The organism is Bartonella sp. AP88HLJMH (genome assembly GCF_042195605.1).
GTDB lineage: Bacteria > Pseudomonadota > Alphaproteobacteria > Rhizobiales > Rhizobiaceae > Bartonella.
The window spans coordinates 57,672-115,342 of record NZ_JBHIOR010000005.1; the positions used below are offsets into that span (position 1 = coordinate 57,672).

A 57,671-nucleotide genomic window follows, 5' to 3' on the forward strand; every position below is an offset into this window, starting at 1 on the left:
CAGAAAGATAATCTGGTCAAATCCGTTTCTGACCGATATTCACCCTATCGTGTTTTTACTGCACAAGAATGGTCAGAGTTTCGTGAAGACACACCTCTTACTTTGACTTTTGATGAAATTAAGCGTTTACGCTCTATTGATGATCCTATCGATCTTAAAGAAGTCCAACGCATTTATCTTTCTTTATCGCGTCTGTTATCATGCCATGTTGAAGCAGTACAGGAACTTTTTCACAAACGTCAGCAGTTTCTCCATCAAGAAGAGAGTAGAAAAACGCCCTTTATTATTGGAATTGCTGGTTCTGTAGCTGTAGGAAAATCAACCACGGCTCGCATTCTTCAAGAACTGTTGAAAAGATGGACATCTAGCCTTAAAGTTGATCTGATAACGACGGATGGTTTTCTCTATCCTAACGCAATCTTACAGCAAAAAAATCGAATGAATCGCAAAGGATTTCCTGATTCCTATGACATTAAAAAGTTGCTGTGCTTTCTTTCGGCTATAAAAGCAGGTATCGGAAATGTCCGTGCCCCGCTTTACTCACATATGATCTATGATGTTCTAGAAAATCAGACTATTACCATTGATCGTCCTGATATTTTAATTGTTGAAGGTATTAATGTATTACAGGTCAGTGATCTTCCTAAAGATGGGAAAGCTATTCCTTTCGTATCAGATTTTTTTGATTTTTCAATCTATGTCGATGCCGAAACAGAAGTCATTCGTCACTGGTATTTGGAGCGCTTTAAACGTTTGCGTAAAACAGCTTTTCAAAATCCTGAATCCTATTTTCATCGTTATGCCCACCTCAATGAAAAAGAAGCTTCAAAAATCGCTGAGGATCTTTGGCAAACGATTAATTTAAAAAATTTACAGGAAAATATATTGCCAACACGACCACGGTCCAATCTCATTCTACGAAAGGGAAAAAATCATTTGGTCGAATATGTCGCACTTAGACGACTATAAGGATCTCATAACTATGCAGCACCACCGCATTTATTTTACCTCAACGCGTATCGATAACAGTTGCCCTATCATCTTGGTAAACCAAAGAACTCTTGCCAACTTATCACTTGATGCGTCAACAACAGCATGGATAAAAGTTAATGACTTTACTGGTAAAGCAGGACAAATACTCTTTATTCCTCACGAAACGGGGCATTTAAAAAAAGTTTTATTTGGAATTGGCAATGGGAACGATCCTTTTATCACAGGACTGCTTGCTCAAAAGCTTCCTGCTGGTCAATGGCATTTAGAAGGTACAACCTCTGATGAAATAAATACCTATCTTGGATTGGCATTTGGTAGCTATCAATTTAATCGCTATCGTCAAAATTCTTCTTTCAAATCATTATCTATCCATGTCAATGAGGCTATTGATCTTAATGAACTCCAACGAATTTATGAAGCTGTCTTTTTCGTCCGTGATCTCATTAATATTCCAGCCAATGATATGAACCCTGATACTCTCGAAAAAGAAGCTCGAAAACTAGGAAAAACCTATGGTGCTCATATCAAAAGTATTTGTGGAGACGATCTCTTAACCCATAACTTTCCGATGATTCATGCTGTAGGACGAGCAGGCAGCACTGCACCACGACTGATTGAGTTACTCTGGGGGCAAGAACATCATCCTAAAATAACGTTGGTGGGCAAAGGCGTAACTTTTGATACTGGAGGCCTCGATATTAAATCAGCCAATAACATGTTGCTTATGAAAAAAGACATGGGGGGTGGAGCAAACGTTTTGGGATTGGCTAAACTTATCATGGATGCAAAATTGCCTTTCCGTTTACGCGTTTTGATTCCAGCTGTAGAAAATGCAATTTCTGCGAATGCTTACCGACCAGGTGATATTCTCAAAAGTCGTAAAGGTTTAAGTGTTGAAGTAGGTAATACAGATGCTGAAGGGCGACTTGTCCTTGCCGATGCACTCGCCTATGGTGATGAAGAAAGTCCACAATTCATGCTTTGTATGGCTACTTTAACAGGGGCAGCGCGTATAGCATTAGGACCAGATCTTCCCGCATTTTATTGTAATGATTCAATATGGGCAAAACAAATTTCTGAATCTGCTCACGCTGTCTTTGATCCTCTTTGGCAAATGCCCCTTTGGAAACCTTACCAAGAGATGTTATCATCACCAATTGCCGATCTTAACAATGTAACTGGAAATAGCTTTGCTGGTTCTATAACGGCTGCTTTATTTCTTAATTCTTTTGTTGAAAAAGCTGAACATTTTGCGCATTTTGACCTTTATGGATGGGTTCCAAAAGAAAAACCAGGATACCCTATTGGTGGATCAGCACAAACTATTCGTGCCCTTTATAATATTTTTAAAAATGAATTTTGACACAAATATCCACAAAAATGGACAATTTTGCAGCTTAAAGAATAATTGGTCTTACACTGTGTTCTTAGTTTTGTTTGAGGATAAAAACCTTACCAATACAGTTTTCATGAGTTTGTTTAAAGGTAAGGAGTAACAAAATGGAAAGCAAAAAGATGATCTCTAAAGACCCAAGACTTCATGCATTCAGAGATGATCTAGCAGATCAACGTCTTGAAACAGAAATTACAGCTCAGCGCTTTGTTCAAGGTGAAAAAAGACGTGTTAATGCAGCGGTCGCTGGACTTTTTAAAGAAAATAGTAAAAAAAGTGAAAGACAAACAGAATGCTTATTGGGAGAAGAACTTCTCATTTTTGAACAAGGGGAAACATTGTCGTGGGGACAATCACTCAAAGATGGTTATGTCGGTTATATTGATACAAAAGTTCTTTGTACATCAACCATAAAACAAACACATGTGGTTTCAGTACCACGTACATTTAAATATTTACACGCTGACTTACGTGGACCAATAGTATCCCCATTATCTATGGGAAGCAAAGTCAGTGTTGTTGATGAAATTGAAGTCCGTGACACAATGTATTCTATTCTTGAAAATGGAACAGCAATCATTACGAGTCATCTCAGCCCCATTGGACGCGTATATGAAGATTATGTCACAGTTGCAGAAACCTTTATCCGTACACCTTATCTTTGGGGTGGTGTCAGCGGTTTTGGAATTGATTGTTCGGGACTCATTCAGCTCTCTATGATGATGACCGATCAAATAGTTTTACGTGACACCGATATGCAGCAAGAAACTATAGGCAGTCCTCTTACAGATACTGATAAACTTCAACGAGGCGATTTAATTTTTTGGAAAGATCATGTTGCTATTATGGTTGATCACGCAAATATTATTCACGCAAATGGTTTTTCTATGGACGTTATGATTGAGCCATTGGAAAAAGCAATTACGCGTATCGCTAAAAAAAATCAATATCCCATCGCAAAACGCCGTCCAATTCAAGAAACTTAATACATGCCTCCTATAAAAAATTAATTGAATGTTTTATTATTACAATATATTGATTTATAAGGATAATTATCCATCATTCACTCTGCGTCAAGCATTCTAAATATCGTAAAATTCTCTTATTTCAAATCTGTTTTTATGTTGGATCAATCAAAGCCGCTTGTCTGTTCATCACAAGCGGAATTGATGTATAAGTAAAAATGATTACGAAAAGAAAAATATCCCTTCTGAATGCCCTCAAATGCCAAGAGCTATCGTAACTAACATTGGAACCAGCTTACTCCTTCATAAGCGTAAAGATAGTGGCGCTCAATAGATTTTACATTATTTCCATAAGGGCTTTAACGTTATATCATTCCGGGCACCGTCGCGAAATGGGCTTTGGAGCATTGCGAGGTGCCTCTTTTAAAAAGCTCGTGAATATGCAACACAATGCCGTTCTACATTACGTAAAGAACGTACCCCTCTTAATCAAAAGCAACATTTTTTGAAATTTTTCCTATTATCGATATCTTATGAAATAAATACTCCTTATACCTCTCAGTTCACCCAAACCCATCTCACAATGATACACGTGAAAAGTATAACATACATTGTCTACCACTATCTTTATACTTATGAATCGTGTAAAGACATCATTATACACTTTGCCAATTCTCAATGTTGCGATAACCCTTGGCTATTGGAGAGTGTTCTTTCAGCACGTATTTTATTTCTTTCTTAAATAATTTTATCCACATAACCCTCCCCGCTTGGAACGTGCAAAAGAATGGTTTTGATTAATTTAACATAAAACAGATTTGAAATATGAGAAATTTTTTTACGACTCTGGACTTCCCTATTCAACATAAAAAATATAAATTATTATTTTAAATCAATATATTGAATTATATTTTCTTCTTATAACACATTAAAGAAGATGATTTTTCAATACCTGAACCAATGGTTTATCAGCATCAGGCATAGGGTATTTATCAAGATCATTAATAAAAACCCATTCTAAATTTTGCCCCTCTCGTCCTTGCGCAACGCCCTCATAATGGTCACAAAGATACAATGGCATTAAGAGATGAAATGTTTTATAGCTATGACTTGCAAATGTTAAAGGGTGTAAATTATTTGGTTGAACATAAATACCAAGCTCTTCCTCTAATTCACGAATCAATGATGCTTCCGGAGTTTCACCTTGCTCAACCTTGCCACCAGGGAACTCCCATAAACCAGCCAGTGATTTTCCTTCAGGACGCTGTGTAAGCAAAACACGATTATTCTGATCTAACAGTGCACATGCAACAACAAGAAGAATGGAACTTTTCATACACATATCACTCCCCAATAGGGAACATAAAGATAACTGACTTTTCTATCATATCCCCTCTGCTCCTAAAAGAGCTCACATACCCCATTTGCTCTGAAAAATAATAAACTGTTAAATATAAAGTGCATCCATTAACTTCTGTAATCGCTATTGATCATAACGTACTCTTTTGTTAAATCGCAAGACCAAACCGTCGCCGTACTCTTACCCAAACCGATATCAACACGAATCGTGATGTGCTTACCTTGCATATAAGTACCTATTGTCTCTTCACAATACTCAGGATCTCGTACGCCATTCACGGCCACACGATGCTCACCAAACCAAATCGTCAATAGATCACGATCGACTTCAACACCGGCCTTCCCAACTGCCATAACGACCCGCCCCCAATTCGCATCTTCACCGGCAATAGCCGTTTTTACGAGCGGTGAATTTGCAATTGATAAAGCAATAGTTTTAGCTGCATTATTTGTTGTAGCACCTACCACATTAACCTCAATTAAATGACGAGCACCTTCACCATCACAAACAACTTGTAGTGCAAGTTCATGCAGAAGTGCACTCAATTGTTTCACAAAAACCCCATAACGCGGATCAGATTTACTTGTAAGACATGGAAAATGTTCTTTTCCTGTCGCAAACAACATAAGCGTATCTGAAGTTGAGGTATCGCTATCAACAGTAATTGAATTGAAAGAACCCTCAACTGCCTCTGATAACATGGATTGGAGTGCATCCGAAGAAATGGTAGCATCACTAACCACAAATGACAGCATTGTCGCCATATCGGGTGCAATCATACCAGCACCTTTTGCAATTCCATTAATGGTAACACGCTCTCCCCCACAGTCAAAAGTGCGCGTCGCAAGTTTTGGAAATGTGTCCGTTGTCATTATGGCTTTTGCAGCTTCCAACCAATTTCCCTCTTCTGCTGTCTCTGTCATACTTGGTAAAAGATTGACAATACCCGATGCATCCATTGGCTCACCAATAACACCCGTAGAAGCTATAAAAATTTCATCTTCTCTAACCTTTAAAGCGTTCGCTGCTGCACAAATAATTGCATCGGTAGTGTGCTTTCCTTTGCTTCCTGTAAAAGCATTTGCATTTCCAGAATTCACAACAACACCCCTCGCAACCCCATGAGGAAGCGATGCACGACAATGCTCTACAGGAGCAGATGGGCATTTTGAACGAGTAAAAACACCGGCCACACTCACTGGCTTATCGAATATGATGAAAAGAAGATCTGTACGATCTTTATATTTAATCCCAGCTTCAGCTGTTGCTATCCGTACACCAGATAATGGAGAAAGCTCTTGGATCTTTTGAGGCGACAAAGGAGAGATTTTCAAAACCACAATATGCTTTCTATAAAAAAATGAAATGATTGCAGATCAATAACCTCTCATAGAAAACTGCTAGGCTTTTTGAACAAAACTAACCTAGCAAATTATCTATTAAAGAGGCTATCTACTTATTTTTACTAGCTATTCCGTATCTTCTTCATCAGATGTCTCATCGGGAAGTAGCGTCCCATTTTGATGAAGCGATTCCATGATTTTTGTAACATTAGGATCAGGGTATTTCACATCTATCTTGCTACGCAAATCAACAATCAGTTCTTGATAGCGCTTTTTTATCAGCTGTGTCCGCAACATCTCTTTAACATCATCAAATGCAGGCGGTTGTTTTACACGACGATCTTCTAATTTAATAATATGCCAACCAAAAGGACTTTCAACGGGTTGTTTTGTGTATTCGCCAACTTTCAAACCAAATGCGGCATCTTCAAAAGGCTTGACCATTTGACCATGGCTAAAATAACCAAGATCACCCCCAACGGCAGCAGAACCATCTGTTGAACTTTTCTTTGCAATCTCTTCAAAATTTTCGCCTTTATTTAAATGCTTAATGATAGCTTCTGCTTCTTTTCTCGTTTTGACCAAAATATGACGCGCTTTAACCTCATCCTCTTTAGGTAAAGCAGCAACTTCTTGCTTATAAAGAGCTTCCAAATCAGTATCCGATATTTTATCAACAATCGCCTGTTTAAAATAAAGCTGTTGAAGAACATTGTCACGCATGACTGCCATACGTTTATCGTAAGCTTCTGTCTTATCAAGACCTTTGCTTCTTGCTGCTTTTGCGAGGGCCTGCATATCTAAATAAGCTTTTAGAACCATCATACGGCGTTGTTCATCAGGAAAACGTGCTAAATTAGGATTTATTTCAAGCGCTAAATCATCCAATTGGCCTGCTGTAATATTTTTCCCATCAATAACCGCCATAACATGAGAAGGAGAAACGGCTTTTTCAGAAGCTTTCTCTAAAGTCTTTAAATCACTCGACGATGAATTCAAACCTTCTTGAGCACTCACCCCTAAACTTGTACTTGCCAATAAAGTTGATGCTAAAAAAAGCGTGATAAAGTTAAATTTCATAAATATACTCCTTAAAAATGAAGGCAGGTTCAAGATTCCAATTTTCTTTACCATAACACTTTAATCTTTAAACATAGAGAAATAAATTAGTAATTTTATTTTAAAAAAGTATAAAATTATCCTTTTATCTCAGTTTCTCCAATCCTATCTAATGCAGATGAAAAACATGATAATAGAGAAAAATGACATATTGTATCTTAAATTACTTTGTATTGTATCAGTTAAATAGCATACTTAAAGTTGACATAAAGCGCTTAGCCTCTTATCTCTACTTTACAATTAGAGTGAAAAATTGCACACCAGCAAGTATAATGGTACCATCTGCATTTCATGATGTCACTAATGATATCAGATAATTTGAAGAAAATGTAGAGTATGGGGAGAGCGTATGAATTACCCAACAAGAGTGACAACAATTAAAAGAAAGGGCCAGAGATGGTCAGTTTAGGTGTTTTTGCCCGTAAGTTTTTTGGTTCAGCTCATGAGCGACATCTCAAAGCACTCCGCCAAAAAGTTGCACAAATTAATGCTTTGGAAGAACAATTCGTAAAATTAAGTGATGAGCAGCTTTGCCAAAAAACAGATGCCTTTCGTAAACGTCTTAGTGAAGGTGAAAGTGTTGATTTGCTCTTACCAGAAGCTTTCGCGACTGTTCGTGAAGCCGCAAAACGTGTTTATGACATGCGTCCTTTTGACGTACAACTTATTGGTGGAATGGTCCTTCACGACTGCGGCATAGCTGAAATGCGTACTGGTGAAGGTAAAACATTAATGGCAACTCTACCAATTTATCTCAATGCATTGGAAGGTAAAGGCGTTCATGTTGTGACAGTAAACGATTATCTCGCCAGTCGTGATGCTGAAACAATGGGGAAAATTTTTAGTTTTCTAGGGCTTACAACAGGCGTGATTCTTCATGATCTTGATAGTGATGCCCGCCGAGAAGCCTATGCATGCGACATCACCTATGCCACAAATAATGAACTAGGTTTTGATTATTTGCGTGATAATATGGCCTTCGATCATAGTCAAATGGTCCAACGTGGACATCATTACGCAATTGTTGATGAAGTTGATTCGATTCTTATTGATGAAGCCCGTACCCCCCTTATTATTTCTGGTCCTCTAGAAGATCGTACTGACTTCTATAACCTTATTGATACATTTATTCCTGCCTTAACTCCAGAAGACTATGAAATAGACGAAAAACAAAAAACAACGACCTTTACCGAAGTTGGTACTGAAAAAATTGAAAAAATGCTCGAACAAGCTGGGCATCTTAAAGGTGAGAGTCTTTATGACATAGAAAATGTCGCTATCGTTCATCATGTCAATAATGCTCTAAAAGCTCATAAACTGTTTGCTCGCGATAAAGATTACATTGTTCGCAATGATGAAATCGTTATTATTGACGAATTTACAGGGCGAATGATGCCTGGGCGGCGTTATTCTGAAGGACTTCATCAAGCGTTAGAAGCTAAAGAGCATGTTGCTATTCAACCAGAAAACCAGACACTTGCTTCCATCACTTTCCAAAATTACTTCCGTATGTATAGGAAATTATCTGGCATGACTGGAACTGCAACAACAGAAGCCGAAGAATTCAGAAATATTTATGGTCTTGACGTTGTCGAAATCCCTACAAATTTGCCAATACAACGTATTGATGAAGATGATGAGATTTATCGAACAGCAGAAGAGAAATATCGGGCAATTGTGCGTGATATCCGTCAAGCGCACGAAAAAGAACAGCCCATTCTTGTTGGAACAACCTCTATTGAAAAGTCAGAACAATTGGCAGAGCGTTTGCGAAAAGAAGGCATTACCGATTTTAGAGTCTTAAATGCTCGCTATCACGAACAAGAAGCATATATCATTGCGCAAGCAGGCGTTCCTAGAGCTCTCACCATTGCAACCAACATGGCAGGACGCGGTACGGATATACAGCTTGGTGGTAATGTTGAAATGCGCATCCGACAAGAGTTACAGGATATCCCCGAAGGTCCAGAGCGAACAGCTAAAATTGAAGAAATAAAAAAAGATGTTCAGAAGCTTAAAGAAAAAGCTTTAGCGGCTGGAGGGCTTTACGTTATCGCTACTGAACGTCATGAAAGCCGTCGTATTGATAACCAGCTTCGTGGACGTTCTGGTCGCCAAGGCGATCCTGGGCGCTCAAAATTCTTTCTCTCTCTTCAAGATGATCTTATGCGTATCTTTGGCTCTAACCGTATGGATGGTATGCTGCAAAAACTTGGATTGAAAGAAAATGAAGCTATTATCCACCCATGGATTAATAAGGCCCTTGAAAAAGCACAAAAAAAGGTCGAAGCACGGAACTTTGAAATTCGTAAAAATCTGCTAAAATATGATGATGTCATGAATGATCAACGCAAGGTTATTTTTGAACAGCGTATGGAGGTCATGAACGCAGATGATTTATCAGAAATGATCCTTGAAATGCGCAATGAAGTCGTAGAGGATCTCGTAGAGGCTTATATTCCTTCAGGGACATATTCTGAAAAATGGGATGCAAAAACTCTTGAAGAAGAGCTTCAACAACTCTTTAATCTTGAGCTTCCAGTGGAAGAATGGGCAAAAGAAGATGGAATTGCCGAGGAGCAAATTCTAGAGCGTGTATCAGATGCTGTTACAAAACTTGAAAATGAGCGTACTGAACGATATTCTCCAGAAGTTATGGCTTATTTTCACAAAGCAGTATTGCTCGAAACTATTGACACGTTATGGCGTGAACATCTGGTGAGTTTAGACCATTTGCGTTCTGTTGTTGGTTTTCGTGGTTATGCGCAGCGGGATCCGCTCAATGAATATAAGACAGAATCATTTGAACTCTTTCAAAGTATGTTGAGAAATTTGCGCCGAATTGTCACTTCTAAGCTTATGCGCTTTGAAATCATTCAACACCCCACAGAACCGACCATGCCTGAGCAAACTGATGCTGCTTCTTCTGTCTTTAATGATCAAAGTCAAGAAAATGCTCCCACCTTATGGGCACGATCACAAGAAAATAGATTTGTTAATCCACAAGATCGTGACCCTAACGATATAACCACATGGGGAAAAGTTGGACGTAATGAGCGTTGTCCTTGCGGTTCAGAGAAAAAATACAAACACTGTCATGGAGCCTTTGTTTGAAAAGCAAACTATGCAAATGAATAAAAAGCGAAATTATGAGCAAGAATTGCGCACAGCTGGTTTAAGAGTAACACGTCAACGACGAGTTATTCTTGATATTTTGACTGATACAAATGATCATCCTAATGCATTTGAAATTTTTCAGCGTGCAAACAAAATAGATTCGAATATTTCACTCTCAACTGTTTATCGAACCATGAAAATATTAGAAGGAAATGGAACAATTCATCGCCATAGCTTTAGTGGTGGTCCATCTCGTTTTGAGCAAGCAGATGGGCAACATCATGATCATCTCATTGATATAGAAACAGGACAAGTTATCGAGTTTCATTCTGATGTTATTGAAAAGCTGCAAGAGGAAATTGCAAAATCCCTTGGCTATGATATTATTCATCACCGCCTTGAACTTTACGGAAAAAAAAACTCTTAAAAAAGTAATCATATATCATTAGATAAAATACCTCAGGCAAATCAAATTTTATAAAAATTTACCTTTAAAATATAATAGTTTTCATTGGCAAAAAAAAAGAATTGCTTTATTACCCCTCTTTGTATGATGCTATACGGTAATTCATTGCCAATATTATAACAAACAATCATTGCAACAAAATATTATAAAAATTGTATTATGAAAAATTAGGCCAATATTATCATGGTTTCCTTGCCACAAGATCGTATGAGACAGCTTGAAAAGCGCTTTGAAATAATTGAAAGCCAAATGACGACGAATCCAAATGCTGAAACATATGTCAAATTAGCTTCTGAATATGCAGAACTACAACCCGTTATTGCCTCTATACGCGCATTAAATGCTCTTTACGAAGAGATTACAGAATTAGAAACGATTATCAACGATAAACAAACAGATATAGAGATGCGTAATCTTGCCCAAGAAGAGCTACCATCGTTATATAAAAAAGTAGAGCAATTTGAAAAAGAACTCCAAATTCTGCTTTTGCCTAAAGATGTTGCTGATGAAAAAAACGCTATTGTTGAAATTCGAGCAGGAACGGGCGGATCAGAAGCAGCACTTTTTTCCGGTGATCTTTTCCGCATGTATGAACGTTATGCCCATGCTCACCATTGGAAAGTAGAAATTATTTCACTTAGTGAGGGGGAAGTTGGCGGATATAAAGAGATTATTGCTACCATTTCAGGAAAAGGTGTCTTTTCTAAATTGAAATATGAATCAGGGGTTCATCGTGTGCAACGCATCCCTGAAACAGAGACAGGTGGACGTATCCATACATCTGCTGCTACCGTTGCTGTGCTTCCAGAAGCTGAAGATATTGATATTGATATTCGTCCTGAAGATATTCGTATCGACACAATGCGTGCATCCGGAGCAGGAGGACAGCATGTTAATACAACGGATTCAGCTGTTCGTATCACGCATATTCCAACAGGAATTATGGTCGTACAAGCAGAAAAATCACAACATCAAAACCGAGCAAGAGCCCTTCAAATTTTACGGGCACGCTTATTCGATATCGAACGACAAAAAGCGGAAAGTGAACGTTCAGCTTCTCGTAAAAGCCAAGTTGGTTCTGGTGATCGCTCAGAGCGTATTCGTACCTATAATTTTCCACAAGGACGTGTCACGGATCACCGTATTAATCTAACCTTGTATAAGCTTGATCGCATTCTAGAGGGAGATCTTGATGAGCTTCTTCATGCACTCATCTCAGATCATCAAACAAGACTGCTGATGGAAATGGATAATAATTGAGCAAATATTCTTTCAAGAATGTTATCCAACAAATGCAAGAAAAATTGCGCACGAAAGGGATTGCTGAAGCCGATCTCGATGCGAAAATACTCATTGAATGGATAACAGGAATAAATGCTGCTGAAAGAGTTTCTAAACCAGATATGCATCTATCTTCTGAGCATATTATACAAATAGAACAGGCTTTACAACGGCGTATTGCAGGCGAACCCGTTTACCGTATTATAGGAGCACGAGAATTTTATGGTATATCTTTTACATTATCTCAAGAGACGTTAGAACCACGCCCTGATACAGAAACGCTGATAGATCTTGTTCTCCCTTTTCTCCAAAAACAGATCGAAAATTCGAGAAGAACAACATTCCTTGATATGGGAACAGGAAGTGGCGCCATTGCCATTGCCATTCTTAAACAAATTCCCCAATCCTATGCAGTCGCTGTCGATATTTCTGAAGATGCCCTTAAAACAGCGACAAAAAATGCAAAAAATGCTGAAGTAGCACACCGCTTCACACCCCTTCTTAGCGACTGGTTTGATTCTGTCACAGATCGCTTTGATTTTATTGTTTCCAATCCACCTTATATCCCCGCAAAAGATATCAAAAAACTTGCAAAAGAAGTGCGCTTACATGATCCATTGCGCGCTCTTGTCGGTGGAAAAGATGGTCTTGATTTTTATCGAAAGCTCGCCCATGAAGCAGCCAACTACTTAAAAGAAAACGGCACTATCGCTGTTGAAATTGGTTACTCTCAAGAAAAAGAAGTTTGCAATTTGTTTGAAACAAATGGCTTCCAATGTTTAGAAATGCGCAAAGACCTCAGTGGAATACCCCGCGCACTTCTATTTGCATGCAAACATTAAAATTCCCAATCATCATCCGTGGTAGCAACCGCCTTGCCAATGACATAAGAAGAACCTGCCCCTGAAAAAAAGTCATGATTTTCGTCAGAGTTTGGTGATAAAGCTGCCAAAATAGCGGGATTAACACGACAAACCTCAGGGGGGAAAAGAGCTTCAAAACCTAAATTCATTAAAGCCTTGTTAGCGTTATAATGAAGAAAAATTTTAACATCTTCTGTCAATCCAAGCGCATCATAAAGATCTTCAGTATATTTGCACTCGATGTTATAAAGATCAAAGAGCAGGTTAAAAGCAAAATCTTTAATTTCTTGTCTTTTGGCTTCATCAAGCTTTGCAAAGCCCAATTGGAATTTATAACCTATATAATAACCATGGACTGCTTCATCACGAATGATTAGTCGAATGAGGTCTGCTGTATTGGTCAACTTAGCGCGACTGGCCCAATACATGGGCAAATAAAAACCAGAATAAAATAAAAAGCTTTCCAGCAAAGTCGAAGCAATTTTTTTCTTAAGTGGATCATTTGCTTCATAACGCTCAAGTACTAATCTAGCCTTTTTCTGCAAATGAATATTTTCTTCTGACCATCTAAACGCATCATCAACTTCTACCGTCGAACAAAGGGTTGAAAAAATAGAGGAATAAGAACGTGCATGAACCGCTTCCATGAAGGCAATATTCGTCAAAACTGCCTCCTCATGCTCTGTTATCGCATCAGCCAGAAGCGAAATGGCTCCTACAGTGTTTTGAATTGTATCAAGAAGCGTTAGTCCTGTAAAAACACGAATCGTTAGCTTGCGTTCTTCATCCGTTAAGCTTGACCATGAGGGAATGTCATTGGAAAGTGGAACCTTCTCAGGTAACCAAAAATTCCCAGTTAAGCGGTTCCATACTTCAAGATCTTTCTCATCATGTAATCTATTCCAATTAACAGCGCACACAACAGGATTTTTGGTTGTAATCTTTGTCATATGATGATCTCCTATAAACTGCACGAAACACAGCCATCAACTTCTGTTCCACTCAATGCTACTTGCCGTAATCGTACATAGTAAATACTCTTGATACCCTTTTTCCAAGCATAAATTTGTGCGCGGTTAATATCACGTGTGGTCGCTGTATCAGGAAAAAATAATGTTAATGAAAGACCTTGATCAACATGCTGTGTTGCCGCAGCATAGGTATCTATAATTTTTTCAGGGCCAATCTCATAAGCATCTTGGTAAAAATTCAAATTCGTATTATCCATATAAGGAGCAGGATAATAAACGCGCCCAATTTTTCCCTCTTTGCGAATTTCGATTTTTGAAGCAATCGGATGAATAGAGGAAGTGGCATGATTAATATAGGAGATAGATCCCGTGGGAGGAACTGCCTGTAGATTGCGATTATAAAGCCCGTACTCAACAACTAAATCCTTGAGTTCCTGCCAATCCTTTTGACTTGGAATAACAATATTGTTCCGCTCAAAAAGCTCTTGCACAAGCGCAAATTGCGGTTTCCATTCTCTTTCAATATATTTCTCGAAAAAACGTCCATCTGCATAAGCTGATTTTTCAAACCCTGCAAACATTTCTTGACGTTCGCGCGCAATTAAATTGGAAGCACGTATGGCGTGATATGTCACAATATAAAAATAGATATTGGTAAAATCAATCGCTTCTGGAGACCCATAATAGATCTGCTCACGCGCTAGAAACCCATGCAAATTCATTTGTCCCAAACCAATCGCATGACTTTCAGCATTGCCTTTCGCAATGGAAGGCACACAATCAATATTGCTCATATCCGAAACAGCAGTCAGAGCGCGAACAGCAGATTCCACGGTCTGTCCAAAATCAGGACTTTCCATTGCTTTGGCAATATTCATGGATCCAAGATTACAGGATATATCACTTCCAATCGTGCGATAAGTTAAATCTGTCTCCAGTTCACTCGCCTCACTCACCTGCAAAATTTCTGAACATAAATTGCTCATACTTATGCGCCCAGCTATCGGATTCGATCGATTAGCAGTATCCTCAAATAAAATATAGGGATAACCCGACTCAAATTGAATTTCCGCTAATGTCTGGAAAAAAACGCGTGCACTTATTTTCTTTTTACGAATCTTTGCATTATCAACAAAAGAACGATAATGCTCCGTTAAAGAAATATCGCTAAAGGGCTTACCTGTCACACGCTCGATGTCATACGATGAGAAGAGATACATATCCTCATTATTCCGTGCAAGCTCAAAAGTAATATCAGGAATAACGACACCAAGCGAAAGCGTTTTAATTCTAACTTTTTCATCAGCATTTTCACGCTTTGTATCCAAAAACTTCATAATATCTAAATGATGAGCATGCAAATAAACAGCTCCAGCCCCCTGTCGTGCCCCAAGCTGATTGGCGTAAGAAAAAGAATCTTCCAAGAGTTTCATCACCGGTAAAACACCTGAGGACTGATTTTCTATTTGCTTAATTGGTGCCCCTGCTTCCCGCAAATTCGTTAAACAAAGCGCCACACCTCCACCACGTTTTGAAAGCTGCAAAGCCGAATTAACCGAACGACCTATCGATTCCATATTATCTTCAACACGTAGCAAAAAACACGAAACCAATTCACCTCGTTGTTTTTTCCCAGCATTTAAAAATGTTGGTGTTGCCGGTTGAAAACGTCCTGTAATAATTTCATCCACAAAACTTTCAGCAAGAGCTTTATTCCCTTGTGCCAAATATAAAGCTACAAGACAAACGCGATCTTCATAACGTTCAAGATAACGTTTCCCATCAAAAGTCTTCAGTGTATAGCTGGTATAATACTTAAATGCGCCTAAAAAGGTAGGAAAACGAAATTTAAATGCATAAGCACGTTTAAAAAGCTTTTTAATAAAAGAAAAATCATAAAGCTCAAATAAAGCTTTTTCATAATAACCTTCCTCTATTAAGTAATCTATTTTTTCCTTCAGGTTATGAAAAAAAACTGTATTTTGATTAACATGCTGAAGAAAATATTGCCGCGCAGCAAGCCGATCCATATCAAATTGAATATGACCATTTTCATCATAAAGATTAAGCATTGCATTCAACGCATGATAATCAGTAATCTGATCCGATTTCTGCGATTGTCCTATACCAATTGTTTCCAAAATCTTTCCAATCCCTTTTTTACATAAATAACGTCTTCATCAGTTCCACGCAGCTCAAAACGATAAAGGCAAGGTACACAACATTTTTCAGCAATAATTTTACTTGCTAGATTATAATAGCGACCAAAATTACGATTCCCACCGCCAATAACACCACAAATTAATTTTCGGTTCTCAGCTTCATTAAGAAACTGGACAACGGCTTTCGGCACGGCCCCTCTTCCTTCACCATCTGCATATGTAGGAACAACCAATACATAAGGTTCACCAACCAATGCAGAAGGCTTTCTTTTATCAATTTTGAAGAGTCGTTGCCCAAGCTGCGAGACAAAATGTTCTGTATTACCCGTTGCACTCGAATAATAAACAATAAGCCCCATTAAGCACAAAGACCACTAATCATATCTGGTCTAAAACCAGACCAATGATTTTCACCACAAACAACGACAGGAACCTGACGATACCCCAGAGATTGAACAAAACTGTATGCTTGTTCATCACAGGAAATATCAACAACACGATAATGAATGCCTTTTGCATCAAAAGCGCGGCGTGTAGCATCACATTGGACACAAGATGGTTTGCTATAAATAGTGATCGACATTTTCTTCAACTTTCACAATTCCAAACAATCAACCCTGAAAGGTCAATCTAATAATTTTATAGATACTCAAGAATAACAAAAAATAGAAATTGTACGCAAAACATGTGGTTATTTTCAAATAATACACAGCTTCCTGAACATAACAGAATTCCTCATCAAATAACTTCAAAAACTATGATGAGAATAAGCGATTATTCTACAACTTAAATGGCAAAGCCCCCTAGTTATAAAACAATCTTTTGCTTGCATTACAATTCCCTCCTGCTGTCTAAAAAACTAATGTTCTAAACTACCGTTTTTCAAGAGCTCTGTTTGCTCTTTTACGGCAAAAATCAATTACAAAAACGAAAGGAAATCCTTCCAAAAGAGACCCTTCAGTAAAAATACTGCTATACCTTTGGCCAATAAACTCTTTACAATAATGGAAATAACTTAGATACCAAACGAAACACACTAACACCCTCTCTTGTGCTTATTTAGAATCACCAATCATTTTGATACTATATATAGTATATACTCTCTCTCTTTCGTCAAGGTGAATTCAATTATTATTTTTAATTTTCCACGATCTTCCCACTAAAATTTTCAGTACTCAAAACTATGTAATAATATAACATTTTGTTGACAAACGTTATATTATTACATAGTTTCCAAAATAATAAGCAACGATGGTAAAAAATATGGATCTGCACTTCAATAAAACAACATTAGGCTATAGGAATAGAATAGCAATAAAGAACTTTTCAGCAAAGTTAAAAGCTGGTTCATTGGTTGCAATAACAGGTGATAATGGCGCTGGAAAATCGACACTGCTAAAAGCCATCGCCGGATTGATTAAACCTCTTAAAGGAAAAATTACAAAACCAAAAAAAAGCCGCATTGCTTATCTTGCTCAGCAATGTAATATAGATCAAACATTTCCAATTGATGTGAAAACGCTTGTAAAAACAGGACTGTGGTCTTTTTGTGGATTATGGAAGAATCAGCGCCCTTATGATTCTAAGATTCAAAATGCTCTTAAAATGGTTGGGCTTACAGAACTCGCACCCCGTTCGCTTGAAACATTATCAGGCGGGCAATTACAACGCGCTCTTTTTGCACGTATCATTGTACAAGATGCCAATATTATTTTACTTGATGAACCTTTCAATGGTGTAGATCATAATACCCAAAAAGACCTTCTTTCTCTGATCACATACTGGCAACAGCAAGGACGCACAATTCTCACCGCACTCCATAACCCTCTCATCGTGCAAGAATTTTTCCCCCAAATGATTCAAATTGATCAACAAAACGCCTTTTATGGAGAAACAACACAGTTTTTAAACAACACCCTTCATCACGTTATGCCACCTCTCACATCCAATTCTTTCCCTATTAGCGCACAAAAACAAAATCTTCTCATCAATGATCCTCTCTTTCTTAGGTTATAAGACGTGTATGCATTTTTTCTTGCCCCCTTTGTTGATTTCCAATTTATGCAAAACGCCCTTATCGGTTCTATTTTTCTGTCTATTAGCGCTTGTCCTGTTGGTGTGTTTTTGATGCTCCGAGGAATGAGCTTGACAGGAGATGCTATCTCTCATGCCATTCTTCCTGGTGTTGCAATTGCTTTTCTGATTTGTGGCTTTTCCCTCATATCTATGACACTTGGTGGTATCTTCGCTGGTCTTATTGTTGCTTTAGCAACCATTTTGATTTCACGAAACAGCTTTCAGAAAGAAGATGCATCCATGACCGTCTTTTATCTTATTGCACTCGCGGCAGGTGTTATTATTATCTCACTGAAAGACTCAACAATTGAGCTGCTTCATCTCTTATTCGGATCGGTTCTTGCACTTGATGCACAAGCCCTTTGGTTAATCACTACTATAATGCTGATTACACTCTGCAGCCTTTGTATTTTTTGGCGTGCACTCGTTTTAGAAAGCTTTGACCCCCTCTTTTTTAAATCACTCTCTCCATTGAGTAAATATATTCATATTTCATTGCTTGGACTTGTGGTGCTGAATCTGGTTGGAGGCTTTCAATCACTAGGAACATTACTTTCCGTTGGTATTATGATGATTCCAGCCATTACAGCCCGTTTTTGGTTTTCACGGCTAGGCCCTATTTGCGCGCTTTCCACTCTTTTTGGAATCATTTCTAGCGTATGTGGTCTCCTGCTTTCTTTTCATCTTTCACTTCCCTCCGGCCCTGCTATCATCATTGCCGCAGGATTTATTTATCTTGTTTCCTGTTTGATAAGTCCACGTGGCTTTATTGTAACATGGTTTCCCCACCTCTTTTATACCTCCTCACTTTAAGGAAAAAAATGTGCCTAAGTTTGCTCAAAAATTTGTTCTTCTTGGAGCTTTATTGCTTGCCCTTTCTCCATTTTCTGCTTCTGCACACAATAAAATCAAAGTTGTTGCGAGCTTTTCTATTCTCGCAGATCTCGTAAAAAATGTAGGAGACAACCATATCTCTATGACCACTTTTGTAGGTCCCAATGCGAATACTCACACTTATGAACCTACCCCCCATGATGCTCAGGCTCTTAGAAATGCTCAAATTATTTTCATCAACGGGCTTCATTTAGAAGGATTTATTGATCGCCTCATTACAGCAAGTGGTACAAAAGCACTTCTTGTCGAAGTTAGCGCTAACATTCCCTCCCTCAAAATGAAAAATCAAGAACATAATGCCCATCACCACCACAGCGTTATTGATCCACACGCTTGGCAAACAATTCCCAATGTCAAAATCTATGTGAAGAATATCGCTGCTGCTTTTTGTAAAATCGATCCACAATCCTGTACCAGCTACAAAAAAAATGCCGAAACCTACATCCAAAAACTTAAAATAGCACAAGATACCCTGAAAACAAAAATTGCTACCATTCCTAAAGATAAACGTATCATTATCACATCTCATGATGCCTTTGGCTATTTTGCCAAGGAATATGGTTTTACTATCCTTGCCCCTCAAAGTGCTTCAACAGAAACTGAAGCAACCGCAGCCGATGTTGCTAAACTTATAAAACAAATTAAAGCGAATAAAGCAACTGCCCTATTCGTTGAAAATATCTCTAATCCCCGTCTCATAAAACAGATTGCAAAAGAAACAGGCTTAACAATTGGTGGAACACTTTATTCTGATGCATTGTCAAACAAAAATGGCCCTGCAGCAACTTATCTCGATATGATGGAACATAATGTGAATACCATCATTGATGCTATCACAAAACATTAAGATCTTCTATAAAAGAGATAAAAAAGAGTTCATAAAATCGTAAGTCTATGATTATGTTACTAATGATGCCCCAACAGCTATAATTGATAACATTGATATGAAATAAAGTTACTTTTACAGAGAAATTTATACTCTATAGATTCTAAGATAGATAAAGTAAGTGGATTTATTGCCTCATGGTGCCCAAACTGTCAGCAGTAGCATTCTATTTTTCAATGCTTCTTTTACAATAACTCTCGACACTTGAAACGATTCATAAGAAGAATTTGGTGTCTCTTTCTTAAAGTATTTTTATCTATCCAACTTCTTTATAACATGCAAGTAGAATTAGTGTATGAATAAAAACCACTTGAAGAAAAAATGCCTCTTATGAAGAGTCTCAACACAATAATTGTTGCAATGTTTGAGACTGAAAGAGAGTATGATAATGGCCCCAGCTTGCATTTTTATAAGCATAAAGATGGCGATACACAATGGATTTTATGTTATACTACTTATAAACGACTGCGTGAAAAAATAGTTGGAACAACCTTGCAAAATATTTTTTAAAAAAAGTGCGTAAATTGGCAACCCAACAGCCTTCTGTTTAGGTATTCTGTTTTGTATGAGAGATGCAATTTTATTCAAAGAATGTAAAAAAATGTGTTCGGCAATGCTTAATCGCCATTATGTAAGAGACATTGGCTTAGATGTTTTTGAAAATTGCAATGCTAAATTAAAAGATGATGCTAAAGATAAAATCTATTTTTTATTTGATGCTTTCATATTCTGCCTAAATTAAGCTGTCTCCTCATTTTAGAAATTACACAAGCAGATAAACTTATTCTACTCTGGCATACAAAAACTGAATACAACACCGAACCGTCTTCATATTTTTCTCAAACATACTGCTGTATAAAGTTTAGGTTGATTTATAAGCAACAAAAAGCACGCGCTTTATAAGAAAGTAATATCATAAAACCATTAATAGACTGGCAATATATTGAAAAAATATACCAGCTTTTATAAAATGCTTTGTAAAACAATAATATAATTGTCTTTGTCTCTGCTGATTCTTATAGATGTTCGCATCGATCCCTTATGTTATATTCATAAAGATCTGTTTGAGGATGATCTACAGGCAATTTTTAACTCAAGAATATAGAAAAGATCGATGAGATGTTACAGATGTGTTTCATCTGCTTTTATCGCTAAAAGTAATGAAAATTCTAAAACAAGCACGCCTTCTATCTCTCAGTGATTTTTTGCAACTTATCAGATACCCTTGCTGAGAATTGCATAGTGATTTACATGAGAAAAAATAAACTTGCAGCATGCGCGCATAGGTTTCTCTCTAATTTATGTGATTGGTAAAAAAAAACAAATGCTTCTTATAGGAGCTCTGAAACTATTTTAGATCATATGGCCAGCGGTAAAATAGAATGCGCCTATTCTCGTAGAGATTATTTAGAACAGCGTCGTATTTTGTGCATCAAATAGACTTCTTATGTTAGGGATCAAAGCTCAGATATGGGGCGCATCCTTCCTTATCTGTAACTCATTTTTTCTCTCTATTTCTCTCATTTGCTTTTATAATACACATAAATTATTACATCAAGAAACATATTATAATATGTTGTTTTTTATAACAAAATTATAAATGAGTAAAAATATGGTTAATAAAGATTTATTCTATATTGATATTTTTTTATAATGAAAATGATGTTTGAAAATTATATTCTTCTTACAGACCGTGAAAATGCAAAATTTCTTCATATAAATGTTTTGACATTCTCAGCGCTATGGGACAATAGATCATTACCAAAACTGTTAAAATTTTGTTTTTAATCCCATCGGTTACAACCTGAGTTTGTAAATGTAATTGAGCAAGTCAAAACACACCATTATCATGACGCAGCATAAAAGAGAGTCGTATCACATCAATTAATGCTTACTTATTATTTGTGCGCTTTCCTGTGTTTTTATTAAAAGTATGAAAATTCTGATGAGCAACAGTGAAACTTAGTTTTTGACCATAGTCGTGTGTCAAGCGTTCTTTTATTTCAATCGTAAAGATGATACCATTCCAACGCGTTAAAACATGGCAACCTGTTCCAATAAGCTTGATAAGCTCAATTTTTGTGTGAAAGACAGGCCCTTTATCTGGATGTTCGCCCAATAAGATTATTTCAGGTCTGAATGCTAAAAGATCAGTTTCTTCACCATAAGAAAATGAATGCCCTAAATGTTGTTCTAAGACATAGCGATCAAGAAAATTCATAGGAGGAGAACCAATAAAATCAGCAACAAATGTTGTTGCTGGAGTATCGTAAATTTCCATTGGTGTTCCAATTTGCTCGATAGCTCCTTTATTCAAAACGACTATTCTATCAGCTAATGTCATAGCTTCTAGTTGATCATGGGTAACATAGAGGCTCGTTGTTCCTAATGAACGCTGTAGTGTTTTTATTTCAATACACATTTGCGCCCGTAATTTTGCATCAAGATTTGAAAGAGGTTCATCAAAGAGAAAAACACGGGGTTGACGTACAATCACACGCCCCATTGCAACACGCTGACGTTGTCCTCCTGATAATTGTCGTGGTTTACGATCAAGAAATGGTTCTATCTCCAAAAGCTTTGCAGCATGTGCGATACGTTTTTTAATTTCTTCTTTAGGAGTTTTACGATTTTTAAGACCATATTCTAAATTTCCACGAACTGTCATATGGGGATAAAGGGCATAATTTTGAAAAACCATAGCGATATCACGATCAGCTGGTTCACGATCATTGATACATTCGTTATCAATGCATAATTCACCTGAGGTAACTTGTTCAAGTCCTGCTATAATACGTAATAAGGTCGATTTTCCGCACCCTGAAGGACCGACAAGAACAAGAAGTTCTTTATCGGCAACAGTTAAGTTTAAATCATCAATGACCAGAATGCCGTTGTCATACTGTTTTTTTATATTTGATAACTGGATTATGGCCACAATTACTTCTCCGTTTCAATAAGGCCTTTGATAAAAAGCCGCTGCATGAAGATAACAACAAGAACAGGGGGAACCATGGCAACAACCGATACTGCCATGAGTATATTCCATTGAGGATCATGTTGAAGTGATTCGACAATAAGCTGTTTTAAAATAATAAGGATCGTTTGATGATTTTGATCCGTTGTGATGATAAGAGGCCAGAGATATTGTATCCATCCATAAATGAACATAATGATAAATAAAGCAGCAATATTGCTTTTACTAAGAGGAAGAAGAATATCCTTAAAAAATTTAACTGGACCTGCACCATCAACACGTGCCGCCTCTAAGAGTTCATCTGGAACAGTCAAAAAAAACTGGCGAAATAAAAATGTAGCGGTCGCAGATGCAATAAGTGGAATAATCATTCCACTATAGGTGTTGACCATCCCCAATTTTGCAACAATCTCATAGGTTGGAAGAATACGAACTTCGACAGGGAGCATCAATGTAACAAAAATAAGAACAAAAGCAGTTTTTCGGAAGGGAAAGCGCATGTAAATAATTGCATAAGCAGACAAAAGTGAAATAATAATTTTTCCAACGCTAATCCCAAGAGCCATAATGAATGAATTCATTAAGAGTGGCCAGAGGTTGGGCAAACCCAGCTGTGCAAGGCCATCACCAAAGATTGTTTTATAATTTTCCAGAGCATATTTCCCAGGCAAAAGAGGAAGTGTTCCTGAGTTAAATGCTGCTGAACTATGAGTTGATGCAATGATAGCAACATAAACTGGAAAGCAAATAATGATAATACCAACAATGAGAATAATATGGGTTAGAAATTTCAAAACAGGGCGATTTTCAACCATAATTTGTTTCCTAATATTGTACACGGCGCTCAATCCAGCGAAACTGGATAAACGTTAAGACAATAACCATCAACATCAATATTGTTGATTGTGCAGCTGATGCACCGATTATTTGATTTCTAAAGCCATCGTCATATACTTTATAGACGAGGATGCTCGTTGCACGCGCAGGACCTCCAGAAGTTGTATTATCAATAATACCAAAAGTATCAAACATAACATAATTAACATTGACAATAAGAAGGAAAAACGTCGTTGGTGAAATTTGCGGGAAAACCACTGTCCAAAATCGTTTAAAGGGACCAGCACCATCAATGGCGGCTGCTTCTATTTGAGAACGCGGAACAGACTGAAGACCTGTAAGAAAAAAGAGAAAATTGTAAGAAATTTGTTTCCAACTAGCCGCAATGACAATAAGAATCATTGCTTGAGTGCCATTAATACGATAATTCCATAGCACCCCTATTTTCTCGAGAAAAAAAGGGATAATTCCGATGGTAGGATGAAAGATAAACAGCCACAATATACCTGCCAATACTGGAGCAACAGCATAGGGCCAGAGCAAAAGCATTGTATAAGCCTTTTTTGCACGTATGACACGATCAACACAGACAGCTAAGAGAAGTGATATTGTCATTGAAGCGACAGTAACTGAGATGGAAAATACTGCGGTTGTAAAAAGCGATTGCCGATAAGTAGGATCAGAAAGAACGGTTAGATAATTCTCAAAACCAATAAAGGTTGTTGTAAAGCCAAAAGGGTCTTCACGCTCAAAAGATGATTTTATTGCTTGAGCAGCAGGCCAAAAGAAAAACAAAAAAGTCACAAGAAGCTGAGGAAAAAGCAGTCCGTAAGAAAGTAGACTATTTTTAAAATATGCATGTTTTTCTTGCATTCATAGGGCTCTTTAAATGTAGAGACTTTAAAAAAGTAAACAAAAAGGACTCAACCGTTTTTGTTGAGTCTTTAATGTTTAACAATAAAACGAAATTAATGATTAGATCTTTCAAATTCACGCAAGAGTTTATTTCCACGTTCAACGGTCTCATCTAAACCATCTTTCGGCGTTTTTGAACCACTAAGAACAGCTTCCAACTCTTGATCAAGAATGGCACGAATTTGTGGTAAATTACCAAATCTTATCCCTTTTGAGTTAACTGTTGGTGGATTAAGATTAATCTGTTTGATAGCTATATCCGCACCTGGCGTTTTTTCATAGAAATGTTGTTTTTTGCTCAATTCATAAGTCGCTTTTGTGGTTGGGAGATAACCTGTTTCCTGATGCCATTTTGCTTGATTTTCTGTTTTTGAAAGAAATTTAAGAAAAGCGGCTGCCCCAGCATATTCCTTTGGAGTATGGCCCTTAAACGCCCAAATAGAAGCTCCCCCAATAACTGAATTTTGTGGTGCTCCTTCTGTATCCTTATAGTACGGTAGCATACCAACCCCCACATTAAACTGAGCTTCAGAAACAATTCCAGCATGTGATCCTGAAGATTGCATAAAAATTGCACAATTTTGTGCCATAAACATTGGTGTTGAATCTAATGCACCTGCTGGACCACCATAACGGAAAATACCTTGATCAGACCACTTTTTCAGGTCAGTCCACATACGCACTTGTAAAGGTCCATTAAATGTAAGTTCTGAATCAAGTCCTTTAAAGCCATTTTCCTTCGTTCCAAAAGGAACATTATGCAACGCTGAAAAATTTTCTATACCAATCCATTGAGCGGCATAAGCCATTGTAAAACCACAAGTTGCCGCTTTAGTCTCAAGAATTTTCTTGGAAAAGTTTTCTATATCTTGCCACGTTCTAGGAGGCTGTTCTGGATCAAGCCCTGCTTTTTTAAAGATATCTTTGTTATAATAAAGGATGGGTGTTGAAATATTAAATGGCATAGAGACAATACGTCCCTGTTCATCGGAGTAATAACCACTAATAGCAGGGAAATAATCTGTAGGATCAAATTCTTGTTTTGTATCAGCCATAAGTTGATAAAATGGGTAGATTGCGCCTTTTGCAGCCATCATAGTTCCAGTACCAACGTCATAAATTTGAGCAAGTACTGGCTGTTTCTTTCCACGAAATGCTGCAATGAGTGAAATCAATCCCTCTTCATATTCACCGCGAAATGAAGAAACAACTTTATACTCAGATTGACTTGCATTAAAATCGTTAATGAGACTTTCAGTTTGCTTTCCTAATTCACCACTCATAGAATGCCAAAAGCTGATTTTTGTCTGTGCAAAACTTTCTGTCATCCCCGCTGTGGACATTATGATAGCAACCGTGGCCGCTATGGAAAGATAAAAACGACTCATGCTTCACCCTTTCTGAAGTGATGGAATACAAACTACCCCTAAATTTATAGTATTACACATGAACATGCTATGACAGTTTTATTTCAGAAACATATTCTCTCATTTAAACAGGAACCACCTAAAGGTCAAATGAATTTGTTTAAATTTATTTATTTTCTTTTATAAGCTTTCTTATGTATTCACGAAATACGCGTTTGTAACTATCTGAAAAAAGTGAGATGGCTTAAATAAGAAAAGTCACTTGGTAAAAAGATATAGATCGTAAATATCATTTCAATGACTATTTTAATATCTGGATTTACTTTTTTAAAAAGAATTGTTTATTCTTTTATTATTTGTCTTATAACTTTCGGCTTATAACTTTAACACGATGTTGCTACTGAATTTAAAGAAGAGACAAATAGAATTTTCTTAAAATTAAGAAAATCATTTTGAAGCGCTTAATAGTCTCTTTCCCTGTAACAAGATCACACCCCTCACGCAAAACAAAATGACACTGTATAACCAATTTCCATGCTGTTAAAAAATCTTTCAATACATCTACATTTCATGATAGCACCTATAAAATAAGCCCTAAAGCCTCTCCATTAAAGTATATAAGACTTTTTGTATGCCATCATTTTTACACTTCATAAAAGTACAAAACGACATCATCATGTGCGATCCTAATGCTTCAACAAATCTTGCATTTAAAATACGTTAAATGAATATTTTTATTCTTTTCTCAATCATTTTTTATCCACACACCAACCCTGCTTGTAATGTACAAACGAATGATTTTGATTGATTCATTGTAAAAATATTTGAAATAAGAGAATCTTACGTATTAAGGTCTCTTACTCACATGAATAAAATATTAATTATGATTATAAATCAATGTATTATTGTCGTATATTAGATAATTTTTCTTCTTTCATTACGCTAACTTTATGAAGATATATAGTTCCTTTTGTGTTGATGTATTTTTACCTTTGTGCACACAATTGCAATGCGAGATCAGGTTGATCTGTCGTAATATAATGTACAGGCATATCAAGCCAATATGATAACCGAGCTTTTCCATTAATTGTCCATACCCCTACAGTAAAACCAGCCTCAAGAGCTGATTCAATAAAGTTCTGTGAAACAATAGAGCCATCTAAACTTAGATCAGAATAACCTAATTGCTTCCATTCAGAAAAATGACGGTACATATCACCTTCGAAATTATCAACACATGGACCAGATGGTATTCCTGCTTCAATAAAAGGACGAAGGATAAAAGGATCAAAACTAATTGCAGAAACCCGTTCTGATAAATTTCGGCTTTTTATTAGTGCAAGCGCTTTTTGGGATAATATTGTTTCACGCTCCACTTCACCACATGTTTTGATTTCAAGATGCAACGCAACATTCGTTGGTGCTAAAAGATCAAGCACTTCTTCTAATAAGGGAGGTGCTTCTTGGCTTCCTTTTATGCAGAGTTGTTTGCGTGTTTCATTATCAATGTCGTGAATATACCCCTTTTTTCCAACCAATTGGTCTAGACGGAAGTCGTGAAAGACAACCACTTCACCGCTTTTTAGCAAATGAACGTCGCATTCAACTTCATCAACACCTAACGCTATAGCATTATTAAATGCCGAAAGGGTATTTTCAGGATAAAGATGAGCTCCTCCACGGTGTGCAACAACTTTTTTCTCAGACATGCAAAATCCCACACTTCTCAATTTTAAACGATATTGACGTACAGATTGCCAGATAAAAGCTTATATCATATGAAAATACACAATCATTTTTAAATGATTTTTTCTACACTTTTCGAATATCAAACCCTCAGTCATATTTTATTCTTAAAAGACTTATCCTTCATTTTAATTATTCCCATTCAATAGTACTAGGAGGCTTTGAGGTTACATCATATACAACACGATTAATCCCTCTAACTTCGTTAATAATACGTGCTGCTGTCTTACTTAAAAACGCCATATCATAAGGATAAAAATCAGCAGTCATTCCATCTACAGATGTGACGGCGCGAAGAGCACAAACAAATTCATAAGTGCGACCATCCCCCATAACACCAACAGTTTGAACTGGAAGAAGAACAGCAAAAGCTTGCCAAATTTCATCATAAAGACCGGCCTTACGGATTTCCTCAAGATAAATAGCATCTGCTTCGCGTAAAATTTCTAATTTTTCACGTGTTACAGCACCTGGACACCGAATTGCAAGGCCGGGACCTGGAAAAGGATGGCGACCAATAAACTGCTCCGGTAGCCCTAACTCTCGTCCTAGCGAGCGAACCTCATCCTTAAAGAGCTCACGTAACGGTTCTACAAGTTTCATCTTCATCTGTTCTGGTAGCCCCCCCACATTATGATGGCTTTTAATGGTTACCGTTTCACCAATAGCAGACACACTCTCAATAACATCTGGATAAAGTGTTCCTTGTGCTAAAAACTCTGCACCTCCTATTTTTTTCGTTTCTTCTTCAAAAACTTCAATAAAAAGGCGACCAATTGTTTTGCGTTTTTTTTCTGGATCTGTCTCACCTTTTAAAGCATTAAGAAACACATCAGCAGCATTAACGTGAATAAGCTCTATATTATAATGATCACGAAAGAGCGTGAGAACTTCTTCAGCTTCATTCTTGCGCATCAGCCCATGGTCTACCAAAATACATGTCAGTTGATCTCCTATAGCTTCATGAAGGAGTACCGCTACAACAGATGAATCCACTCCCCCTGAAAGACCACAAATCACACGACTTTTCCCAACTTTTTGTCGTATCGTAGCAATTGCCTGCTCACGATAAGAAGCCATTGACCAATTGCCTTTAATAGCAGAGATCTTATGAACAAAATTTTGCAAAAGTTTTGTACCATCCGGTGTATGGATAACTTCAGGATGAAACTGTACCGCATAAAAATATCTTTTCTCATCAGCAATAGCCGCATAGGGAGCTCCTTTTGAGGTTCCTATGACACGAAAACCTTCTGGTAAAGCTGCCACACGGTCACCATGGCTCATCCATACTTGATAACGAGAACCTTTTTCCCACACTCCATCAAAAAGGGCACTCTCTTCTTGAACTTCCAAAAAAGCACGCCCAAATTCACGCTCATGTCCAGCTTCAACCTTTCCTCCAAGCTGAACACACATGACTTGTTCACCATAGCAAATACCCAAAATCGGAACACCCGCCTCAAAAATTTCCATTGGAGCACGCGGAGAGCCCTCATCAATAACGGAATAAGGACTCCCTGATAAAATAATAGCTTTAGGATTTATGCGGCGCACAGCTTCTAAAGCCAATTGAAAAGGAGCAATTTCACAATATACCCCCATTGCTCGTACCCGTCGTGCAATAAGTTGTGTAACTTGTGAACCAAAGTCAATAATAAGAACAGTGTCTGGATGTGATATGCTCATAGAAAACCAATCAACAATTGTAAAAGAAAACTCATGAGAGTTATGATTTAATCTTTCTCTTTTCACAAGCCTGTTTTCTTAAGAAAAAGATTATTCTCGTAAAGTTTATGATAAAAAGTGTAAGAATATGGATCAATGTTTTTTTTGCAACACAGATAAAAAGAACCCATCTGTTTGTGTTGTGGCTGGCGACAAAGTAAGTCCATAATTTGAAAAAACTGGTTGCACAGGAGAAAAACTAAAATGTTTCTGCCAAAGCGCTGGCATATCTATTGGAGAAAAATGAGAATGTTGTTGAAGGAAATGGGAAATTTGTTCCTCATTTTCATCTGTAAAAAGAGAACAGGTAATATAGATTAAGCGCCCATTTGGCTTAAGATAAGCTATCGCTTCATTCAAAATATCCCTCTGTTCTGTTTGGCGTTGTTTCACTTGTTCTAATGTTAAACGCCATTTCGCATCTGGACGACGACGCCATGTTCCTGTTCCACTACATGGTGCATCTAGTAGAACTCTATCCATCTGGCCTATTAATGGCTTCAATTCTTCTTTTTGTGCTCGTGTTTGTACATTACGAACACCAGCGCGTCGAAGACGATCAAAAATAGGAGCTAAGCGCGCTTTATCGGAATCATAAGCATAAATTTGCCCACGATTGTTCATATCGGAAGCTAAAGCTAATGTTTTGCCCCCAGCACCTGCACAATAATCTAATACCTGCATGCTCTCTTGCGCTTCCACAAGGTGAGCAACAATTTGAGATCCTAAATCCTGTATTTCAAAGTGTCCTTTTTGAAAAGCTGGTTCCACTTGAACATTGGGATGACGATTAAACTTTTCAATCGGTGCAATTCTTAAAGCTTGCCCAAACCATGGAAAAGATTTAAGTTTGGTTTTTGCTAATTCTTTCAGCACCTTTTCTGGTGTTGCCTTTAGGTTATTTACCCGTAGGTCTAAAGAAGGACGCGTTGCTAACGCAGCCGCTTCAGTGATCCAATTATCACCAAATAAAGGACGCAGATGCGCTTGACACCATTGCGGAATATCACCACGAATATAGTCTGGAGCATCCACTAATTGCTGACCTTGCCACGATTTACGCTGTTTAGCCCCTAATAACTGCGGTGCAAACCGATCTTCTGTCAACTCACCGTCAATTTGCTCCAGCGTCATTTTTCCAGAATCTAATAAGGCACCAAAAACGATATCTCGGATATCATCACTCTCCATACGCCATTGTAAAGAATAACGTCGTCTTAAAACATCATAAACGATTGTACCAATAGCTGCACGATCACCTGCTCCAGCAAAGCGATGAGAAAGACCCCAATCCTTTAAAGCTTCTCCTACTGGGCGATGCTTCATTTCTATCTCTGTGAGAACATCTATTGCTGCTTGCAAACGCCCACCTAATCGCATTCATTTCTCCCATTAAAATAATAAAATTTTAAATCATCTAAAAAATAATATTATCGCCTTCTTGCCAATGAAACCTTCTCAACGCCATAAAAAATTTACATTCAATCTTAAAACGATCTGATCATACTTTTTTATAAGATCCAATTTAGAGTATCTAAATTTTTCCTTTCATCTTCTGCCCATTCGTTTTTTATCCTTCTACCTCTTATACTAAAAGATACGTAGCCATCCATAAAAAACTTATTTCCGCCATGCATTACGAAAAAAACAAACTCTTTAATTTATTGGCGTAAAATAAAGTTTACGAGGATTGTCTGAACAATAGAAAAAATCTTCTCATAAAATTAAACAAGCTCATCTTACGTTCAACAAAAAATTAACTTTTTAGAAAATGCTTGGAACCACTATTTGGCATGACCGTTTTTACTCTAATGGCAACTGCCAGACAATTTTAAAGGAGAAAATAATGACTTATAATAATGGAAAAACAACTTCGTCTAAAAGCCGTCATAATACAATGCCCTCAAACAACGGAAAGAAATCCGTCCAAAGTGATCAGACAAACACTCGCCAACGTGCGTCAAAGACTGGACGGAAGACAACAAAAAGTTAATTCTAATTTTATATAACTTATTTCATATAGTCTTAACAGAAAGAATTAGAGTTTTAACCTCTAATTCTTTCCTTTTTGGGATTATTACACCAAATTACAAACAGAAAAAAGCGCAGTCTCTCTTTCTTGTTCTCGGAAAATTTTATATTTATGCAATATGATATTAGGCTCTTGTATCTTTAAACTGGCCCACGATAATTTGGACTCTCTCGTGTGATAGAAACATCATGCGTATGACTTTCATGGAGTCCCGCATTCGTAATACGTACAAACGTTGCTTTTTCACGAAACTCTACGAGATCTTTTGCTCCAACATACCCCATCGAAGCACGAAGTCCACCAGCAAGCTGATGTAGAACTGATGCTATAGGACCTTTATAAGCCACCTGCCCCTCCACACCTTCAGGAACCAACTTAAGTTCATCACGAACATCATCTTGAAAATAGCGATCTGCCGATCCTCGTGCCATAGCACCAACAGATCCCATGCCGCGATAAGCTTTAAAGGATCGTCCTTGGTAAAGATAAACTTCGCCAGGACTTTCTTCTGTACCCGCTAAAAGAGAGCCAATCATAGCAGCACAAGCCCCACCTGCTAAGGCTTTAGCAAAATCACCCGAAGCTTTTATCCCCCCATCAGCAATAACGGGAATGCCCACTTTTTCAGCAACTTCTGCAGCATTCATAATGGCTGCAAGCTGAGGAACACCAACACCTGCAACAATTCGCGTTGTGCAAATAGAACCAGGACCAATCCCAACTTTTATAGCATCCGCACCACTGTCAATCAAAGCCTGTGTTGCTTGAGCAGTCGCCACATTACCAGCAATAATAGCTGGAGAAAACGTCATTTTTTTAATACGCTCAACAGTGTCTAATACACGCTGAGAATGTCCATGTGCAGTATCAATTACTAGAATATCAACGCCTGCATCAATTAATCGTTCAGCCCGCTCAAACCCATCGTTCCCTACACTACTTGCAGCTGCAACACGCAAGCGACCTTGTGAATCTTTGGCAGCGTTTGGATTTAATTTTGCTTTTTCAATATCCTTAACTGTTATCAGTCCGACACAACGATTCTGTTCATCCACAACTAATAATTTTTCAATACGATGATAGTGTAAAAGATACTTCGCTTCATTGAGTTGAACATTTTCACGCACTGTGATTAAATTTTCATGCGTCATTAATTCATAAATTTTTTGTTTAGGATCCGATGCAAAACGCACATCCCTATTTGTCAAAATGCCAACAAGCCGTCCAGCAGTTTCACCTTTAGCACCATTTTCAACAACCGGAATACCGGAAATACCATGAGAGCGCATCAAAGATTTTGCTTCTTCAAGTGTTGCATCTGGTCCAATGGTGACTGGATTAACAACCATACCAGATTCAAACTTTTTTACTTGACGAACTTCTTCTGCCTGCTCTGCAGGAGACATATTACGATGAATAACCCCAAGACCACCAGCTTGAGCCATAGCAATTGCCAAACGCGATTCTGTTACCGTATCCATTGCCGCAGAAAGCAATGGCAAATTGAGCTTAATATCCGCTGCAATGCGCGTACTGAGATCCACTTGACTAGGCATAACAAGAGAATGACCGGGTTGTAAAAGTACATCATCAAAAGTCAGTGCCAATGCACCTGTCCCCGTTTCAACAATCTTTGCCATATCAAAATTCCTTTTATAATAAAACACCGCAAGAAGCTTTAAAATACAACTGCGGTTCTCATACATGGTAGATTGGCAAAAAATTATGCCATGCTACAAACAAAATGAAAAGAAAAATAAATATTTTTTTTAAGTGTGGTTTATAAAAATTTACAATTGTGATTCAATAGGTAACCAACTTATTATTTTTGCAAATGCGCGACGCCAAAAATTGCTTTCTGGCTCATAGTCAATGCTATATTTTTTTTCATTTTCAATAAAATCCCAATAAATACGATTATTATCACCAAGACGCAGATGATAGCTCATTTCCCCTGTGGTTTCTTCAGAAAACAACAAATCTAATCTTGCTGTAATGGGAGCACATTCAAAAAGAATGCCCATTTCTGTATTTAATGATGCTGATCTTGGATCAAAATTTAAAGATCCAATAAAAGCTGTTTTACGATCAATTAAAAAAGCTTTGGCATGTAAACTTGCCTTACTCGATCGAAACAATCGTAACCCATGAGTATTGCCTTCCGCTTTTAATTCATAAAGATTAACACCACTTTTCAACAATGCCTTACGATAAGGTACATAACCACCATGCACTAATGCTACATCAGTAGCTGCTAAAGAATTTGTCAGAATTTTGACATCAACACCCTTTGAAACCAAATTACTAAAATTCTGCGTGCCAACCTTACCAGGAACAAAATAAGGTGACGTAATCTGAACCGTTTTTTGGGCATTTCCAATAACCTTTGAAAGTGCCTTCATAAGCCAATTACTTGCTTTTTTACGCAATGCTTTTTCTGGAGGGTCAGAAAGAACAACAACTTTGTCTGCTAAAAATAACCGCTTTCCTGTTTGGATAAAACAATTAAAGTTAATGTGCTCTTTGACATAATCTAAATAAACTTTTGCAACTTTGGAATCACGAAACTTTCGTAATTTATCTTTCCAATAGCTAAGATCACTTGCGCTTTTAGGAACAACCAAAGTATGAATTGGCAAAACAACAGCACTATTCCAAAAATCATCAAAGATACTTTCTACCTTTTTAACAGAAGGACCGATTAACATCAAATCTAAATCTCGAAAATGGGATTCTTTACCAGCATCAAAATAAGAATCTGCAAGATTACGTCCTCCTACAAAAGCGACCCTGCCATCAACAATAAAAGCTTTATTATGCATTCTACGTGTTACAGTAATTGCCCGTAATATAATTTCTAAACCACGGCGTAAACCACCTTTACGCGATCGCCCTGGATTAAACATTCTCACCTCAATGTGAGGATGTTTATCTAGCGCAATATAAGCTGGATCACGTGCCTGAGCATTAATATCATCCAAAAGAAGCCGTACCCGAACCCCTCGATCAGCTGCCTCAACTATTTCACTTAATAATAGGCGCCCCGTTAAATCATCATCCCAAATATAATACATCAGATCAAGGCTACGCCCAGCCTCTGCAGCTCCTATTGCACGAACACAAAACGCATCCAAATTGCTGATAATGAGAGAAAGGGCATCTTTATCAATCCCCAATCCATTTTCTTTCTCAGCTAATTGACTGACGATACGATCAAGCTTAGTTTCATCTTTCTGAAGAGGTAACGCATAAGAACATTGCCCCCTAGCATTTTTCACAAAACGCCCATAGGTGTAGATTGCCAACATAGATGCAATAAAAAAAAAGAGGACAAAACCAATAACAATCTGTAAAAGAGTCAAAGAGGGCAAACTTTCTATTTTAAACTATCACATCATCAGTAATGCAAACAATAACACTAATCACTTTATCTTAATCGTATAGCAGGTAAAATGCCACTTCTTGCTTAAGAGAGTATAAATTTAATATTGATGATACAAAAATTTTAGCGGTAGTATTTAAAAGTTTTTAAAAATGCTTCTCTGTTTTAATAAATGTAAACTTAACTAAAATTGTATAAATTGAAACAAACGATTAAAATAGTCACATAAAATTTATATTTGATTTAAATCAACAAAATCATCCTCTATAGATAAATTTTATAATAAATGATTGTTTTCTTCAGCTTTCCCCCACGGACTTTATCAAAATTCACTCTATTTTTTGAAACGCATGCTTGTCATGAAGAGAAATTTGTTATGAATTTTATTTTCGTTCTTGATTTCTTATTGCTCTCAATTCTTCCATTTTTCTATAAAGTGTAGAGCGACCAATATGAAGGCGACGCGCAATCTCACTCATATGTCCTTTATAATGTTTAATCGCTTTCTCTATAATATCATGCTCCATTTCTGCAAAAGTACGTACATGCCCATCAGTATTCAAAAATTTTATCGATTCTTGCTCATTATCTTCTTGCATATTACCCTCAATGATATTGGGAACATTCATTAATGAATTTCCCATTAATTGCGGAAAGTCTCGAACAGTTAATAACGGTCCTTCACTGAGTAAAATCGCACGAAATAAAAAGGTTTCAAGCTCATTTCTATTGCCAGGCCAATCATACTGCATAAGCAAGGAAAGAGCAGAGCCTGCTAAACCATGGACATGTGATCGCCCTGTTTCTGTGATAATGCGATCAATCAAACGTTGTGTGATTTCTGGAAAATCATCCCTTAATTCTCGTAAAGCAGGAACGCTAATAGACAAGTGAGAAAATTGTTCAAACAAACTATGCAAAAAAAAGTTCTCATTAACCAAGTCCTTTAAACGCGATGTTGAAATAGCGATGATCCGAAAAGGAAAAAAATCTCCTTTTGTATCCCTTTCCCTTTCTTTAAGGTAATGAGCAAACCGTTTTTGCTGTATGGGCTCAAGTCGATCAATATCACAAAGGCAAAGTGTCCCTTTTTCAAGAGAAGAAACCAATGGTAGGAATTCTTTAAACCACTGCTGATTTTCTTCTTCTGGATCAACGATGGCTGAACATTGAAAGCGAACAAAAACACCCTCCGAAAATAATCCCTCATGATGAATAATCCGAGCTAATGTCTCACGTCCTGTTCCAGCTTCCCCCTCTATCAAAAGATTCTGTAAAGAAGTTGCTGCTTGTCTCGATTGTTCTAACACTATCTGCATAGCTCTACTTTTTACGCAAAGATCAGAAAACCGTAAATGATTCTCTTTTTTTCGCCGAATATCTCGAACCTCATGCTCCAAGGCAGAAATAAGAGCAAGGATATCCAACGTAACTCTTACGCGTAATAATGTTACTGGATGGATCCAATAATCAATAGCTCCAGCTGTTAAAGCTTTCTGGAGTAAATGCTGATTCTCTTGTTGTGCTATAACGACAATAGGAACAGAAACACCAGCAACTCTAATCATTTTAATCAAATCGCTCACACTCAAATCACTCATAACGACATCAAGGAGTGCAAGCACAATGTTTTTACGCCTGTGTAAAAGATCAATCGTACGGAGACCATTTTCTGCTTCAATGACACGATAACCAAAACCTCGCAGCATAGAAGAAAGTTCTATACGTCTTCCATAATCTTCACTCGCAACAAGAATGGGACCAACCATAATGTTAATAATCTCCTTTGAGACTACTTAGCAGCTTAATATAAAAATTGTTGTAAACCATAAGAAATATTTTACCTCTTGTGTTTCACTTACGAACTTCATCAAGCTGTCAATTAAATACAACATTAAGGCATTTTTTTCCATTTTTTTGCTTTTTCATTGATTTTTATCAAATTTTTCATATTGACTCATGGGGTAATTTAATAATGTTATAGAAACTAGAGAGCAAAATAATCTAAATAGAGTGCAATAAATGAAACATACCTATCATATTTTATGTCTTACAATTACCGCCTTGCTGTTAAGTGCCTGTAACTTTTCGCGATATTATAACTCAAATATGCCAACTGGAATTGATGGAAAATGGGTTGATGAGAATGGTATTATTTCTTCTTTCCACAATGGTGTTTTTGAAACGCATGCAGCAGATACAAAAGAAAAACTATCAGAAGGAGCATATAATTATCTCAATGCCCAAAATATAGAAATTGAAATACGCTCTATTCTCCGTGGAACAATTTCTAGAGTCAATTGTACAATGTCATATGACGCCACACAACTTCTCTGCACCTCACATACAGGAGCACAGTTTTTCCTTAAGCGGAAATCTTAAACAAAGTACAAGGGAAACCTCTCTTAAGAACAGAGGGAGCACACACATTAAGCAGGAGGCGATATCCTTTCTCCTCCTGATAGAAAATCCTCTCTAAAATACGCAAAGAGGCTAGTATAATCTTTACCCTGAAAATTTTCTAAACATTATGAAATGCGTAAAATAATTATTTTCTTCCACAAAATATCAGTAAAGCCACCTCACAATAAAATTGTAACTTTGTATCATTCAATCTATTTCAACCTAAAATAACATTTTATTTGATAGGGAAGCTTAATCTAAGCAGCGCCAATGCGCAAAAGATCATGAAAATGAACAATTCCTATCGGTTTTTTATCTTCAACCACAAAAAATGCACCAATCTGATGATCATTAATAAAAGCTGTTGCTGCACCAACAAGTGTATTTGGCTTTACAACTTTAGGAGCTTTGGTCATCACCTCGTCAACATTAAATTTTGATAAATTAAAATGAATGTTACGTGCAAGATCGCCATCAGTTACAATTCCGATTAGTTCACCTTCTTGATTCACAACACCAACACAACCAAAATGTTTTTCCACCAAAACATTCATCGCTTCAGTCATAGCTGTTCCCTGCATAACCAAAGGAATATTATCACCCTCATGCATAATATCACACACGTATTTAAGGCTTGCACCAAGGGAACCACCAGGATGATATATTTTGAAATCCGTTGCGGTAAAACCACGCATTTCTAAAAGAGAAACCGCTAATGCATCTCCCATTGCCAATTGCATAATTGTTGAAGTTGTAGGCGCTAAACCATGGGGGCAAGCCTCTTCTATCTTTGGTAATAATAGTACAATATCAGCTTGTCGTCCTAACACAGAGTGCTTACTTGATGTCATCGCAATAAGGGGGATACGAAAACGCGCAGCATAACTTATAATACCACTTAACTCTTGAGTTTCACCAGACCATGATAAAGCAAGAATAACGTCATCAGAGCCAATCATACCAAGATCACCATGATTGGCTTCTGCAGCGTGAACAAAAAAGGCAGGTGTTCCAGTTGAGGCTAAGGTTGCTGCAATTTTTGTCCCTATATGACCACTTTTTCCAAGACCAGTAATAACCACATGTCCACGAGCATTTCTAATAGTTTGAACAGCCGCTTCAAAAGAAGAAGAAAGACTTTCCAGAAGAGCTTTTTCAAGAGCTTCAAGCCCCTGCTTTTCACTAGCAAGTGTTTTAAGCGCTGATGCTACTGCACCTTGCAAAGCCATATGAGGAGACGGTATTGTCATAATCAAATTCGATCAATAAAATTAAGCGAGAGATCTATATCACTTTTCGACATTAATGGTTTCTAGTAAATTTTTCAATGAAGCAGAAACGTGGCTGTGCATATCAGCGCGTGCCAAAGAAAATGCAACGTTGGCTTCAATAAAACCAGCTTTAGAACCGCAATCAAAAGTGCGCCCTTTTACTTGCAAACCCCAAAAATCTTGCTCATTTGAAAGCCGTATCATAGCATCTGTTAATTGAATTTCATTTCCTGTTCCCCGTTCTTGAGTGGAAAGAATATTAAAAATTTCTGGCTGCAAAATATAACGTCCATTGATGTACAAATTTGATGGTGCCGTACCTTGTGCTGGTTTCTCTACCATTTTTGTGATTTCAAAACCATTTGCAATCTGTTTGCCTTTCCCAACAATACCATATTTATGTGTTTCTCTAGGATCGCATTCCTGAACTGCTATAATATTTCCCCCACCCACCTTTTCATAAAGGCTCATCATTTCAGAAAGACAGCCCTTTTTCGCTTGTATCAACATATCCGGTAATAACAAAGCAAAAGGTTCCCCTGCAACTAATTCACGTGCACACCAAAGAGCATGCCCTAATCCCAAAGGTTGTTGTTGCCGAGTGAAAGAAGTTGACCCTGGTAATGGCTGTAAACGGTATAAATGTGCAAGATCTTCTTTCTTTCCACATTCAGCAAGTGTCGTATATAATTCAACTTGCTCATCAAAATAATCCTCAATAACGGCTTTGTTACGTCCAGTTACAAAAATAAAATGCTCAATACCAGCTTCCCTCGCCTCATCCATAACATATTGAATAACAGGTTTATCAACAACTGTTAGCATTTCTTTAGGAATCGTTTTTGTCGCAGGAAGAAAACGCGTACCAAGACCTGCTACTGGGAATACTGCTTTCCGGATTTTACGCACACTCACCCTCCTCAATGAATTCATATAACTTTTTTGTTTTATTTATCATATGTTTTTACGAAATGGTAAAAAAGATATCTTATTGTTTTGATTATCATTATAATGAGCAATAAAAATGTAAAAAGAGTCTGAGAATTTATTGAAGGGATTAAAACGTATTATTTATTTCAGTTTTTTCCTCTTCTTGATCATATTATCGATTAAACTAAATACAAAATAAAGTTATTGCACATCTAATGAATTGAATATTAATGGGGATTTCAAAATGCAAAAAACAGAATTGAAGACTTTCTCTTTTTTAGAGAAGTCAATAGCTTGGAGAACTCTTCTCACTGGATCTGCCGTTATTTTTTCTGCTTTTTTAATGTTTTTTGCACCCCTTTCATATGCTGATAGCGGATTTAAACACTGGATTAAAGAATTTAAAAAAATAGCTATTGCTCACAATATTACCCCCTCTACGTTTCATATGGCGTTTAAAGGTGTTAATGCCATTGATCCAGAAGTTCTAAAAAGCGCCGCATACCAACCGGAATTTGTTGCTCCTTCATGGAACTATTTCGATAATCGTGTCCATGATATTGCAATTGAGGAAGGACGACGCCAAACTCAAAAATGGAACAAATGGCTTCTTCAAATTGAAAAACGTTTTGGTGTTGATCGCAATATTCTGCTTGCTATTTGGTCAATGGAAAGCAACTATGGGAAGGTTTTAGCTAATAAAAGTGTAATGCGTGATACCATTCGCTCTCTTGCAACTTTAGCCTATGCTGATAAAAAACGTGCAAAATATGCATATACACAGCTGATTGCTGCTATGAAAATTCTACAAAGTGGCGAAATTAAACGCTCTCAACTCACTGGATCTTGGGCCGGTGCATTGGGGCATACACAATTTATTCCAAGCAGTTATCTCGCCTATGCAGTTGATATGGACCAAGATGGACGGCGTGATATCTGGAACTCTGTTCCAGATGCTCTGGCTACTGCTGCTAACCTTCTCCACAAAAATGGCTGGCAACCTAATCTTATTTGGGGAGTAGAGGTAAAAGTGCCGCAGAGGAAAACCCTTCCTGAAGGCTGGTATTCCTTTGAACAATGGAAAAAATTAGGTGTAAAACACGCAAATGGGCACCCTCTTCCTACATCAGCTGAACAAGCAACATTAAAATATCCAGATGGAGCAAAAGGACCTATATTTTTAGTCACAAAAAATTTCTTTGTTCTGAAACATTATAATAATGCAGATCGTTATGCGTTTGCTGTTGGCCTTCTTGCTGATCGCATTGCTGGACATCCTAGATTGGTGCATAATTGGCAAAGACCTTTTCAATCTATTACTTTCCAAGAATGTAAAGAACTGCAATCGCGCTTAAAGACACTGGGCTATTATAAAGGGAATGTTGATGGAAAAATCGGAACAGCCTCTCGCGAAGCAATTAAAGCTTTTCAACTGCGTCACGGTCTAAAAGCAAATGGATATCCATCATCTCAAGTGCTTTTTCTCCTTCGCAAACAATAATGGAGAATAAGGTTTTGTCTCTTTCTCGCCTGATATACTTGACATTATTGCTGTTTTCACTTTCTATTGTGGGGATCTTACAGCCATCCCCAAGTAAAGCAACGAACTTCTTCAAATGGTTGTCACAACAAAACAAACAGACACAGCAGCCACCGCAAATTATAGAACAAAAAATAGACAAGCCGCAAAAAAAGATCGTAACACAAAAAAACATACAAAAGCTAAAAAATGAGAATGCAAAGCGCATTCTTGTCATAGGGGATTTTGCAGCTTCTGCTGTTGCTGATGCACTTAAGAAATTTTTTATAAATAATAGCGATATCGTTATCATGAACAACACAATGCCAGCTTCCGGCTTAGTTCGAACGGATTATTATTCTTGGCAAAGCAATATTTCTAAACTCATTGATCAAAATAGCCCCGATGTTATTATCATGATGATCGGTGCAAATGATAATCAACCCATCACAGACTCTCATAACATGATTAACACAGATCAGTCAGAATGGATACGCATCTACAAACAAAGAATTATCGAAATTACTGAAAGTCTTCACGCCTCTGGAAAATCATGGATATGGATAGGTCAACCTTCTTTTGGAAATGACCTTTTGACACAAAAAATGAAAATTTTTAATGCGCTCTATAAACAAGAAACAGAAACAGCAGGAGGGTATTTTCTCGATATCTGGAGCGGCTTTAGTGATGAAGAAGGAAATTTTTCTTTTTCAGGCTATGATATTAATGGAAAAATAACCAAATTACGCACCAATAATGGCATGCATTTCACCCCTGAAGGAAAGAAAAAACTTGCCTCTTATTTAGAAAAAACATTGAAAAATATTTCAAATTTTTATGCCTTTTCTCATGAAAATTCTTACTCAACCGATCAAGTTATTCAAAAACTTATACAAGAATCAGAGAATCAAGAGCGGAGTAAAATTATGCGTCAGCCTCCAATGAGCCTCGATGATATGGCACAAAAAAACACTCACCTTTTAGGCAAAAGAAAGTCAAGTTTTATAAAAAAATCATGGTTTCCACCAAATGGGCATCAAAAAGATCGAGCTGATAATTTTTCTTTTCCATAATGTCTATTTAAAATACAAAATCTATTTTCCTCTATAAACAAAAAGCGAATAAGATAAAAAACTCTGTTTACAGAGCTATAATGAAGAGAAAATTTGCATAAATCGCAACTGTACCTTTCGAATAATATGAAAACGGCATGGTGTTAACCATACCGTTATATCTTATAGTCCACGTTTGTTAATCATTGCCTCTGGTAAAGGCATTCGTCCCCGAAAAGCTTTATAAAGCTCCTCTGGATCACGACTTCCTCCAGCGGAGTAAATAAAACGTTTCAACTTATCAGCAAGCTCTGAATTAAAAACATCTCCCGTTTCTTCAAAAGCTTGAAAAGCATCAGCATCAAGGACTTCCGACCACATATAAGAATAGTAACCAGATGCATAACCATCCCCCGCAAACACGTGCATAAAATGTGGGGGACGATGACGCATAATAATTGTATCAGGCATTTGCAACTTTTCTAATTCTTGGCGTTCAAACACTGTTGGATCAGTGACTATTTCGCCTTGATGAAAAGCCATATCCACTAAAGCTGATGAGATAAATTCAACGGCAGAAAATCCTGCATTAAATGTCTGTGCTACTAAGACTTTATCTATCAACTCTTGTGGCATAGGATGGCCTGTTTTTGTATGTATAGCATAAGATTTTAATATCTCTGGTACTGTTAACCAATGTTCGTAAAGTTGAGAAGGTAGCTCAACAAAATCACGTGAAACAGATGTTCCCGACACAGATGGCCATGTGACATCAGAAAGCAAACCATGCAATGCATGTCCAAATTCGTGGAAAAGCGTACGTGCATCATCAAGTGATAAAAGAGCAACTTCCCCTTTAGGTGGTTTAGCAAAATTACAAACATTGTAGATAATAGGCTTTTGTCCGCCATCCAATTTATGTTGTGATTGCAAACTACTCATCCACGCACCGGAGCGTTTTGAAGAACGTGCAAAATAATCACCAATAAAATGCCCAAGTAGACTTCCATCAGACTTTTTTACTTCCCACAAACGTGCATCAGGATGCCAAAGTGTAACAGCGTTTTTTTCTTCAAATGTAATGCTAAAGAGTTTTTCGGCTACCCCAAAAGCCGCTTTAATCATAAGATCAAGCTGAAAATAATATTTAATCTCAGCGCTATCGAAAGAAAGTTTTTCAGTGCGAAGCTTTTCAGCATAATAACGCCAATCCCAAGCAGCTAAAGATTCATTGCTGCCCTGATTGTTGGCAAAATTTTGTAAGTCAATTTGCTCAGTAGAAGCTTTCGCTCTTGCGCGCTTCCATACAGGCATAAGCAAATCCATAACGGAATCAACACTTTTAGCCATAGTATTATCGAGCTTCAAATCTGCGAAAGATTTATATCCCAATAATTTAGCCTGCTCATCTCGAAGCGCAACAATCTCTACAATAATTGTTTTATTATCATTCTTGTTATTATTTTCACCACGTTTAGCCCAAGCTTGGAATGCAACCTCACGCAAATCACGACGATCAGAGAATTTTAAAAAAGGTTCAACAATCGAACGTGCTAGTGTTAATGCATACGCTTTTTCATTGCCTCTTTCACACGCAATTTCCTTCATTGAAGCAATGAGATCTTGCGGTAAACCAGATAAGTCTGTTTGTTTTAAAAACAGAATCCATTCAGCTTCATCATTTAAGACATTTTGTCCAAAAGTAGCATTTAAAAAAGCAAGTCTTTCATTAATTTCCAAAAGCCGTTTCTTAGCTTTTTCATCGAGTTTTGCCCCATGACAAACAAACTTTTTCCACCATAATTCAAGAACACGTGTTGTTTCACTCTCAAATGTGCCCAACTGCGACTGTTTATAAAGCATATCTATTTTCGCAAATATCCGCGCATCCATCATCATTTTTGAAGAATAACGAGAAAGTTTTACAACGAACTCTTGCTCTAGCTGTTGAATTAATACATTCGTATGAGCACTGGTGCGTAAGAAAAATATTGAACAGACACGATCAAGCGCTTTGCCGCAAAGCTCAAAAGGCTGCAAAAAATTCTCAAGCGTTGGTGGTTCTTGCACCATCGCAATTGCCTCTAGTTCTTCTTCTGCTTCTTGAAGTGCCTGTTCAAAAGCGGGTTTAAAATCTTCGTCACTTATAGAAGAAAAATCAGGAAGACCTAAAAATCCCTTCCAGTCCAGCACTGCTGCTTTTGTCATAATACTTTATGTCTCCATTATAAATTTAAACTGTAACAATTATCTTTACGACACAAATTGATAACATACTAAAACTATTTCGTGAGTTTCAAAACTACCTTTCAAAACCCTATTGAATAAAAAACCTGAAAATCGTAAAGTTCTTTCATTCAAACCATATTATATTGAAGCAATAAAGATTATTCGCTCGCACATCACAATAGAATTGCATATTAACAAAAACACTTGGAGAAAAGCATAATCTCCACTCTTTATAAAATATTGCTTTAGATTCTTTTGAAAATCGCAAACTACATTAAAGAAATGATGGTAAAATCAGAACTGATTTTTACATTTACGTTTTTATATTATCCTCAAATTAAGCTGTATTCTCGTTTTAGTGATTCAGAAACTTGTTTATAACTTATAATTTACCCTTGACTTTACTTCAAATATTAACAATTGGGAATATAGCTGGGGAGTTTTTTTAAATCTTCCATAAACTTTTGTTTTTATCTCATCTATTATCTAGATTTACAACTCTCCAACTCTTCAGGAGGTACTTTATCATGACTGAAATCAAAACGGCCTTCGACTTCAAAAATTTTTCTCCTGAAGCTCTCGCTGAAAAGTTAAAGAACCAGCATTTTGCAGACTCTATTGATATCATCAATGACCTCGATATCATGGAACGTGTAACTATTCTTAGTCTTCTGCCTCTTGATTATGTTATCGAACTTTTTGATAAACCAGAGCTTGAGCAACCTGCTGCCATCCTAGAACTTCTCCCTATAAATCGTGCTGTTGAAATTCTTGATGGCATGTCTGCCGATGCTGCTGCAGACGTCTTTCAAGAAATGGATAAGGAAACCCGCACACGACTTTATGCCTTGCTTAACCCCTTAACGCGCGCTGAACTTAAAAAACTCACCAGTTATCCTGATCATACAGCAGGAGCACTGATGACAACAGAGTTTATAGCCGTTCCTTCAAACTGGACCATACAAAAAACTTTGGATCACATTCGTGAGGTCGAGCGAACACGTGAAACAGTTTATACCAGCTATGTAATTGACCCCAAAACAGGTACTCTTCTCAAAGCTGTTTCCCTGCGTAACCTTATTCTTGCCTCACCTGATGAACAAATTCTTAATGTCCCTACCCATGACTCGCCCATTACAATATCACCTTTCACACATCATGAAGATATCGCACGCCTTTTCCAGCGCCATGATCTTCTCTCTGTGCCTGTAGTTGATGAAAGTAACCATGTCATTGGCATTGTAACCGTTGATGACGTGCTTGATACTATGGTCGATGAAATGAATGAAGATGCCTATAAATTTGGGGGTATGGAAGCACTTAATAAGCCCTATATGCAAATTAAGTTTCCTGAAATGATGAAAAAACGCGGAGGCTGGCTCGCTTTACTCTTTATCGGTGAAATGCTGACAGCAAGCGCTATGCAACATTTCGAAACAGAACTCGAAAAAGCGATTATTCTTACACTGTTCATACCTCTCATTATGAGCTCAGGAGGAAATTCCGGCTCACAGGCTACATCCCTTATTATCCGTGCATTGGCTTTACGTGAACTCACGTTGAAAGACTGGTGGAAAGTGATCATTCGTGAAATTCCAACAGGACTATCCCTTGGTCTCTTACTAGGAATTATTGGTGTTACGCGCATTGCTCTTTGGCAAAAACTAGGTATCTACGACTATGGCCAACATTGGATTGCTATTTCGACAACAGTGGGTACAGCTTTAGTTGGAATCGTTACCTTTGGTTCTCTTTCTGGATCTATGTTGCCTTTTATTCTTAAAGGTTTAAAATTTGATCCAGCAAGTGCTTCTGCTCCTTTTGTGGCAACTTTAGTAGATGTCATGGGCATTATAATCTATTTTTCTGTAGCTTCTCTCATTTTGTCAGGAACTCTTCTTTAAACATGTAAAGTAAAAACTCTTACTTATGGAAAAATCTTGTCATGTAACCTAAGATTCTTTCCATAAGAGAATAAGCTTTATTATTTATTTTCTAGCGCACCGCTCTATAGATAATTTATTATTTTTTTGAATAACAGCTCCGAATAACGTAATCTTACCTCATCATAAAGCTTCTCATATTAAATCGATTAAAGTCATCTTCTTGCCAGACACAAACGAGATCGGTGTATGGCTAAAAACTATTCAAGAAAAAATAAAATACTTCTTATATCCTCTCTCTCTCGTATCAAAAACTGGCGCAATATTGACAGCTGAGAAAGAATAATAATGATGATACTCAACAGGCTTTATATTTCTTCACAAAGGCGTTAATAGTATACTATTCGCGTATATTATATCATTTATGAGCCCTATCATGGAATGGATGTAGGTACGTTAAGCAATCTCTCTTAAGTACATGAATATGCAACAAAAAGTATATGCTGTTTAAAGTGTTCTGTTTGGCATGAAAAGCATACTCCTATTAGAGAGTGTAATTAACAAAAGTAAGGCAATGCACTATCTCCATGGTTTAAAAGATATTACTTTAGATGCTTTTGAAATTATAAATTGGATTAACAGCAAAGATGGGAATTTTCTTTGGATGCCTTCATATTCTTTCTAAATAAGACTGTATGCCGAGTTCATAAATAAATCAAACAGATATAACTCTTGCCCAATCTGGCATACAAAAGCTAGAGCTTCTTATAAAATTCTTAATCATCTCAATATTTGCCTCAAATACACGGTTGCATTAGATCTGGATTTTGATTGACAAGTTATAGAATAAGAAAAAGCTTTATTTAGAATAAAAATATTGTAAAATTGTCAATAAATTGGCTATGGATTGAGAGATATTCCGGATTTTTATCAATCTCTTTGCAAAACAACAACAATAATACAGCTAGCTTTATACTTACTCTTACAAGAGCTCATATAAATTCCTTGTGTCATATTGATAGAAATCAAGTTGACGGTGATTTTTTGAATAATTCTTAGCTCGAGAATAGAACATACGCACTATAAAAATCCTTTTACGAAGCTTCAGAAATTGAAGCTCAATAGAGCCTTAAAGACTTGGATAAATAGTTTTGCCATAAAAATATTGCCTCCATCTTCCAAAATTATAAAAAAACATGTAAAAGGTTTTCTAATAGTCAGGCAAAGAATGTAAAGACTTTGCCTCAAATGAAATTTCATTAAACGAAAAGAAGAAAATTTATGCAATTGCGTAACATTGCCATCATTGCCCACGTTGACCATGGGAAAACAACGCTTGTAGACGGGCTTCTCAAGCAATCAGGAAACTTCCGTGATAATCAGCGTACAAGCGAACGTATGATGGATTCAAACGATATTGAGAAAGAACGCGGAATTACAATCCTAGCGAAAGTGACATCTGTTGTTTGGAAAGATACTCGAATTAATATTGTTGATACACCAGGACACGCTGACTTTGGTGGAGAAGTTGAACGCATCCTCAATATGGTTGATGGAGCCATTGTACTTGTTGATGCTGCTGAAGGACCAATGCCACAAACAAAATTTGTCGTTGGCAAAGCATTGAAAGTAGGATTGCGCCCTATTGTTGCTATTAATAAAATTGACCGACCGGATGCACGCGTTGATGAAGTCATCAATGAGGTTTTTGACCTTTTCGCTGCTCTTGATGCAACCGATGAACAGCTTGATTTTCCTATTCTTTATGGATCTGGACGCGATGGATGGATGGCTGAAGCCCCTGAAGGACCAAAAGATCAGGGTTTAGGTCCTTTATTTGATCTTGTGACGCAGCATGTCCCTTCTCCTAGTGTAGCAGAAGGACCGTTTCGCATGATTGGAACTATTCTTGAAGCGGATCCGTTTTTGGGACGAATTATTACAGGACGGATTCATTCTGGCTCTTTAAAACCCAATCAAAATGTCAAGGTTCTTGGACAAGATGGAAAACTTTTAGAAACTGGGCGTATTTCAAAAATTTTAGCGTTTCGTGGCTTAGAACGGCAACCTATTGAAGAAGGAAGTGCTGGTGATATTGTTGCGATTGCAGGTCTACAAAAAGGTACCGTTGCTGATACTTTCTGTGACCCTACTGTCAATGAACCCCTTACTGCCCAACCAATTGATCCTCCTACTGTTACTATGAGTTTTCTCGTCAACGATAGTCCCCTTGCTGGAACTGAAGGCGATAAAGTAACTAGTCGTGTCATTCGTGACCGATTGTTAAAAGAAGCAGAAGGCAATGTTGCTCTTAAAATTGAAGAATCAGCCGATAAAGATTCTTTCTACGTTTCAGGACGAGGAGAATTACAGCTTGCAGTTCTTATTGAAAATATGCGCCGTGAAGGATTTGAGCTTAGTGTTTCACGTCCACGTGTTGTTATGCAAAAAGATGAAAATGGAATAACTCTTGAGCCAATCGAAGAAGTTGTTATCGATGTTGATGAAGAATATTCCGGTACTGTTGTACAAAAAATGTCTGAACGTAAAGGCGAAATGGTGGAATTACGTCCTTCTGGAGGTAATCGTGTCCGCCTTGTCTTTTATGCACCAACCCGAGGACTCATTGGTTATCAATCTGAACTTTTAACGGACACACGTGGTACAGCAATTATGAATCGCCTTTTCCATGCTTATGAACCTTATAAAGGAGACATTGCTGGTCGTGTTAATGGTGTTATGATTTCAAATGATAACGGTGAATCTGTCGCTTATGCTCTTTTTAATCTTGAAGATCGTGGACCTATGATCATCGATGCGGGTGTTAAAGTCTATCAAGGTATGATTATTGGCATCCACTCACGAGATAATGACTTAGAAGTTAATGTGTTAAAAGGGAAAAAACTCACCAATATGCGCGCTTCCGGAAAAGATGAGGCCGTAAAGCTAACGCCTCCAATTAAAATGACATTAGAACGCGCCTTATCGTGGATACAAGATGATGAGCTTGTGGAGGTAACCCCTAAAAATATTCGTCTCCGCAAACTCTATCTTGATCCTAATGAACGTAAACGTTTTGAAAAAACACGTGCATCAATTTCAAGTTAATTTCATAATCTCTTTGGTAAAATATTTATAAAATATTTAATTGTATTGAGCCTCACTATATTCCAGAAAGGATGTCTCTATGAATATTAAGGAAATACCCGTAGGCAAAAATCCACCAGAAGATATTAACGTTATTGTGGAAGTCTCCCTTGGTGGGCAGCCAGTAAAATATGAGATGGATAAAAAGTCTGGTGCATTATTTGTTGACCGTTTTCTTCATACATCAATGGTTTATCCTGGAAATTACGGTTTTGTCCCTCATACGCTTTCAGATGATGGTGATCCTATTGATGTCCTTATCTGTAATACCCGTCCACTTATGCCTGGTTGTGTTATCAATGTTCGCCCCATCGGAGCTCTAATGATGGAAGATGATGGTGGTAAAGATGAAAAAATTATTGCCATTCCCACTACAAAATTAACAAAACGCTATATCAATATTCATGACTATACAGACCTGCCCGAGATTACACTCAAACAAATTGAACATTTCTTCAAGCATTACAAAGATCTGGAACCTGGAAAATGGGCTAAAATTGAAGGATGGCGTGATAAAAACTTTGCTCATGAATTAATTAAGCAAGCTGTTGAGCGCAATAACAAAATATAACGATTTAATAAAATAAAGCCTATAAAAAATAGGCTTTGTTATTTATTTTTTCTACGAGATGTAATCTCTAAAGGATTGCCATATCTGCTTTAGCTCTTCTAAATGTGTTGAAAAGTAAAGTTGTTTGTAGCGAGATATTGCACCGTTTTTCAGAGAAATAGAAGAAGATGGGATTCTCCACTGCTTCGCAAGAAATTTAATGAGAGCTTTATTCGCTTTTCCATCTTCAGGAACAGCACGAAGGCGTATAACCAGATATTGTTTTTCACCATCCCTACATTCAACCCCTATTATTTTGTCAACAGATGATTTGGGAATGAGATATACAAACAAAATCAAGTTATTTTCATCAACTTGATAAAACATGTATTCGCCTCAAGTAATATTTCTATACATACATGTTTGCGTAAACGCGCCACATAAAAGTACGAATAAAATAAATAATAATGAACACTACAATAGGTGAAATATCAATCGTTCCCAAATTTGGTAAAATTTGCCGGATACGGCTTAGAACGGGATTTGTAAGACGATATAGAAAGCTTCCTATCAAAACAACAAAGCGATTGCGCGAATTTATGATATTAAAGACATAAAGCCAAGAAAAAATGACACTAGCGATTAAAATATCGATATAAATCTCAAAAATCAAATCAATCGTTCGAAGCAATGCATAAATCATGCGTCATCCCTTTCAATCAAGGAAACAGAAGAGCGTATAGAAAACCTTCATTAAAGCAGGTCTGTGTATCAAAAAATGGTTTTATATTTCAATACTCTTTTTTCTTGAATAAAAACCAAGCATCTAAATTCTTCATCTCTCTATTTAATGACGATGCAGTTAGAAAACAAATATCAAAATTAAAAATAGCACATAAAATAGAAGAAACGGCAAAAAATCTGAATATCCCTTATAGGATTAATCTTAAATCTCATCGTTTTAATTATTAATTATAAAAAACAAACAAACTAAAAACGGCCTTTTAAAGGCCGCTTTTAGTTTTAAAATTATTTCTGCAAAGCAGTCAAACGATTAAGAGCACTGCTAAAACCATCTAGCTGAACAAATAAATCATTCAAAGCTGGTTCACCTGCAGCAGCAATTGTCATCGCCAACTTTAACTGTTTTCCAGAACGTAAAGCTGCTACGTGATTTTTGTCAAAAACAACAGGAACCACACAACCTGCTGGTACACAAGTCCGGATACCGGTTTCGATAACAGCTTTTCCCTCATCAACTTGTAAACGAACAGGTTTAGAAACCAAAATGCCAAAAGGAACTGTTAAATTACCAGATACAACACCCTCAGCATCGAGAGTAAGGCCCATAGCCACAACAACACGCCCCTGCTCATTTACTTCTTGACGGTGCATAAAACAAATTCTTTTCCCTTCTTGTATACCACAGTTAATAGTCCACAAACCGTAGGTTTCAGTCAAAGAAGAAGCTCCATTTGGCAATGTCGCTGCCGCATCTTTTGATGCAGGAGGCTTTGAACTTGTTGCAAATGCAACAGATGAAATACTCAAGAGAGTAAAAACTATAAGTAAATTAAATAACTTTTTCATTTTATATTCCTGTTCTTTACATAAAAGATAAACATGTTTATTATTTATTATAATATAAAGCATCTTAATAAAAAAAGCTTTCTCATAATCATATAGCTTTTATAATGGTCTAAGGCTACCTCGAAATTCGCTGACAACTTTCGTATAAACGTGCTTTTTAAAAGAAACAGCAATCAACGGAAGGGTTTCTAGATCAATCCATTTCCATTGATCGAATTCCGCTTTATTGCCATCTGGTGGCGGATTAATCGCAATTTCAGAAAGCTTTCCTGTAAACTGGAAAGCAAACCATTTTTGTATTTGCCCACGATATTTATTTGTTAATGTGCACCCAATAAGTTCTTGTGGAAAATCATAATGGAACCAATTTTGTGCTTCTTTAATCAACTTTACAGATCGAATACCCGTTTCTTCATAAAGTTCACGATATGCCGCATCTAATGGTTTTTCATCTTCATCAATCCCTCCTTGAGGAAGCTGCCAACGATGAGATATGTCAATATCTGCATCTGCATGAATGGGCATCATTAAACGACGCCCAACCCACACTTTCCCCTCATGATTAAAGACAACAATCCCAACACATTTGCGATATGGAAGAATCTTCAAATTAATATCTGCATCCATTTAATATTCCTCAAAATCGCAAGCTATAGATATCAATTCTCACTTTAACACATCCTTATTGGGATCTGGTGGAAATGCTGCATTTGCCATTTCACCTCGTAACAGTTTATAAGCCTCATTCAATTGAATATCATCTTTAGGGTCTTTGGGAACAAAAGCAGCTGAACCAGATCCTTTATTACTCTCTCGTTTTCCTTTGATATGTCCTTTTAATGCAGACTCACCAACTTTTACATCATAACCTTTATATTTTTCAGGGAGTGGTTGCTCTACAATAATATCAGGTGTGATCCCTGTTCCTTGAATAGAAGTGCCTGATGGCGTGTAATAAAGTGCTGTTGTTAAGCGTAAAGCCCCATTTTCACCCAAAGGAATAATTGTTTGAACAGATCCTTTACCAAAAGACTGCGTCCCTAAAATTGTTGCACGACGATGATCTTGCAATGCACCCGCAACAATTTCAGAAGCACTTGCTGAACCACCATTAATAAGAACAATGAGCGGTTTTCCATTGATGACATCCCCTGGCTTCGCATCAAATCTTGTCACATCACTCTTTTTGCGCCCACGAGTCGACACAATTTCACCTTTATTGAGAAAAGCACTCGAAACATTAACAGCTTGATCTAAAAGCCCACCCGGATTAAGCCGCAAATCAAGGACATAACCTTTTAGCTTATCTTCAGGAATTTTAGATTGGATATCTTTAATTGCCGCTAGAAGATTATTTAATGTCTGTTCAGAAAACTGGATAACTCTTAAATATCCAATATCACCTTCAACCCGATATTTCACCGCTTTTACTTTGATAATATCACGAACAATCTTCACTTCAAATGGCTTATCAACGCCAGAACGAATAATTGTTAAGGTAATTGGTGTTCCAGGAGCACCTCGCATCTTATTAACAGCTTCATTCAATGTTTGACCATTCGTTTGTACATCATCAATTTTTGAAATAAGGTCTCCTGCTAGAATACCTGCTTTTGAAGCGGGAGTATCATCCATTGGTGAAACAACTTTAATTAAGTTTTTTTCCATAGTGACCTCAATACCAAGACCTCCGAACTCTCCTTTCGTAGAATCCCGCATATCCTTGGCTTCTTCAGCATTCAAATAAGATGAATGAGGGTCCAGTGATGTGAGCATGCCATTGATAGCATTTTCAATAAGCTTTTTATCATCTGGAACTGTAACGTATTGCATACGCACACGCTCAAAAACATCGCCAAATATAGCTAGCTTTTTATATGCATTATCTTCATTATTCGCAGCAACAGACTGCACCATAATCATTGAACAGGCGCCGAGCAATACCCCAGCGACCAAAAGAATAACTTTACGAATCATTTTGGCTCCTTCTTATTTTTTCAGTCTGCCACCAAGGAGTTGGATTTACAGGTTTTCCCTGCTTTCTAAACTCAATGTAAAGCATTGGAGAAGTTTTTCCTATATCCAATGCAACACTATTTGAAATAAATTGCATTTCCATTATACCCAGAGGCTCACCTGAAAGAACAAACTGCCCCTGTTTTACATTAATTCTCGACATTCCAGTAAGAATGATATGATAACCATTTCCAACATTGAGAATGATTAAATGTCCGTAAGAACGAAATGGCCCAGCAAAAGCAACAAAAGCATCCACAGGTGATATAACAACAGCTCCTGACTCTGTTTCTATCGTTTCACCAAAGCGCGTAATCTGCGAACTTTTGTTAGAGTGATGTATTCTTTTTCCTGAAACAGGAAAAAGTAAAAAACCTTTTCGGCTTTCAAAATTGGACTGTTCTAACAATTGCAAACTTTTCCGTACCTGTACTGATGCATCAGAGCTAAGTTTTGACTGACGGTCGAGCTCTAAAATCAATTCTTCTAAAGACTGCGCTTTTTTAGCAAGAGCAATATTTTTTTGTTGCTGTTCTGTAAGTTCTTTTTCTGATTTTTTTTGTAGTTTGTTTTTTTGGTCTAATAAAAGCTCTAGACGTTTTCGCTGCTCTGCTTGATTTTGCAGCTTTGTCTTTAATGCCTTATATTCCGTAGTAATGGAATTACTCAAATTGGTCAACTCCTTGAGTTTTTCTGTTAAATCTCGTGTTTTCTCTTGCATCTGAGGAATAACGGTACCTAATAAAACAGAACTACGTATAGAAGCCAACGCGTCCTCTGGCTGTATCATAAGAGCAGGAGGCGGATTCAATCCCATACGCTCCAAAATTGCAAGAACTTCCGCAAATTCAGCACGACGATTTTTTAAACTTTGATAGACTTGTACCCGCTTTTCTATCATTTTTTTAAGCTTTTCTTCCCTTTTAGCAATATCATCTGCTACTATACGTTCTTCTTTAGCCGCCTTTATGAGTGCATCACTCAAAACACGTTGATCTTTTTTTAAATGCTCAACTTGATGCATAAGAAAAGCAACACGCTCACGCGAAAGTGAAATATTTTGGCGAATTTCTCCTAATTCTTTATGGACTTCCGTACTCCTCATTGTATCTTCCGCATGCGATACAGAAAAGCAAAAAAATATACTCAAGAGCAGAATGACAAATATGACGCACTCCTCATATAAATATAGCATCTTTCTATGAAGAAGCTTTTTCATTTGCAAAAACCATGACACCTCATCGTATACATTAGAGATGCTTTAAATGGTGTCAGCTAAAACAATATTAATAAACATATAAATAAGTGCTAAAAATTGAACAAAAATATTAAAAACGATGATACGGATGATTATTTTCAATTGTTACAGCGCGGTAAAGTTGTTCTGTAAGAAGAATGCGTGCAATTTGATGTGGCCACGTCATCAAACCAAAAGATAAAAGAAAATCAGCACGCTTCCTTATTTGTTCATTATGCCCATCAGGTCCTCCCAAAGCAATGACGACATCTCGAATGCCCTCATCACGATAACGCCTCAATTTTTCAGAAAAAGAAATTGACGAAATCGATTCTCCACGCTCATCTAACACAATTAATCGACATTTTTCAGGTAAAAATTCAATAAGTTTTCTCCCCTCTTCCTCCATACGTTGATAAACTGTTTGAGCACGACTTTCTGGTATCTCTTGTAACTTTTTTAAATGAAAGCCTATATCTCCAGAAATTTTAGAAAAACGATCCAAATAATGCTGAACTAATTTTTGCTCCGCCCCACTTTTCATACGACCAACCGCAAAAATAGAAATTTGCATTTTAATGATCTCCGAAGAGAAGCAAAGCCGTATCGTTTAAATCCGGCGTCATCCATATTTTTTCTAAATTATAAAAAAGACGAATTTCTGGACGAAAAAGATGAATGATAATATCACCTGTATCAATCAATACCCAGTCACCTCCAGCAAGCCCTTCTACACGCGCAAGCCCCTGCCCACTATCTTTCCAAGTATGTAATAAATGATCAGCAACAGACGATACATGACGCTGCGAATTTGCTGAAGCTATGACCATATAATCAGCCAAAGATGACTTCCCTCGAATATCAATAGCAACAATATCTTCTGCTTTTGTATCTTCTAAACTCTTGAGAATAACTTCAAGACTCTCACTAACAGAAAAAACTTTTTTTTCTTTTGAAGGCATAATATCGTAAGAGTGTTTGTGTGCAACGTTTTTCAGATCAATATCCTTTCTTATCGTTGTGGAATCTAAAAAAGAGACTTCTCTAAAGAGAAGCAGAATCTTATGAAATGTTCAAGAAAAATCATTCTTCTTCAAACGAAGGTTTGTTGAAGATTGAAAAGATAAAGGTCCATGCAAATAAGTCCAAACTGGTGGCTTGATAAAAGGTAATCGCTTACTTTTTCTCTCATCCAAACGAAAACGGCGATAAATATGTGCCATAGGAGAGGAAAGTGCTGACCGATTGCCTAAAGGACGATCAATAATCGCAATAGGAAGCATAGAGACGATATCATGCCATCGATACCAATGATGTATCGTCGCAAAACTATCTGCCCCCATAATCCATACAAAATTTACGCCACTGTAATGGGTAAGAATATGAAAAATCGTATCTACTGATACTTTGCTCCCTATAGCCTGTTCAAAACCTGTTAAGCGAATTTTTGGATGGTCAATAAGTTTAAAACTTAATTGCATTCTCTCCTCTAAAGAGAGCAACTGTGTACAATCCTTCAAAGGATTTCCTGGAGTGATCATCCACCATAACTGATCAAGATGCAAACGCCGAATGGCAATTTTTGCAACAAGAAGATGCCCCGCATGCGGTGGATTAAAGGAACCACCAAAAAGACCCACAACATTAGATCTTTCAACATGTGGCATACAATTTTTCCATGGAAAAAATGGTGTTCTCAAGCTCTAACCTGACCATTTCCTTTAACGTGATATTGAAATGATGTTAGCTGTTCAACACCTATGGGACCACGTGCATGCATTTTTCCTGTTGCGATACCAATTTCCATTCCAAAACCAAATTCACCTCCATCAGCAAATTGTGTAGATGCATTGTGTAATAAAATAGCTGAATCTAAATGATTAAAAAAATTCTTCACCACTTCTAAATCCTCAGCAATAATCGATTCCGTATGTCCTGATGAATAACGCTTGATATGAGAAATGGCTCCCTCAACACCCTCAACCGTTTTAACAGAAAGAATAGCATCAAGATATTCATGCGACCAATCTTCTTCAGACGCTAATTTGACATCTGGTATAAGAAAAACAATATCTTCTGTGGCGCGAATTTCACATCCCTTCTCCTGTAAAGCAGTTAAAACAGGAAGAAACTTTTTTAATGCTTGGCTGTCAATGAGAACTGTCTCAACAGCACCGCATATCCCTGTTCGCCGCAGCTTTGCATTTAAAACAATATTGCGTGCCATATCTAAATCTGCCGATTTATCAATATAAATATGACAAAGTCCCTCCAAATGAGCAAAAATTGGAACACGTGCATCAGACTGAACACGGGCAACAAGGCTCTTTCCACCACGTGGTACGATCACATCAATCGCTCCATCCAATCCTTTGAGCATTCCCCCAACGGCAGCACGATCTGTCGTTCCAACCATTTGGATGGCATCTTTAGGTAAACCAGAGCGTTCTAAACCTTGTACCAAAGCTAAATGAAGAGCATGAGAAGAATGAAAGCTATCCGAACCACCGCGCAAAATCGCAGCATTGCCAGCTTTTAAGCACAAAGCACTCGCATCAACTGTAACATTTGGACGACTTTCATAAATAATGCCAATCACACCAAGAGGTGTTCGTACACGACTTATATGAAGCCCATTTGGACGCGTCCATTCATCCATCACTTGCCCAACAGGATCAGACAAACGAGCAACTTGGCGAACACTGTCTATCATTGCACGTAAACGCAAATCATCTAATTTTAGCCGATCAATCATTGCAGCTTTCAAATTATTCTGAGCAGCATTCTCTAAATCTTGACAATTCGCCCGTAAAATTTCATCTGACTGAGCCTCTAGACTTAAAGCGATCATTTCTAATGCATTGTTCTTTTGCTCAGAAGAAGCAACGGCCAACGCTGCAGCGGCATAGCGTGCTTTTTGTCCCATATCTTTCATTTGTTCTTCTAAAGTCATCGTAACATCCACTCTGCC

General features: G+C 37.2%; 47 protein-coding genes (1 of these 47 only partly in view). 17 read left to right on the forward strand and 30 right to left on the reverse strand.

What is annotated here, in order from left to right; translation table 11 throughout:
* The 3 genes from coaA to ACFIMA_RS03880 all read left to right on the forward strand — a co-directional run.
* On the forward strand, positions 1 to 969 hold the 3' portion of the coding sequence (coaA, locus tag ACFIMA_RS03870; RefSeq protein ID WP_375693120.1) for a type I pantothenate kinase. It extends 30 nt beyond the left edge of the window; 969 of the gene's 999 nt are visible here — the last part of the coding sequence; the start codon falls outside the window, past its left edge; it ends in the stop codon at positions 967 to 969.
* Positions 970 to 982: 13 nt separating this feature from the next.
* The gene (locus tag ACFIMA_RS03875; RefSeq protein ID WP_375693119.1) at positions 983 to 2,356 is read left to right on the forward strand and encodes a M17 family metallopeptidase; all 1,374 of its coding nucleotides are present in this window, start codon (positions 983 to 985) and stop codon (positions 2,354 to 2,356) included.
* A gap of 152 nt (positions 2,357 to 2,508) precedes the next feature.
* Positions 2,509 to 3,372 (forward strand): NlpC/P60 family protein, encoded by an 864-nt coding sequence (locus tag ACFIMA_RS03880; RefSeq protein ID WP_375693125.1) that lies wholly within the window; start codon positions 2,509 to 2,511, stop codon positions 3,370 to 3,372.
* A 907-nt stretch (positions 3,373 to 4,279) separates the two neighbouring features.
* On the opposite strand, the gene mutT is transcribed toward ACFIMA_RS03880, so the two are convergent.
* The 3 genes from mutT to ACFIMA_RS03895 form a co-directional block, all read right to left on the reverse strand.
* A complete protein-coding gene (gene mutT, locus ACFIMA_RS03885) occupies positions 4,280 to 4,693 on the reverse strand; it encodes an 8-oxo-dGTP diphosphatase MutT (RefSeq protein ID WP_375627652.1) in 414 nt (137 codons plus the stop codon).
* A gap of 125 nt (positions 4,694 to 4,818) precedes the next feature.
* Positions 4,819 to 6,051: a bifunctional glutamate N-acetyltransferase/amino-acid acetyltransferase ArgJ gene (argJ, locus tag ACFIMA_RS03890; protein WP_375627653.1), complete on the reverse strand. Its 1,233-nt coding sequence runs from the start codon at positions 6,049 to 6,051 to the stop codon at positions 4,819 to 4,821.
* Positions 6,052 to 6,180: 129 nt separating this feature from the next.
* A complete protein-coding gene (locus ACFIMA_RS03895; protein ID WP_375611828.1) occupies positions 6,181 to 7,134 on the reverse strand; it encodes a peptidylprolyl isomerase in 954 nt (317 codons plus the stop codon).
* Between the two features lie 435 nt (positions 7,135 to 7,569).
* Between ACFIMA_RS03895 and secA the strand changes: the two genes are divergently transcribed.
* From secA to prmC, 4 genes are all read left to right on the forward strand, one after another.
* Positions 7,570 to 10,287: a preprotein translocase subunit SecA gene (secA, locus tag ACFIMA_RS03900; protein ID WP_375652498.1), complete on the forward strand. Its 2,718-nt coding sequence runs from the start codon at positions 7,570 to 7,572 to the stop codon at positions 10,285 to 10,287.
* Complete coding sequence (locus ACFIMA_RS03905; RefSeq protein WP_375611830.1) at positions 10,226 to 10,717, forward strand: Fur family transcriptional regulator; 492 nt, start codon at positions 10,226 to 10,228, stop codon at positions 10,715 to 10,717. The genes secA and ACFIMA_RS03905 overlap by 62 nt, the downstream gene beginning before the upstream one ends.
* 222 nt (positions 10,718 to 10,939) lie before the next feature.
* On the forward strand, positions 10,940 to 12,016 hold the full coding sequence (gene prfA, locus ACFIMA_RS03910; protein ID WP_375632281.1) for a peptide chain release factor 1: 1,077 nt from the start codon (positions 10,940 to 10,942) through the stop codon (positions 12,014 to 12,016).
* Positions 12,013 to 12,879, forward strand: coding sequence for a peptide chain release factor N(5)-glutamine methyltransferase (gene prmC, locus ACFIMA_RS03915; protein ID WP_375632280.1), 867 nt, complete (start codon positions 12,013 to 12,015; stop codon positions 12,877 to 12,879). The genes prfA and prmC overlap by 4 nt, the downstream gene beginning before the upstream one ends.
* On the opposite strand, the gene nrdF is transcribed toward prmC, so the two are convergent.
* Genes nrdF through nrdH form a run of 4 tightly spaced genes read right to left on the reverse strand, consistent with a single transcriptional unit; the run spans position 12,876 to position 16,616 of the window.
* The gene (gene nrdF, locus ACFIMA_RS03920) at positions 12,876 to 13,850 is read right to left on the reverse strand and encodes a class 1b ribonucleoside-diphosphate reductase subunit beta (RefSeq protein WP_273722534.1); all 975 of its coding nucleotides are present in this window, start codon (positions 13,848 to 13,850) and stop codon (positions 12,876 to 12,878) included. The genes prmC and nrdF overlap by 4 nt on opposite strands.
* 11 nt (positions 13,851 to 13,861) lie before the next feature.
* Positions 13,862 to 16,012 carry a class 1b ribonucleoside-diphosphate reductase subunit alpha gene (nrdE, locus tag ACFIMA_RS03925; RefSeq protein ID WP_375666086.1) on the reverse strand — a complete coding sequence of 717 codons (2,151 nt, stop codon included), beginning with the start codon at positions 16,010 to 16,012 and terminating at the stop codon, positions 13,862 to 13,864.
* Complete coding sequence (nrdI, locus tag ACFIMA_RS03930; protein WP_375613294.1) at positions 15,994 to 16,392, reverse strand: class Ib ribonucleoside-diphosphate reductase assembly flavoprotein NrdI; 399 nt, start codon at positions 16,390 to 16,392, stop codon at positions 15,994 to 15,996. Before nrdI ends, nrdE begins: the two co-directional genes overlap by 19 nt.
* Positions 16,392 to 16,616 (reverse strand): glutaredoxin-like protein NrdH, encoded by a 225-nt coding sequence (nrdH, locus tag ACFIMA_RS03935; protein WP_005774163.1) that lies wholly within the window; start codon positions 16,614 to 16,616, stop codon positions 16,392 to 16,394. Before nrdH ends, nrdI begins: the two co-directional genes overlap by 1 nt.
* A gap of 680 nt (positions 16,617 to 17,296) precedes the next feature.
* Between nrdH and ACFIMA_RS03940 the strand changes: the two genes are divergently transcribed.
* The 3 genes from ACFIMA_RS03940 to ACFIMA_RS03950 are packed head-to-tail and all read left to right on the forward strand — an operon-like array spanning position 17,297 to position 19,850.
* Positions 17,297 to 18,049: an ABC transporter ATP-binding protein gene (locus ACFIMA_RS03940; RefSeq protein ID WP_375677938.1), complete on the forward strand. Its 753-nt coding sequence runs from the start codon at positions 17,297 to 17,299 to the stop codon at positions 18,047 to 18,049.
* A 3-nt stretch (positions 18,050 to 18,052) separates the two neighbouring features.
* Positions 18,053 to 18,922 (forward strand): metal ABC transporter permease, encoded by an 870-nt coding sequence (locus ACFIMA_RS03945; protein ID WP_375613292.1) that lies wholly within the window; start codon positions 18,053 to 18,055, stop codon positions 18,920 to 18,922.
* A 10-nt stretch (positions 18,923 to 18,932) separates the two neighbouring features.
* The gene (locus ACFIMA_RS03950; RefSeq protein WP_375613291.1) at positions 18,933 to 19,850 is read left to right on the forward strand and encodes a metal ABC transporter solute-binding protein, Zn/Mn family; all 918 of its coding nucleotides are present in this window, start codon (positions 18,933 to 18,935) and stop codon (positions 19,848 to 19,850) included.
* Positions 19,851 to 21,780: 1,930 nt separating this feature from the next.
* Here the strand turns inward: ACFIMA_RS03950 and ACFIMA_RS03955 are convergent.
* The 7 genes from ACFIMA_RS03955 to ACFIMA_RS03985 all read right to left on the reverse strand — a co-directional run bounded on the left by ACFIMA_RS03955 (position 21,781) and on the right by ACFIMA_RS03985 (position 30,839).
* A complete protein-coding gene (locus ACFIMA_RS03955) occupies positions 21,781 to 22,827 on the reverse strand; it encodes a sn-glycerol-3-phosphate import ATP-binding protein UgpC (RefSeq protein ID WP_375613290.1) in 1,047 nt (348 codons plus the stop codon).
* A 2-nt stretch (positions 22,828 to 22,829) separates the two neighbouring features.
* Entirely contained in the window at positions 22,830 to 23,681 is an 852-nt protein-coding gene (gene ugpE / locus ACFIMA_RS03960) for a sn-glycerol-3-phosphate ABC transporter permease UgpE (protein WP_375613289.1), read from the reverse strand.
* Between the two features lie 10 nt (positions 23,682 to 23,691).
* Positions 23,692 to 24,576 (reverse strand): sn-glycerol-3-phosphate ABC transporter permease UgpA, encoded by an 885-nt coding sequence (ugpA, locus tag ACFIMA_RS03965; protein WP_375627662.1) that lies wholly within the window; start codon positions 24,574 to 24,576, stop codon positions 23,692 to 23,694.
* A gap of 95 nt (positions 24,577 to 24,671) precedes the next feature.
* Positions 24,672 to 26,006 carry a sn-glycerol-3-phosphate ABC transporter substrate-binding protein UgpB gene (gene ugpB, locus ACFIMA_RS03970; RefSeq protein ID WP_375618067.1) on the reverse strand — a complete coding sequence of 445 codons (1,335 nt, stop codon included), beginning with the start codon at positions 26,004 to 26,006 and terminating at the stop codon, positions 24,672 to 24,674.
* Between the two features lie 965 nt (positions 26,007 to 26,971).
* Complete coding sequence (locus tag ACFIMA_RS03975; protein ID WP_375652497.1) at positions 26,972 to 27,694, reverse strand: glycerophosphodiester phosphodiesterase; 723 nt, start codon at positions 27,692 to 27,694, stop codon at positions 26,972 to 26,974.
* A gap of 169 nt (positions 27,695 to 27,863) precedes the next feature.
* The gene (gene guaA / locus ACFIMA_RS03980) at positions 27,864 to 29,420 is read right to left on the reverse strand and encodes a glutamine-hydrolyzing GMP synthase (protein WP_375693118.1); all 1,557 of its coding nucleotides are present in this window, start codon (positions 29,418 to 29,420) and stop codon (positions 27,864 to 27,866) included.
* 132 nt (positions 29,421 to 29,552) lie between these two features.
* Positions 29,553 to 30,839 carry an RsmB/NOP family class I SAM-dependent RNA methyltransferase gene (locus ACFIMA_RS03985; RefSeq protein WP_375627664.1) on the reverse strand — a complete coding sequence of 429 codons (1,287 nt, stop codon included), beginning with the start codon at positions 30,837 to 30,839 and terminating at the stop codon, positions 29,553 to 29,555.
* Between the two features lie 466 nt (positions 30,840 to 31,305).
* On the opposite strand from ACFIMA_RS03985, the gene ACFIMA_RS03990 reads away from it, so the two are divergent.
* Positions 31,306 to 31,452, forward strand: a complete 147-nt coding sequence (locus ACFIMA_RS03990) for a hypothetical protein (protein ID WP_273722522.1) — start codon at positions 31,306 to 31,308, stop codon at positions 31,450 to 31,452.
* Between the two features lie 179 nt (positions 31,453 to 31,631).
* Here the strand turns inward: ACFIMA_RS03990 and guaB are convergent, their stop codons facing one another.
* The 3 genes from guaB to ACFIMA_RS04005 all read right to left on the reverse strand — a co-directional run bounded on the left by guaB (position 31,632) and on the right by ACFIMA_RS04005 (position 36,642).
* Positions 31,632 to 33,131 carry an IMP dehydrogenase gene (guaB, locus tag ACFIMA_RS03995; protein WP_375632274.1) on the reverse strand — a complete coding sequence of 500 codons (1,500 nt, stop codon included), beginning with the start codon at positions 33,129 to 33,131 and terminating at the stop codon, positions 31,632 to 31,634.
* Between the two features lie 150 nt (positions 33,132 to 33,281).
* Positions 33,282 to 34,853: a phospholipase D family protein gene (locus ACFIMA_RS04000; RefSeq protein WP_375632273.1), complete on the reverse strand. Its 1,572-nt coding sequence runs from the start codon at positions 34,851 to 34,853 to the stop codon at positions 33,282 to 33,284.
* 403 nt (positions 34,854 to 35,256) lie between these two features.
* Entirely contained in the window at positions 35,257 to 36,642 is a 1,386-nt protein-coding gene (locus ACFIMA_RS04005) for a sigma-54-dependent transcriptional regulator (RefSeq protein ID WP_375611848.1), read from the reverse strand.
* 253 nt (positions 36,643 to 36,895) lie between these two features.
* Between ACFIMA_RS04005 and ACFIMA_RS04010 the strand changes: the two genes are divergently transcribed.
* Positions 36,896 to 37,255 carry a hypothetical protein gene (locus tag ACFIMA_RS04010; protein WP_375652496.1) on the forward strand — a complete coding sequence of 120 codons (360 nt, stop codon included), beginning with the start codon at positions 36,896 to 36,898 and terminating at the stop codon, positions 37,253 to 37,255.
* Positions 37,256 to 37,533: 278 nt separating this feature from the next.
* Here ACFIMA_RS04010 and ACFIMA_RS04015 read toward each other — a convergent pair whose 3' ends face one another.
* Both ACFIMA_RS04015 and ACFIMA_RS04020 read right to left on the reverse strand, forming a co-directional pair.
* On the reverse strand, positions 37,534 to 38,526 hold the full coding sequence (locus ACFIMA_RS04015) for an SIS domain-containing protein (RefSeq protein ID WP_375652495.1): 993 nt from the start codon (positions 38,524 to 38,526) through the stop codon (positions 37,534 to 37,536).
* 39 nt (positions 38,527 to 38,565) lie between these two features.
* A complete protein-coding gene (locus ACFIMA_RS04020; RefSeq protein WP_375613281.1) occupies positions 38,566 to 39,456 on the reverse strand; it encodes a UTP--glucose-1-phosphate uridylyltransferase in 891 nt (296 codons plus the stop codon).
* A 265-nt stretch (positions 39,457 to 39,721) separates the two neighbouring features.
* Here ACFIMA_RS04020 and ACFIMA_RS04025 point away from each other — a divergent pair, with 265 nt between their 5' ends.
* Together ACFIMA_RS04025 and ACFIMA_RS04030 are read left to right on the forward strand one after the other, a co-directional pair.
* Positions 39,722 to 40,978, forward strand: coding sequence for a lytic murein transglycosylase (locus tag ACFIMA_RS04025; RefSeq protein WP_375652494.1), 1,257 nt, complete (start codon positions 39,722 to 39,724; stop codon positions 40,976 to 40,978).
* A 14-nt stretch (positions 40,979 to 40,992) separates the two neighbouring features.
* Positions 40,993 to 42,069: an SGNH family hydrolase gene (locus tag ACFIMA_RS04030; RefSeq protein WP_375652493.1), complete on the forward strand. Its 1,077-nt coding sequence runs from the start codon at positions 40,993 to 40,995 to the stop codon at positions 42,067 to 42,069.
* A 162-nt stretch (positions 42,070 to 42,231) separates the two neighbouring features.
* On the opposite strand, the gene ACFIMA_RS04035 is transcribed toward ACFIMA_RS04030, so the two are convergent.
* The gene (locus ACFIMA_RS04035) at positions 42,232 to 44,256 is read right to left on the reverse strand and encodes a M3 family metallopeptidase (RefSeq protein ID WP_375693117.1); all 2,025 of its coding nucleotides are present in this window, start codon (positions 44,254 to 44,256) and stop codon (positions 42,232 to 42,234) included.
* Positions 44,257 to 44,804: 548 nt separating this feature from the next.
* Between ACFIMA_RS04035 and mgtE the strand changes: the two genes are divergently transcribed.
* The 3 genes from mgtE (at position 44,805) to ppa (ending at position 49,878) form a co-directional block, all read left to right on the forward strand.
* On the forward strand, positions 44,805 to 46,181 hold the full coding sequence (mgtE, locus tag ACFIMA_RS04040; protein WP_375606748.1) for a magnesium transporter: 1,377 nt from the start codon (positions 44,805 to 44,807) through the stop codon (positions 46,179 to 46,181).
* Between the two features lie 1,260 nt (positions 46,182 to 47,441).
* On the forward strand, positions 47,442 to 49,268 hold the full coding sequence (gene typA, locus ACFIMA_RS04045) for a translational GTPase TypA (RefSeq protein WP_330168603.1): 1,827 nt from the start codon (positions 47,442 to 47,444) through the stop codon (positions 49,266 to 49,268).
* Between the two features lie 79 nt (positions 49,269 to 49,347).
* Positions 49,348 to 49,878, forward strand: coding sequence for an inorganic diphosphatase (gene ppa, locus ACFIMA_RS04050; protein ID WP_375632267.1), 531 nt, complete (start codon positions 49,348 to 49,350; stop codon positions 49,876 to 49,878).
* Positions 49,879 to 49,929: 51 nt separating this feature from the next.
* On the opposite strand, the gene ACFIMA_RS04055 is transcribed toward ppa, so the two are convergent.
* The 10 genes from ACFIMA_RS04055 to ACFIMA_RS04100 all read right to left on the reverse strand — a co-directional run bounded on the left by ACFIMA_RS04055 (position 49,930) and on the right by ACFIMA_RS04100 (position 57,653).
* The gene (locus ACFIMA_RS04055) at positions 49,930 to 50,244 is read right to left on the reverse strand and encodes a DUF167 domain-containing protein (protein WP_375632266.1); all 315 of its coding nucleotides are present in this window, start codon (positions 50,242 to 50,244) and stop codon (positions 49,930 to 49,932) included.
* 22 nt (positions 50,245 to 50,266) lie between these two features.
* The gene (locus ACFIMA_RS04060) at positions 50,267 to 50,560 is read right to left on the reverse strand and encodes a YggT family protein (RefSeq protein WP_375652491.1); all 294 of its coding nucleotides are present in this window, start codon (positions 50,558 to 50,560) and stop codon (positions 50,267 to 50,269) included.
* Positions 50,561 to 50,886: 326 nt separating this feature from the next.
* Positions 50,887 to 51,447 (reverse strand): invasion associated locus B family protein, encoded by a 561-nt coding sequence (locus ACFIMA_RS04065; RefSeq protein ID WP_273790632.1) that lies wholly within the window; start codon positions 51,445 to 51,447, stop codon positions 50,887 to 50,889.
* Between the two features lie 99 nt (positions 51,448 to 51,546).
* The gene (locus ACFIMA_RS04070) at positions 51,547 to 52,074 is read right to left on the reverse strand and encodes an RNA pyrophosphohydrolase (protein WP_375611860.1); all 528 of its coding nucleotides are present in this window, start codon (positions 52,072 to 52,074) and stop codon (positions 51,547 to 51,549) included.
* A 39-nt stretch (positions 52,075 to 52,113) separates the two neighbouring features.
* Positions 52,114 to 53,424 (reverse strand): S41 family peptidase, encoded by a 1,311-nt coding sequence (locus ACFIMA_RS04075; RefSeq protein WP_273790634.1) that lies wholly within the window; start codon positions 53,422 to 53,424, stop codon positions 52,114 to 52,116.
* Positions 53,414 to 54,658, reverse strand: coding sequence for a murein hydrolase activator EnvC family protein (locus ACFIMA_RS04080; protein ID WP_375693124.1), 1,245 nt, complete (start codon positions 54,656 to 54,658; stop codon positions 53,414 to 53,416). The genes ACFIMA_RS04075 and ACFIMA_RS04080 overlap by 11 nt, the downstream gene beginning before the upstream one ends.
* 133 nt (positions 54,659 to 54,791) lie before the next feature.
* A complete protein-coding gene (gene rlmH / locus ACFIMA_RS04085; protein ID WP_375632265.1) occupies positions 54,792 to 55,274 on the reverse strand; it encodes a 23S rRNA (pseudouridine(1915)-N(3))-methyltransferase RlmH in 483 nt (160 codons plus the stop codon).
* A 1-nt stretch (position 55,275) separates the two neighbouring features.
* Positions 55,276 to 55,662: a ribosome silencing factor gene (gene rsfS / locus ACFIMA_RS04090; protein ID WP_375610572.1), complete on the reverse strand. Its 387-nt coding sequence runs from the start codon at positions 55,660 to 55,662 to the stop codon at positions 55,276 to 55,278.
* 111 nt (positions 55,663 to 55,773) lie between these two features.
* Positions 55,774 to 56,367 (reverse strand): nicotinate-nucleotide adenylyltransferase, encoded by a 594-nt coding sequence (locus ACFIMA_RS04095; protein ID WP_375613273.1) that lies wholly within the window; start codon positions 56,365 to 56,367, stop codon positions 55,774 to 55,776.
* Positions 56,368 to 56,396: 29 nt separating this feature from the next.
* Positions 56,397 to 57,653 (reverse strand): glutamate-5-semialdehyde dehydrogenase, encoded by a 1,257-nt coding sequence (locus ACFIMA_RS04100; RefSeq protein WP_375652489.1) that lies wholly within the window; start codon positions 57,651 to 57,653, stop codon positions 56,397 to 56,399.
* Between the last annotated feature and the right edge of the window lie 18 nt (positions 57,654 to 57,671).

Coding starts and splice junctions, on each gene's coding strand:
- mgtE (WP_375606748.1), top strand. CDS start 44,805: ATGACTGAAATCAAAACGGCCTTCGACTTCAAAAATTTTTCTCCTGAA.
- ACFIMA_RS03905 (WP_375611830.1), top strand. CDS start 10,226: ATGAGCGTTGTCCTTGCGGTTCAGAGAAAAAATACAAACACTGTCATG.
- typA (WP_330168603.1), top strand. CDS start 47,442: ATGCAATTGCGTAACATTGCCATCATTGCCCACGTTGACCATGGGAAA.
- ACFIMA_RS04065 (WP_273790632.1), bottom strand. CDS start 51,447: ATGAAAAAGTTATTTAATTTACTTATAGTTTTTACTCTCTTGAGTATT.
- ppa (WP_375632267.1), top strand. CDS start 49,348: ATGAATATTAAGGAAATACCCGTAGGCAAAAATCCACCAGAAGATATT.
- ugpA (WP_375627662.1), bottom strand. CDS start 24,576: ATGCAAGAAAAACATGCATATTTTAAAAATAGTCTACTTTCTTACGGA.
- ACFIMA_RS04005 (WP_375611848.1), bottom strand. CDS start 36,642: ATGGTTGGTCCCATTCTTGTTGCGAGTGAAGATTATGGAAGACGTATA.
- guaB (WP_375632274.1), bottom strand. CDS start 33,131: ATGGCAAAGATTGTTGAAACGGGGACAGGTGCATTGGCACTGACTTTT.
- guaA (WP_375693118.1), bottom strand. CDS start 29,420: ATGAGCATATCACATCCAGACACTGTTCTTATTATTGACTTTGGTTCA.
- ACFIMA_RS04035 (WP_375693117.1), bottom strand. CDS start 44,256: ATGACAAAAGCAGCAGTGCTGGACTGGAAGGGATTTTTAGGTCTTCCT.
- ACFIMA_RS03940 (WP_375677938.1), top strand. CDS start 17,297: ATGGATCTGCACTTCAATAAAACAACATTAGGCTATAGGAATAGAATA.
- rsfS (WP_375610572.1), bottom strand. CDS start 55,662: ATGCCTTCAAAAGAAAAAAAAGTTTTTTCTGTTAGTGAGAGTCTTGAA.
- rlmH (WP_375632265.1), bottom strand. CDS start 55,274: ATGCAAATTTCTATTTTTGCGGTTGGTCGTATGAAAAGTGGGGCGGAG.
- nrdH (WP_005774163.1), bottom strand. CDS start 16,616: ATGTCGATCACTATTTATAGCAAACCATCTTGTGTCCAATGTGATGCT.
- ACFIMA_RS03985 (WP_375627664.1), bottom strand. CDS start 30,839: ATGCGATTAGGTGGGCGTTTGCAAGCAGCAATAGATGTTCTCACAGAG.
- ACFIMA_RS04070 (WP_375611860.1), bottom strand. CDS start 52,074: ATGGATGCAGATATTAATTTGAAGATTCTTCCATATCGCAAATGTGTT.
- nrdF (WP_273722534.1), bottom strand. CDS start 13,850: ATGACAAAGATTACAACCAAAAATCCTGTTGTGTGCGCTGTTAATTGG.
- ACFIMA_RS03895 (WP_375611828.1), bottom strand. CDS start 7,134: ATGAAATTTAACTTTATCACGCTTTTTTTAGCATCAACTTTATTGGCA.
- ACFIMA_RS04025 (WP_375652494.1), top strand. CDS start 39,722: ATGCAAAAAACAGAATTGAAGACTTTCTCTTTTTTAGAGAAGTCAATA.
- mutT (WP_375627652.1), bottom strand. CDS start 4,693: ATGTGTATGAAAAGTTCCATTCTTCTTGTTGTTGCATGTGCACTGTTA.
- ACFIMA_RS04100 (WP_375652489.1), bottom strand. CDS start 57,653: ATGACTTTAGAAGAACAAATGAAAGATATGGGACAAAAAGCACGCTAT.
- ACFIMA_RS04015 (WP_375652495.1), bottom strand. CDS start 38,526: ATGACAATACCGTCTCCTCATATGGCTTTGCAAGGTGCAGTAGCATCA.
- ACFIMA_RS04095 (WP_375613273.1), bottom strand. CDS start 56,367: ATGCCACATGTTGAAAGATCTAATGTTGTGGGTCTTTTTGGTGGTTCC.
- ACFIMA_RS03975 (WP_375652497.1), bottom strand. CDS start 27,694: ATGTCTGAGAAAAAAGTTGTTGCACACCGTGGAGGAGCTCATCTTTAT.
- ugpB (WP_375618067.1), bottom strand. CDS start 26,006: ATGAGTCGTTTTTATCTTTCCATAGCGGCCACGGTTGCTATCATAATG.
- ugpE (WP_375613289.1), bottom strand. CDS start 23,681: ATGGTTGAAAATCGCCCTGTTTTGAAATTTCTAACCCATATTATTCTC.
- ACFIMA_RS04060 (WP_375652491.1), bottom strand. CDS start 50,560: ATGATTTATGCATTGCTTCGAACGATTGATTTGATTTTTGAGATTTAT.
- ACFIMA_RS04080 (WP_375693124.1), bottom strand. CDS start 54,658: ATGCTATATTTATATGAGGAGTGCGTCATATTTGTCATTCTGCTCTTG.
- ACFIMA_RS03875 (WP_375693119.1), top strand. CDS start 983: ATGCAGCACCACCGCATTTATTTTACCTCAACGCGTATCGATAACAGT.
- ACFIMA_RS03880 (WP_375693125.1), top strand. CDS start 2,509: ATGATCTCTAAAGACCCAAGACTTCATGCATTCAGAGATGATCTAGCA.
- ACFIMA_RS04055 (WP_375632266.1), bottom strand. CDS start 50,244: ATGTTTTATCAAGTTGATGAAAATAACTTGATTTTGTTTGTATATCTC.
- prfA (WP_375632281.1), top strand. CDS start 10,940: ATGGTTTCCTTGCCACAAGATCGTATGAGACAGCTTGAAAAGCGCTTT.
- nrdI (WP_375613294.1), bottom strand. CDS start 16,392: ATGGGGCTTATTGTTTATTATTCGAGTGCAACGGGTAATACAGAACAT.
- ACFIMA_RS03990 (WP_273722522.1), top strand. CDS start 31,306: ATGACTTATAATAATGGAAAAACAACTTCGTCTAAAAGCCGTCATAAT.
- ACFIMA_RS04010 (WP_375652496.1), top strand. CDS start 36,896: ATGAAACATACCTATCATATTTTATGTCTTACAATTACCGCCTTGCTG.
- secA (WP_375652498.1), top strand. CDS start 7,570: ATGGTCAGTTTAGGTGTTTTTGCCCGTAAGTTTTTTGGTTCAGCTCAT.
- ACFIMA_RS04075 (WP_273790634.1), bottom strand. CDS start 53,424: ATGATTCGTAAAGTTATTCTTTTGGTCGCTGGGGTATTGCTCGGCGCC.